51 protein-coding genes and 2 tRNA genes (1 of these 53 running past the window's edge) are annotated in these 57,671 nt (G+C 47.6%); 27 read left to right on the top strand and 26 right to left on the bottom strand.

Features of this window, described 5'->3' with window-relative positions:
• From rlmE to msrA, 16 genes are all read left to right on the top strand, one after another.
• On the top strand, window positions 1-25 hold the 3' end of the coding sequence (gene rlmE / locus GY843_RS14860) for a 23S rRNA (uridine(2552)-2'-O)-methyltransferase RlmE (protein ID WP_297310721.1). The gene continues 596 nt to the left of window position 1, outside the view; 25 of the gene's 621 nt are visible here — the last part of the coding sequence; its start codon lies off the left edge, out of view; it ends in the stop codon at window positions 23-25.
• A 108-nt stretch (window positions 26-133) separates the two neighbouring features.
• The gene (gene ftsH, locus GY843_RS14855) at window positions 134-2,122 is read left to right on the top strand and encodes an ATP-dependent zinc metalloprotease FtsH (RefSeq protein WP_297310720.1); all 1,989 of its coding nucleotides are present in this window, start codon (window positions 134-136) and stop codon (window positions 2,120-2,122) included.
• A gap of 73 nt (window positions 2,123-2,195) precedes the next feature.
• Window positions 2,196-3,053 carry a dihydropteroate synthase gene (folP, locus tag GY843_RS14850; RefSeq protein ID WP_297310719.1) on the top strand — a complete coding sequence of 286 codons (858 nt, stop codon included), beginning with the start codon at window positions 2,196-2,198 and terminating at the stop codon, window positions 3,051-3,053.
• A gap of 12 nt (window positions 3,054-3,065) precedes the next feature.
• The gene (gene glmM / locus GY843_RS14845) at window positions 3,066-4,418 is read left to right on the top strand and encodes a phosphoglucosamine mutase (protein ID WP_297310718.1); all 1,353 of its coding nucleotides are present in this window, start codon (window positions 3,066-3,068) and stop codon (window positions 4,416-4,418) included.
• Between the two features lie 40 nt (window positions 4,419-4,458).
• A complete protein-coding gene (gene tpiA, locus GY843_RS14840; RefSeq protein WP_297310717.1) occupies window positions 4,459-5,211 on the top strand; it encodes a triose-phosphate isomerase in 753 nt (250 codons plus the stop codon).
• Window positions 5,212-5,226: 15 nt separating this feature from the next.
• On the top strand, window positions 5,227-5,622 hold the full coding sequence (secG, locus tag GY843_RS14835; protein WP_297310716.1) for a preprotein translocase subunit SecG: 396 nt from the start codon (window positions 5,227-5,229) through the stop codon (window positions 5,620-5,622).
• A 19-nt stretch (window positions 5,623-5,641) separates the two neighbouring features.
• Window positions 5,642-5,728 (top strand) — tRNA-Leu (locus GY843_RS14830).
• Window positions 5,729-5,977: 249 nt separating this feature from the next.
• Window positions 5,978-6,054 (top strand) — tRNA-Met (locus GY843_RS14825).
• Window positions 6,055-6,245: 191 nt separating this feature from the next.
• Window positions 6,246-6,701 (top strand): ribosome maturation factor RimP, encoded by a 456-nt coding sequence (gene rimP / locus GY843_RS14820; RefSeq protein ID WP_297310715.1) that lies wholly within the window; start codon window positions 6,246-6,248, stop codon window positions 6,699-6,701.
• Window positions 6,702-6,734: 33 nt separating this feature from the next.
• The gene (nusA, locus tag GY843_RS14815; RefSeq protein WP_297310714.1) at window positions 6,735-8,222 is read left to right on the top strand and encodes a transcription termination factor NusA; all 1,488 of its coding nucleotides are present in this window, start codon (window positions 6,735-6,737) and stop codon (window positions 8,220-8,222) included.
• Between the two features lie 26 nt (window positions 8,223-8,248).
• Window positions 8,249-10,783, top strand: coding sequence for a translation initiation factor IF-2 (gene infB, locus GY843_RS14810; RefSeq protein WP_297310713.1), 2,535 nt, complete (start codon window positions 8,249-8,251; stop codon window positions 10,781-10,783).
• Window positions 10,784-10,800: 17 nt separating this feature from the next.
• A complete protein-coding gene (rbfA, locus tag GY843_RS14805) occupies window positions 10,801-11,211 on the top strand; it encodes a 30S ribosome-binding factor RbfA (protein WP_297310712.1) in 411 nt (136 codons plus the stop codon).
• Between the two features lie 2 nt (window positions 11,212-11,213).
• The gene (gene truB / locus GY843_RS14800; protein WP_297310711.1) at window positions 11,214-12,179 is read left to right on the top strand and encodes a tRNA pseudouridine(55) synthase TruB; all 966 of its coding nucleotides are present in this window, start codon (window positions 11,214-11,216) and stop codon (window positions 12,177-12,179) included.
• A gap of 127 nt (window positions 12,180-12,306) precedes the next feature.
• Window positions 12,307-12,576: a 30S ribosomal protein S15 gene (rpsO, locus tag GY843_RS14795; protein WP_297310710.1), complete on the top strand. Its 270-nt coding sequence runs from the start codon at window positions 12,307-12,309 to the stop codon at window positions 12,574-12,576.
• Between the two features lie 210 nt (window positions 12,577-12,786).
• Complete coding sequence (pnp, locus tag GY843_RS14790; RefSeq protein ID WP_297310709.1) at window positions 12,787-14,892, top strand: polyribonucleotide nucleotidyltransferase; 2,106 nt, start codon at window positions 12,787-12,789, stop codon at window positions 14,890-14,892.
• Window positions 14,893-15,134: 242 nt separating this feature from the next.
• Window positions 15,135-15,632, top strand: a complete 498-nt coding sequence (msrA, locus tag GY843_RS14785) for a peptide-methionine (S)-S-oxide reductase MsrA (RefSeq protein WP_297310708.1) — start codon at window positions 15,135-15,137, stop codon at window positions 15,630-15,632.
• 100 nt (window positions 15,633-15,732) lie between these two features.
• On the opposite strand, the gene GY843_RS14780 is transcribed toward msrA, so the two are convergent.
• Window positions 15,733-16,140, bottom strand: a complete 408-nt coding sequence (locus tag GY843_RS14780; RefSeq protein WP_297310707.1) for a DUF5615 family PIN-like protein — start codon at window positions 16,138-16,140, stop codon at window positions 15,733-15,735.
• Window positions 16,124-16,807 (bottom strand): DUF433 domain-containing protein, encoded by a 684-nt coding sequence (locus GY843_RS14775; RefSeq protein WP_297310706.1) that lies wholly within the window; start codon window positions 16,805-16,807, stop codon window positions 16,124-16,126. The genes GY843_RS14780 and GY843_RS14775 overlap by 17 nt, the downstream gene beginning before the upstream one ends.
• A gap of 564 nt (window positions 16,808-17,371) precedes the next feature.
• On the opposite strand from GY843_RS14775, the gene GY843_RS14770 reads away from it, so the two are divergent.
• Window positions 17,372-18,787, top strand: coding sequence for a nitrogen regulation protein NR(II) (locus tag GY843_RS14770; RefSeq protein WP_297310705.1), 1,416 nt, complete (start codon window positions 17,372-17,374; stop codon window positions 18,785-18,787).
• Window positions 18,788-19,004: 217 nt separating this feature from the next.
• Here the strand turns inward: GY843_RS14770 and GY843_RS14765 are convergent, their stop codons facing one another.
• Both GY843_RS14765 and GY843_RS14760 read right to left on the bottom strand, forming a co-directional pair.
• A complete protein-coding gene (locus tag GY843_RS14765) occupies window positions 19,005-19,799 on the bottom strand; it encodes an SDR family NAD(P)-dependent oxidoreductase (RefSeq protein ID WP_297310704.1) in 795 nt (264 codons plus the stop codon).
• A 143-nt stretch (window positions 19,800-19,942) separates the two neighbouring features.
• Entirely contained in the window at window positions 19,943-21,625 is a 1,683-nt protein-coding gene (locus GY843_RS14760) for a DUF342 domain-containing protein (RefSeq protein WP_297310703.1), read from the bottom strand.
• Window positions 21,626-21,870: 245 nt separating this feature from the next.
• On the opposite strand from GY843_RS14760, the gene GY843_RS14755 reads away from it, so the two are divergent.
• Window positions 21,871-22,752: a DMT family transporter gene (locus GY843_RS14755; protein ID WP_297310702.1), complete on the top strand. Its 882-nt coding sequence runs from the start codon at window positions 21,871-21,873 to the stop codon at window positions 22,750-22,752.
• A 255-nt stretch (window positions 22,753-23,007) separates the two neighbouring features.
• Here GY843_RS14755 and GY843_RS14750 read toward each other — a convergent pair whose 3' ends face one another.
• A complete protein-coding gene (locus GY843_RS14750; protein WP_297310701.1) occupies window positions 23,008-24,060 on the bottom strand; it encodes a methyltransferase in 1,053 nt (350 codons plus the stop codon).
• Complete coding sequence (gene rsuA / locus GY843_RS14745) at window positions 24,057-24,749, bottom strand: 16S rRNA pseudouridine(516) synthase RsuA (protein ID WP_297310700.1); 693 nt, start codon at window positions 24,747-24,749, stop codon at window positions 24,057-24,059. The genes GY843_RS14750 and rsuA overlap by 4 nt, the downstream gene beginning before the upstream one ends.
• Before the next feature lie 157 nt (window positions 24,750-24,906).
• On the opposite strand from rsuA, the gene GY843_RS14740 reads away from it, so the two are divergent.
• Complete coding sequence (locus GY843_RS14740; protein ID WP_297310699.1) at window positions 24,907-25,743, top strand: 6-carboxytetrahydropterin synthase; 837 nt, start codon at window positions 24,907-24,909, stop codon at window positions 25,741-25,743.
• Here the strand turns inward: GY843_RS14740 and GY843_RS14735 are convergent.
• The 11 genes from GY843_RS14735 to dksA all read right to left on the bottom strand — a co-directional run bounded on the left by GY843_RS14735 (window position 25,740) and on the right by dksA (window position 38,992).
• Entirely contained in the window at window positions 25,740-27,095 is a 1,356-nt protein-coding gene (locus tag GY843_RS14735; RefSeq protein WP_297310698.1) for a DASS family sodium-coupled anion symporter, read from the bottom strand. The genes GY843_RS14740 and GY843_RS14735 overlap by 4 nt on opposite strands.
• A 156-nt stretch (window positions 27,096-27,251) precedes the next feature.
• On the bottom strand, window positions 27,252-28,433 hold the full coding sequence (locus GY843_RS14730; RefSeq protein WP_297310697.1) for an acetyl-CoA C-acetyltransferase: 1,182 nt from the start codon (window positions 28,431-28,433) through the stop codon (window positions 27,252-27,254).
• 432 nt (window positions 28,434-28,865) lie between these two features.
• Window positions 28,866-29,714, bottom strand: coding sequence for a pantoate--beta-alanine ligase (panC, locus tag GY843_RS14725; protein WP_297310696.1), 849 nt, complete (start codon window positions 29,712-29,714; stop codon window positions 28,866-28,868).
• A gap of 2 nt (window positions 29,715-29,716) precedes the next feature.
• Entirely contained in the window at window positions 29,717-30,511 is a 795-nt protein-coding gene (gene panB, locus GY843_RS14720) for a 3-methyl-2-oxobutanoate hydroxymethyltransferase (protein ID WP_297310695.1), read from the bottom strand.
• A gap of 41 nt (window positions 30,512-30,552) precedes the next feature.
• Complete coding sequence (gene folK, locus GY843_RS14715) at window positions 30,553-31,053, bottom strand: 2-amino-4-hydroxy-6-hydroxymethyldihydropteridine diphosphokinase (protein ID WP_297310694.1); 501 nt, start codon at window positions 31,051-31,053, stop codon at window positions 30,553-30,555.
• Window positions 31,043-32,473: a polynucleotide adenylyltransferase PcnB gene (gene pcnB / locus GY843_RS14710; protein WP_297310693.1), complete on the bottom strand. Its 1,431-nt coding sequence runs from the start codon at window positions 32,471-32,473 to the stop codon at window positions 31,043-31,045. The genes folK and pcnB overlap by 11 nt, the downstream gene beginning before the upstream one ends.
• A gap of 605 nt (window positions 32,474-33,078) precedes the next feature.
• On the bottom strand, window positions 33,079-34,476 hold the full coding sequence (locus GY843_RS14705; protein ID WP_297310692.1) for a sigma-54 dependent transcriptional regulator: 1,398 nt from the start codon (window positions 34,474-34,476) through the stop codon (window positions 33,079-33,081).
• A 41-nt stretch (window positions 34,477-34,517) separates the two neighbouring features.
• Window positions 34,518-37,433: a sensor histidine kinase gene (locus tag GY843_RS14700; protein WP_297310691.1), complete on the bottom strand. Its 2,916-nt coding sequence runs from the start codon at window positions 37,431-37,433 to the stop codon at window positions 34,518-34,520.
• Complete coding sequence (locus GY843_RS14695) at window positions 37,426-37,596, bottom strand: hypothetical protein (RefSeq protein ID WP_297310690.1); 171 nt, start codon at window positions 37,594-37,596, stop codon at window positions 37,426-37,428. Before GY843_RS14695 ends, GY843_RS14700 begins: the two co-directional genes overlap by 8 nt.
• Complete coding sequence (gene gluQRS, locus GY843_RS14690; RefSeq protein WP_297310689.1) at window positions 37,596-38,486, bottom strand: tRNA glutamyl-Q(34) synthetase GluQRS; 891 nt, start codon at window positions 38,484-38,486, stop codon at window positions 37,596-37,598. The genes GY843_RS14695 and gluQRS overlap by 1 nt, the downstream gene beginning before the upstream one ends.
• Window positions 38,487-38,563: 77 nt before the next feature.
• The gene (gene dksA, locus GY843_RS14685) at window positions 38,564-38,992 is read right to left on the bottom strand and encodes an RNA polymerase-binding protein DksA (RefSeq protein WP_297310688.1); all 429 of its coding nucleotides are present in this window, start codon (window positions 38,990-38,992) and stop codon (window positions 38,564-38,566) included.
• Window positions 38,993-39,323: 331 nt separating this feature from the next.
• Here dksA and GY843_RS14680 point away from each other — a divergent pair, with 331 nt between their 5' ends.
• Both GY843_RS14680 and sfsA read left to right on the top strand, forming a co-directional pair.
• A complete protein-coding gene (locus GY843_RS14680; RefSeq protein ID WP_297310687.1) occupies window positions 39,324-40,487 on the top strand; it encodes a pyridoxal phosphate-dependent aminotransferase in 1,164 nt (387 codons plus the stop codon).
• Window positions 40,487-41,188 (top strand): DNA/RNA nuclease SfsA, encoded by a 702-nt coding sequence (sfsA, locus tag GY843_RS14675; RefSeq protein ID WP_297310686.1) that lies wholly within the window; start codon window positions 40,487-40,489, stop codon window positions 41,186-41,188. Before GY843_RS14680 ends, sfsA begins: the two co-directional genes overlap by 1 nt.
• 31 nt (window positions 41,189-41,219) lie before the next feature.
• On the opposite strand, the gene GY843_RS14670 is transcribed toward sfsA, so the two are convergent.
• Window positions 41,220-41,537: a Rieske (2Fe-2S) protein gene (locus GY843_RS14670; RefSeq protein WP_297310685.1), complete on the bottom strand. Its 318-nt coding sequence runs from the start codon at window positions 41,535-41,537 to the stop codon at window positions 41,220-41,222.
• Window positions 41,537-43,060 (bottom strand): AAA family ATPase, encoded by a 1,524-nt coding sequence (locus tag GY843_RS14665; RefSeq protein WP_297310684.1) that lies wholly within the window; start codon window positions 43,058-43,060, stop codon window positions 41,537-41,539. The genes GY843_RS14670 and GY843_RS14665 overlap by 1 nt, the downstream gene beginning before the upstream one ends.
• Window positions 43,061-43,105: 45 nt before the next feature.
• Here GY843_RS14665 and mrcB point away from each other — a divergent pair, with 45 nt between their 5' ends.
• Both mrcB and GY843_RS14655 read left to right on the top strand, forming a co-directional pair.
• Entirely contained in the window at window positions 43,106-45,436 is a 2,331-nt protein-coding gene (gene mrcB / locus GY843_RS14660) for a penicillin-binding protein 1B (protein ID WP_297310683.1), read from the top strand.
• Window positions 45,424-46,014 carry a tetratricopeptide repeat protein gene (locus GY843_RS14655; RefSeq protein ID WP_297310682.1) on the top strand — a complete coding sequence of 197 codons (591 nt, stop codon included), beginning with the start codon at window positions 45,424-45,426 and terminating at the stop codon, window positions 46,012-46,014. Before mrcB ends, GY843_RS14655 begins: the two co-directional genes overlap by 13 nt.
• Window positions 46,015-46,024: 10 nt before the next feature.
• Here the strand turns inward: GY843_RS14655 and GY843_RS14650 are convergent, their stop codons facing one another.
• From GY843_RS14650 to GY843_RS14630, 5 genes are all read right to left on the bottom strand, one after another.
• Window positions 46,025-46,507 (bottom strand): CBS domain-containing protein, encoded by a 483-nt coding sequence (locus tag GY843_RS14650; protein ID WP_297310681.1) that lies wholly within the window; start codon window positions 46,505-46,507, stop codon window positions 46,025-46,027.
• 81 nt (window positions 46,508-46,588) lie between these two features.
• Complete coding sequence (locus tag GY843_RS14645) at window positions 46,589-47,200, bottom strand: hypothetical protein (protein WP_297310680.1); 612 nt, start codon at window positions 47,198-47,200, stop codon at window positions 46,589-46,591.
• Between the two features lie 18 nt (window positions 47,201-47,218).
• A complete protein-coding gene (gene hemL / locus GY843_RS14640) occupies window positions 47,219-48,502 on the bottom strand; it encodes a glutamate-1-semialdehyde 2,1-aminomutase (protein ID WP_297310679.1) in 1,284 nt (427 codons plus the stop codon).
• 16 nt (window positions 48,503-48,518) lie between these two features.
• Window positions 48,519-49,148, bottom strand: a complete 630-nt coding sequence (thiE, locus tag GY843_RS14635) for a thiamine phosphate synthase (protein ID WP_297310678.1) — start codon at window positions 49,146-49,148, stop codon at window positions 48,519-48,521.
• A gap of 18 nt (window positions 49,149-49,166) precedes the next feature.
• Entirely contained in the window at window positions 49,167-50,867 is a 1,701-nt protein-coding gene (locus GY843_RS14630) for a chloride channel protein (protein ID WP_297310677.1), read from the bottom strand.
• A gap of 232 nt (window positions 50,868-51,099) precedes the next feature.
• On the opposite strand from GY843_RS14630, the gene argC reads away from it, so the two are divergent.
• The 3 genes from argC (at window position 51,100) to GY843_RS14615 (ending at window position 53,098) form a co-directional block, all read left to right on the top strand.
• Window positions 51,100-52,134, top strand: coding sequence for an N-acetyl-gamma-glutamyl-phosphate reductase (argC, locus tag GY843_RS14625; RefSeq protein WP_297310676.1), 1,035 nt, complete (start codon window positions 51,100-51,102; stop codon window positions 52,132-52,134).
• Window positions 52,135-52,196: 62 nt separating this feature from the next.
• Window positions 52,197-52,553, top strand: a complete 357-nt coding sequence (gene erpA, locus GY843_RS14620) for an iron-sulfur cluster insertion protein ErpA (RefSeq protein ID WP_297310675.1) — start codon at window positions 52,197-52,199, stop codon at window positions 52,551-52,553.
• Window positions 52,554-52,645: 92 nt separating this feature from the next.
• A complete protein-coding gene (locus tag GY843_RS14615; protein ID WP_297310674.1) occupies window positions 52,646-53,098 on the top strand; it encodes a DsrE family protein in 453 nt (150 codons plus the stop codon).
• On the opposite strand, the gene GY843_RS14610 is transcribed toward GY843_RS14615, so the two are convergent.
• Together GY843_RS14610 and GY843_RS14605 are read right to left on the bottom strand one after the other, a co-directional pair.
• Window positions 53,095-54,207: an anhydro-N-acetylmuramic acid kinase gene (locus GY843_RS14610; RefSeq protein WP_297310673.1), complete on the bottom strand. Its 1,113-nt coding sequence runs from the start codon at window positions 54,205-54,207 to the stop codon at window positions 53,095-53,097. The two genes, GY843_RS14615 and GY843_RS14610, sit on opposite strands and share 4 nt — an antisense overlap.
• Window positions 54,207-55,586, bottom strand: coding sequence for a peptidoglycan DD-metalloendopeptidase family protein (locus tag GY843_RS14605; RefSeq protein ID WP_297310672.1), 1,380 nt, complete (start codon window positions 55,584-55,586; stop codon window positions 54,207-54,209). The genes GY843_RS14610 and GY843_RS14605 overlap by 1 nt, the downstream gene beginning before the upstream one ends.
• Before the next feature lie 221 nt (window positions 55,587-55,807).
• Here GY843_RS14605 and tyrS point away from each other — a divergent pair, with 221 nt between their 5' ends.
• Complete coding sequence (gene tyrS / locus GY843_RS14600; RefSeq protein ID WP_297310671.1) at window positions 55,808-57,106, top strand: tyrosine--tRNA ligase; 1,299 nt, start codon at window positions 55,808-55,810, stop codon at window positions 57,104-57,106.
• Window positions 57,107-57,671 lie beyond the last annotated feature (565 nt).

Here is a 57,671-nt window from a genome sequence, read left to right as displayed (position 1 = left end):
GCTCGGTAAAGGTTTTAAGGGCTAGGTTCTACCTGTTATTAGTGGTCAATAGGGGCCGCATAGTATAGTGTTTAGCGTCTGATAATTCAGAGCTGAGCAAAATCAGCAAATTGAGGGTATTCCATTGAATGATATGGCGAAAAATCTAGTTCTTTGGCTAGTGATCGCAGCGGTATTGCTGACAGTATTTAACAATTTTAATGAAACTACAGAATCACGACGTCTGAGCTACTCCGACTTTGTGGCTGAGGTTCAGGCTGATCGAGTTAGTAAAGTAGTTATCGATGGATACACTATTCAGGGTCAGCGTAGTAATGGCGAGATGTTTGAGACGATTCGCCCTGCGCTTCAGGATCCTAAGCTGGTTGATGATCTGATCAGCCATGATGTGATTATTGAAGGTAAGCAGCCTGAACAGCAGAGCATCTGGACTCAGCTGTTAGTTGCTTCCTTCCCGATTCTGGTCATTATCGCTGTGTTTATGTTCTTCATGCGCCAGATGCAGGGCGGCGGTGGAAAAGGCGGCCCTATGTCCTTTGGTAAATCCAAAGCACGTATGATGAGCGAAGATCAGATCAAAACTACTTTTGATGATGTTGCCGGTGTTGAAGAGGCGAAGGAAGATGTTCGTGAATTGGTAGATTTTCTACGTGATCCGGGTAAATTCCAGCGTCTGGGTGGACATATCCCGCGTGGTGTTTTGATGGCGGGTAGCCCGGGTACGGGTAAAACTCTGTTAGCAAAAGCGATTGCAGGCGAAGCTAAGGTTCCTTTCTTTAGTATTTCTGGTTCTGACTTTGTAGAGATGTTTGTGGGTGTGGGTGCCTCCCGTGTCCGTGATATGTTTGATCAGGCTAAGAAAAATGCTCCTTGTATCATCTTTATCGATGAGATTGATGCGGTAGGTCGTCACCGTGGTGTTGGTATGGGCGGCGGTAACGATGAGCGTGAGCAAACATTGAACCAGCTGCTGGTTGAGATGGATGGTTTTGAAGGTAACGAAGGCATTATCGTTATCGCTGCAACTAACCGTCCTGATGTTCTTGATCCTGCGCTACTACGTCCAGGTCGTTTTGATCGTCAGGTTCATGTTGGTCTACCGGATATTCTAGGCCGTGAAAAAATTCTTAAAGTTCACATGCGTAAAGTGCCGTTAGGTGAAGATGTGAAGCCTGACCTGATTGCACGTGGTACACCGGGATTCTCTGGTGCGGACCTGGCAAACCTGGTTAATGAGGCGGCCCTGTTTGCGGCTCGAGCTAACAAGCGCACAGTGGGTATGGTTCAGTTCGAACAAGCGAAAGACAAAATCATGATGGGTGCTGAGCGTAAGTCCATGGTGATGTCTGAGAAAGAGCGTCTGAATACTGCATACCATGAAGCGGGACACGCTATTGTGGGCCGTCTGATGCCTGAACATGACCCTGTTTATAAAGTTTCCATTATTCCTCGTGGTAGAGCTCTGGGTGTGACCATGTTCCTGCCTGAGGAAGATCGTTACAGCCATAGCCGTCAGTCAATTCTGTCTAATATCTGTTCCCTGTACGGTGGTCGTATTGCGGAAGAGATGACATTGGGTAAAGAAGGTGTAACGACGGGAGCATCGAACGATATTCAGCGAGCAACTTCCTTTGCCCGAAATATGGTGGCGAAGTGGGGTTTAACCGATGAGCTTGGTCCGTTGCTGTACGATGAAGAGGAGTCTGATCCATTTAACCGTGGTTACGGTCAGGGTGCTAAACCTCTGGCGGAAGAGACTCAGCGTCGTATAGACAGTGAAACTCGCCGAATCATCGATGAGTGCTATAAGAAAGCAGAGCAGATTCTGGTGGATAACCGCGATATTTTGGAAACCATGTGTCAGGCGCTGATGAAGTATGAAACCATTGACAGCAAGCAGATTGATCAGTTGATGAACCGTGAGGCGGTGTCGGCTCCTGACGGCTGGGTGGAAGATGATGACAAAGGTGATGATCAGGGAACTGCTACTCAGGAAGCTGATACCCAAACTACAGCTGAAGAGCAGGATGATCAAACTACACTAGATACCGGTTCTGATGAGCAGGGGGATAAGGGTGTAGATCCTGATGTACCTCATTCTCCAGATAACAATGTTCACTGATTGTTAGCTGATTCTAAAAAGGCTGGCTCGAAAGAAGCCGGCCTTTTTTAATGCAAATAGAAAAGTAAGAACTATGCGTATTTTGAACTGTGGGCAGTATCAACTGGACCTTTCGAAAACTCATGTGATGGGCATCCTGAATGTTACGCCTGACTCGTTTTCCGATGGTGGAAACTTGTATTCAGGGGAAGGGCTTCTGTTAGATAAAGTTCTCCATCGAGCAGAAAAAATGCTGGCTGATGGCGCAACTATTCTAGATATCGGAGGAGAATCAACCCGCCCAGGTGCTGTGGCAGTGAGTCTTCAGGAAGAGATGGATCGGGTGTTGCCTGTGGTTGAGCGGATCGCAGCAGAGCTTGAAGTGGTTATCTCTGTTGATACCAGTAGTCCAGAAGTGATGACTCAATCAGCTGCTTTAGGGGCAGGGTTGATCAATGATGTTCGTGCTTTAGGGCGTGAAGGGGCTTTAAAAGCAGCTGCCGCAACTCAATTACCAGTTTGTCTGATGCATATGCAGGGTAGCCCGGCTACGATGCAGGATCGACCGGTATATGAGGATGTTCTGGATGATGTTGAGGATTTTCTTCTGCAGCGGATAAGTGACTGCGAGAAAGCGGGTATCACAAAAGAACGTCTGATTTTGGACCCGGGGTTTGGGTTTGGCAAAACGGTTGAGCACAATCTGCGTTTGCTGAACAATCTACAGCGTCTGAAAAAGCAGGGGTTACCGCTTCTAATCGGTACATCAAGAAAATCTATGATTGGTGCAGTATTAGGACGTGAGGTAGATCAACGTTTGCCCGGTAGTCTGGCGACAGTAGCTGTTGCGGTAATGCAAGGGGCTGAGATAATACGGGTTCATGATGTGGCTGAAACGGTGGATGTGGTTAAAATGACCCGTGCGGTCATGGCTGAGTCACAAGAGGTTTAGGTAATAATAGTTATGGCGAAAAGATATTTTGGAACTGATGGTATCCGTGGTCGTGTTGGTCAGTTTCCGATAACACCGGATTTTGTGCTTAAACTGGGTTGGGCTGCGGGTAAGGTATTCGCCCGTGAAGGTCATAGTAAGATTCTTATCGGTAAAGATACTCGTATATCTGGTTATATGTTTGAGTCAGCACTGGAAGCAGGTTTGTCTGCTGCCGGTGTTGATGTGCTGCTAACAGGTCCAATGCCTACGCCGGCAATTGCTTATTTAGCGCGTACTTTCAGAGCCGATGCCGGAATTGTAATCAGTGCATCGCATAATCCATTTTTTGATAATGGTATTAAGTTTTTCTCATCTCAGGGGACCAAATTGCCGGATGAGATTGAACAGGCGATAGAAGCGCAGATGGATATCGCTATGACAACGGTTGACTCTGCTGAGCTGGGTAAGGCGAAACGTATTGATGATGCTGCAGGCCGTTATATTGAATTCTGTAAAGCAACTGCGGGTGGTATCAGTCTTAAGGGACTTAAGATCGTTCTGGATTGTGCCAACGGTGCTACCTACCATGTGGCCCCGGCGGTATTCTCTGAATTGGGTGCTACTGTCGTGGAGATTGCATCGTCTCCTGATGGTCTGAATATCAATGAAGAGTGTGGAGCGACTGCAACGCAGCGACTGCAAAAGGTAGTAACAGCGGAAGCTGCTGATTTGGGGATAGCTCTTGATGGTGATGGTGACCGAGTCATTATGGTTGATCATCTGGGTGAACAGGTTGATGGTGATGAGCTGTTGTATATCATTGCCGCCCAGATGCGCCGTGAAGATAGCTTCAAAGGTGGAGTAGTTGGTACTTTGATGTCTAACTTTGGGCTTGAGCAAGCGTTTGTGCGTGAGGGTATTCCTTTTACGCGGGCGAATGTTGGCGATCGTTATGTGATGGAGCGGCTGTACAAGCATGATTGGTTGCTGGGTGGAGAGAGCTCAGGTCATATAGTCTGCCGTCATCTGACGACAACAGGCGATGGAACGGTCGCGGCACTACAAGTCCTGAAAGCGATTATAGAAACAGGAAACACATTGAGCGAATTGCGTCATGGTATGACAAAAATGCCGCAGACGATGATCAATGTGCGTATGGAAAATAAGGTCAGCATTGATGGAGTAGAGGCTATCGAGCAGGCCGTGGCAGCAACTGAAGCAACACTGGGTGATCGAGGTCGTGTTCTGCTTCGTCCGTCAGGTACAGAACCTGTTGTACGAGTTATGATCGAAGGTGAGGATGCTGCTGAAGTGGATAAGCTATGCCAGCAGTTAGCGGGGGATGTTGAAAAAGCCCTGCTCGCGCTTGAAACTTCAGTATAAGCCAGTTAATATTTGCGCCTCTTGAAATGGGGGTATCCTAATGCGCACAGCTTTAGTAGCCGGTAACTGGAAGATGAATGGGGACTCAGGTTTCATCAGTGAACTGATGACCGGTCTTAAAACAGATGTTCCTGCTTCTGGTGTTGAGGTTCTTGTTTGTCCGCCGTCGGTATACCTTTCCCAGGTTAAAGTGCAGACTGAAGGTTCTGTTATTGCACTAGGTGCACAGAATGTCAGCGAACAGAAAAACGGCGCTTTTACCGGTGAAATTTCTCTGTCGATGCTGCAGGACCTTGGATGTGAATATGTCATTCTAGGTCATTCTGAGCGTCGTAGTATTTATGCTGAAACAGATGAACTGGTTGCGCAGAAGTTTATTGCAACAGTTGAAACAGGCTTGAAGCCTATTCTCTGTGTAGGTGAAACGCTCGCAGAGCGTGAGGCAGATCAGACACTTGAAGTTGTGGGTCGTCAGATCCGTGCAGTAGTTGAAGCGGCAGGCATTGAGGCGTTTGCTGATGCAGTTATTGCGTACGAGCCGGTTTGGGCTATTGGTACTGGTAAAACAGCTACACCGGAGCAGGCTCAGGAAGTTCATGCAGCAATCCGTGAGATGATTGCGCAGAGTGATGCAGGTACGGCTGCTAAGATCCGTATTCTGTATGGCGGCAGTGTTAATGCTGGTAATGCGGCTGAGCTGTTCGCAAACGAAGATGTAGACGGTGGCCTTGTTGGTGGCGCCTCACTTAAAGCTAATGATTTTGTTGCTATCTGCCAAGCGGCAGGTGCATAAACTGACGGTTCTGAGATGGAAACAGTAATTCTTATTGTACACGTGTTGCTAGCAGTGGCTGTAATTGCACTGATTCTACTGCAACAGGGTAAAGGTGCAGAGGCCGGTGCTTCTTTCGGCGCTGGTGCTTCACAAACCGTATTTGGTAGTACGGGTAGCGGCAACTTTCTGTCCCGTATGACAGCGGTTGTAGCTGCAGGCATCTTTGCAACCAGCTTTGTTTTGGCTGTATACGCTAAAAATAAAGCTGAATCTATCGGTGATGCAGGCATCCCTTCTGCTGAGGTTATTGAAAGCAAGGCTGCTGCAGATGCAGCTGCGGCTCAGGAACCACAGTTGCCAGCATTGGAAGGGTCTAAGCCAGCAGGTGCAGAAGCTCCAGCTGAGTCGGATATTCCTCAAGCTAACTGATAGTTCGTAAAAGTTTGTTGCCCAAGTGGTGGAATTGGTAGACACGCTATCTTGAGGGGGTAGTGGCCGTCAGGCCGTGCCGGTTCAAGTCCGGCCTTGGGCACCATTAATCTTGAAAAAAAACAGCGGTGCATATACAATACGCACCAGTTTTTTAGCGGGTTGAAAGTTTATATGTATCTTGAGCTTTTAATCGGCGGATTGGTCCAGATTTAAGATTTCTGGGCAGAGAAAAAGTTTGATGCGGGTGGGCAGCTTGGTGGTTATCGGGCTCCCAAAGCCGCAAGAGCCGAAGGGAGTCTCGACCTTCGGTGTTTGAGCCCAGTGATTGTTATTGGGAACAGAGACTCTTTGGTGCGGGGTGGAGCAGCTTGGTAGCTCGTCGGGCTCATAACCCGAAGGTCGTTGGTTCAAATCCAGCCCCCGCTACCAACCTTATTTATACGTAAGGCCCCTATTAAGGGGCTTTTTCGTAGGTGAAATGTAGTGTTGCTCAATCGAGTGTGCTACGTATCGGGAATGGGTCATAGGACCCATTTTTTGTCTTTGAAATTTGTGGTGCAAGATTTAACTTATTGTTTAATAAGGGTTTTGTGTCATGTGTTATTGCAGGTGAGATATTCGTGTCAGCGAAAATGAAACTTTTACAAGAGTTGATAGAGCCAGCAGTTACTGCACTGGGGGTTGAACTCTGGGGTATTGAGTTTCTCTCACAGGGAAAACACAGCACCCTTCGGGTGTATATCGACTCTGAGAATGGTATTAGCGTAGATGATTGCGCAAAGGTCAGTCATCAGGTCAGCGGTATTATGGATGTAGAAGATCCAATTGCAGGTAACTACACCCTGGAGGTGTCCTCACCGGGTATGGATCGTCCGCTTTTCACGTTGGAGCAGTTTGCGGCTTATGCAGGCTCTCAAATTCAGGTTCGCCTACGTGTGGCTTTTGAAGGCCGCCGTAAGTTCAAAGGTGTTCTGAATGGTGTTGAAGGTGACGACGTACTTGTTGTGGTCGATAACGAAGAATATATGTTGCCGATCGAGTATATCGATCGTGCAAATATCATCCCACAGTTCTAAACGTGGATTAGAGGTCTTGGGCGAGGCAGAAGAATGAATAAAGAGATTCTGTTGGTAGCGGAAGCCGTTTCTAACGAGAAAGATGTTCCGAAAGAAGTTATTTTCGAAGCGATTGAGGTTGCGCTGGCTACGGCAACTAAGAAACGTTACGACGAAGAAGCGGATATCCGTGTAGATATCGACCGCACAAGCGGTGACTACGAAACATTCCGTCGCTGGTTGGTAGTGAGCAACGAGGAAGTGCCAGCACTGGGTACTGAGCTGACTATGGAAGAGGCGGAAGAGATTGATAAAGCGCTGCAGCCTGGTGATATCCACGAAGAGCAGGTTGAGTCAGTTAAGTTCGGTCGTATTGCAGCGCAGACTGCAAAACAGGTAATCGTACAGAAAGTACGTGAAGCTGAGCGCGCTAAAGTCGTTGAACAGTATCGCGATCGTCAGGGTGAATTGATCTCTGGCAGTGTGAAGAAAGTTACACGCGATAACATTATTGTAGATCTGGGTAACAATGCTGAAGCATTGCTACCACGTGATCAGTTGATCCAGCGTGAAGCGTTCCGCATGGGTGATCGCGTACGTGCGATCCTGCTGGAAGTTCGCTCCGAAGGCCGTGGCCCTCAGTTGGTAATGAGCCGTACTTGTAACGAGATGCTGATCGAACTGTTCCGTATCGAAGTACCAGAAATTTCGGAAGAAGTTATTGAGATCCGTGCTGCATCTCGTGATTGCGGTTCTCGTGCGAAAATTGCGGTTAAGACTAACGACGGTCGTATCGATCCTGTTGGTGCATGTGTTGGTATGCGTGGTTCTCGTGTACAGGCAGTATCCAATGAACTGGGCGGCGAGCGTGTTGATATCGTACTCTGGGACGACAACCCTGCGCAGCTGGTGATCAATGCGATGGCTCCGGCGGAAGTGGCTTCTATCGTACTGGATGAAGAAACTCACTCCATGGATGTGGCTGTAGCAGAAGACAACCTGGCGATGGCGATTGGCCGTAGCGGTCAGAACGTTCGTTTGGCATCTGAGCTGACTGGCTGGGAACTAAACGTAATGACAGAAGAAGATGCTCAGGAGAAACATCAGTCTGAGGTTGGCTCTGTTATTGATAACTTCATCAACCACCTGGATGTGGATGAAGACGTAGCTGAAGTGCTGGTTGAAGAAGGCTTCACAACGCTGGAAGAAGTTGCCTACGTACCTGTAGACGAGATGTTGGAAATTGACGGTTTCGATGAAGATATCGTTGAAGAACTACGTAAGCGTGCGAAAGATGCATTGCTGAACCTGGCAATTGCTAGCGAAGAAAAACTGGATAAAGCAGAACCGGCAGATGACCTGTTGGAGATGGATGGTATGGATAAACATCTTGCCTTCCTGATGGCTGCTCAGGGCATCATTACCATGGAAGATCTGGCAGAACAGTCTGTTGATGATCTACTGGATATTGAAGGCCTGGATGAAGAAAAAGCGGCGGCATTGATCATGACTGCTCGTGCACCATGGTTTGCTGAAGAGTAAAGGTTAACGGAAGAGGAGTCTCCCTAATGGCAGAAGTAACAGTTAAGCAACTTGCCGAAATGGTTGGTGTTTCCGTTGAGCGTTTGCTTGAGCAGATGCAGGAAGCCGGTATTTCAGGTAAGAATGAAACCGCAGAGGTTTCGGAAACAGAACGTCAGACACTGCTGAATCACCTTAAGCGTAGCCACGGTGAAGACACAGAAGATGGCGAACCAAAAAAGATTACCCTGAAGCGTAAAACTACGTCCACTCTAAAAGTGGCGGGTGCTTCAGGTAAGAAAAAGACAGTTAACGTTGAAGTACGTAAGAAACGTACTTATGTGAAACGTTCTGAGATGGATGATGGCGAGCAGGCTGAAGCAGCTGCGCTGGAAGCTCAAAAGGCTGAAGAAGCACGCCTAGAAGAAGAGCGTCAGAAGCAGGCTGAAGAGCAGGCAGCTAAAGAAGCAGAAGAAGCGAAGGCAAAAGAAGCTCAAGAAGCTGAAGCGAAAGCCAAAGAAGCGGAAGAAGCTGCGAACCGCGAGAAAGAAGCGGAAGAAGCTGCGCGGATTAAGCGCGAAGAGGAAGAAGAAGCTCGTCGTCAGAAGAAAGAAAAAGAGGCGGAAGCTCGTTTCCAGGCTCAGGAGCAGGCTAAGAAGAAAGAGCCGGCTGGTCGTACAGATAACAATCGACGTGGCGGAAAAGGCAAGAAAGGCGGAAATCAGGACCGTCGTGGCGGCAAAATCAGCCGTAACCGTGGTAAGAACGGTAAGCCGATCTCCAACAAGCCAAATGAGCATGGCTTTAAAGAGCCAACAACTCAGCAGGTATTGGAAGTTAACATCCCTGAGAGTATCACCGTAGCTGATCTGGCGAAGAAGATGAACGTCAAAGCTGCTGAAGTGATCAAGGTTATGTTTGGTATGGGCGCTATGGCAACTATTAACCAGGTAATCGATCAGGATACAGCAACACTGGTTGTTGAAGAGATGGGCCACACGCCGAAGCCGATGCAGGAAAATGCAGTCGAAGAAGCGTTGATGGAAAGCATCCAGTCTCAGCAGGGTGAAAAAGAAGGTCGTGCCCCAGTTGTTACTGTAATGGGTCATGTAGACCACGGTAAAACATCCCTGTTGGATTACATTCGTTCCTCACGTGTTGCTTCCGGTGAGTCTGGTGGTATTACCCAGCACATCGGTGCATACCACGTTGATACGGATAACGGCATGGTTACCTTCCTGGATACTCCGGGCCACGCAGCGTTCACCGCAATGCGTGCACGTGGTGCATCCGTAACCGATATCGTAATTCTGGTAGTTGCAGCAGACGATGGCGTAATGCCTCAGACTGAAGAAGCGGTTCAGCACGCAAAAGCGGCGGGCGTTCCTCTGGTTGTTGCAGTTAACAAAATTGATAAAGAACAAGCTGATCCTGATCGTGTTAAGAACGAACTGGCTGCGTTGGAAGTTATCCCGGAAGAGTGGGGTGGTGAGAACCAGTTTGTAAACGTTTCTGCGAAAACTGGTCAAGGCATCGATGAGCTTCTGGATGCGGTACTACTGCAAGCAGAAGTACTTGAGCTGGAAGCGGTACCAAATGCGCCAGGTCAGGGTGTTGTAGTTGAATCCCGTCTGGATAAAGGTCGTGGTCCGGTTGCAACGGTACTGGTACAGAATGGTACTCTGCGTAAAGGTGATATCGTACTTGCTGGTCTGCACTACGGTCGTGTGCGTGCCATGCTGGATGAAAACGGTAAGCCAATTGAAGCTGCTGGTCCTGCGATCCCTGTAGAGATTCAGGGTCTGGACGGTACACCGAATGCCGGTGATGAGTTCACCATGGTATCCAACGAGAAGAAGGCACGTGAAGTTGCGTTGTTCCGTCAGGGTAAATACCGTGATGTGAAACTGGCTCGTCAGCAGAAATCCAAACTGGAAAATCTGTTTGCCAACATGCAGGCGGGTGACGTTAAGCAGTTCAACATCGTACTGAAAACAGACGTACGTGGTTCCTTGGAAGCACTGACTCACGCACTGGAAGATCTGTCTACCGACGAAGTAAAAGTGAACATCGTATCTGGCGGTGTAGGTGGTATCGCTGAGACTGATGCTAACCTGGCGGTAACAGCTTCTGCTCTGATGGTTGGTTTTAACGTTCGTGCAGACGCTCAGGCGCGTCAGGTTCTGGAACGTGAAGGTATCGAACTGCGTTACTACAGCGTTATCTACGACATCATCGATGATGTTAAACAGGCGATGGGCGGTCTGCTATCTCCTGAATACCGTGAAGAGATCGTGGGTATTGCTGAAGTACGTGATGTCTTTAAAGCGCCTAAGATCGGTGCTGTTGCGGGCTGTATGGTTACAGAAGGTACTGTATTCCGTAACAAGCGTATTCGTGTACTGCGTGAAAACGTTGTTATCTATGAAGGTGAGCTGGAATCCCTGCGTCGCTTCAAGGATAACGTGAACGAAGTTCGTCAGGGCATGGAGTGTGGTATCGGCGTTAAGAACTACAACGATGTTAAAGTCGGAGACCAGATTGAGGTTTACGACACTGTTGAAATTCAGCGTACTCTTTAAGGCGATAGAACACCTATATGGCACGCGATTATAGTCGTACACAACGGATCGCTGACCAGCTCCAGAGAGAGTTGGCTCAGCTGATCCAGTTTGAAGTTAAAGATCCTCGCCTTGGCATGGTTACAGTTAGCCATGTCAAAGTGAGTAAAGATCTTGGCGTTGCTGATGTCTACATCACTGTATTGCCGTTGAATGGCAAAGATGAAGCCGAAGCAATTGTTGATTCACTAAAAGTGCTGAACAGCGCGGCGGGTTTCCTGCGCGGTGAGTTGGCGCGTAATGTTAAGTTGCGAGTGATGCCGCAGCTGCGTTTCCACTTCGACGAAACCATAGAACGTGGACGTCATCTACATCATCTGATTGAGGCGACTATTCGCCAGGAAAATCAGAAGTCTACTGATAGCAACGACGAATCTGAAGAGAAGTAACTGTGGGACGTCGTAGAAAATCCCGAGGCCGGGCGGTCGACGGTGTATTCTTGTTGAATAAACCGACCGGCATCTCCTCCAATTCTGCTCTGCAGCAAGTTCGTCGTATCTACGGTGCCGCAAAAGGTGGTCATACAGGCGCCTTGGATCCACTGGCAACAGGTATGCTTCCGGTTTGCCTTGGAGAAGCGACTAAGTTTTCCCAGCACTTGCTGGATTCCGATAAACGCTATATCACGACTGCAAAACTGGGTATCCGTACTGATTCAAGTGATGCGGATGGTGAAGTCGTTGAGGAAAAACCGGTTCCAGAAGGTCTGGCTACAAAGCAGATCGAAGCGCTACTAGTTGAGCATTTTACCGGTGAGATTGAACAGGTTCCCTCAATGTTCTCCGCCTTGAAACATCAGGGGCAGCCGCTGTACAAATTGGCGCGCAAGGGAATTCAGGTTGAGGTTAAGCCTCGTAAAGTCACGATCCATGAGATCAAACTGACCGATCTGCGTGAGGGTGAAATCGATCTGGAAGTATTCTGTTCCAAAGGTACTTACATCCGTTCGATTGTTGAAGATTTAGGTCACTTACTAGGCTGTGGTGCGCATGTGAAAATGCTCCACCGACTTGATGTTGGTGCATTTAAAGCTGATCAGATGATGACGCTTGATGAGCTAAGGCAAAAAATGCCGGAAAATGCCTCGGAAGAGGAGCAAAAAAGCATACAAACTGAGCTGGATAAGCTATTATTGCCGGCCTGGGCCGCTGTGGCAGATATGCCTGCAGTTACGCTCGATCAGAAGCAGAGTGATCTGATTCTACATGGTCAGTCAGTTGAACAGGCTGAATATGTTGAAGGCGATATGGTTCGGTTGTTTGCAGCAGGGGAAATAGAACGTTTCTTGGGTGTTGCAGAGGTGGTAGATAACCGCTTTAAACCGAAACGTCTGATCTGCACTGAAGCTGATCAATAAAGAATTTTTTGGATCTCAACAGAGGTTCAATAATGTGGCGTTGTACTGAAAACATGCTCGGTACATCGTTTCTTTCTAAATCCGGCAACTCATAGAGTTGTGTGCATGTTTTCTAGGAGATATGAAAATGGCATTAACTGCTGAGAAAAAAGCGGCAATCGTTGCAGATTTCGCACGTGCTGAAGGCGATACTGGTTCCCCAGAAGTTCAGGTAGCTCTGCTGTCTGCTAACATCGAAGGTCTGCAGTCTCACTTTAAAGCAAACAAGCACGACCACCACTCTCGTCGTGGTCTGATCCGCATGGTAAACCAGCGTCGTAAGCTGCTGGACTACCTGAAAGGTAAAGATGCTGATCGTTACCTTGACCTGATCAAGCGTCTGGGTCTGCGTCGCTAATAGTTAGTGTAAGTTTTCTGGGGCCATACAATGTATGGCCCCGGTTTTATCTGGGGTAGAAAAACGTTAACGCTTTCATCCCGCCTGTACTCCAATGTGTTTTAGCCTGAATAAAAAAGGCGTTACTGAGAATCCATTGGAGTACTGGCAAGACTTTAGGTTTGAACCGTTAACAAGCACTGCCCTACCAAACAAATAAAGGAAATTATTGTGTTCCAAATAGCTACTAAAACATTTCAGTTTGGTGGTCAGGAAGTAACAATCGAAACTGGCCGCGTTGCGCGTCAGGCGACTGGTGCTGTTCTGGTTAAAATGGGTGGCAACGAAGTACTGTGTACGGTTGTTGGCGCTAAAGAAGCAAAAGAAGGACAGGGCTTCTTCCCACTGTCCGTTCACTACCAGGAAAAATACTATGCAGTAGGCCGTATCCCTGGTGGTTTCTTCAAACGTGAAGCGCGTCCTTCTGAAAAAGAAACGCTGACTTCCCGTCTGATCGACCGTCCAATTCGTCCACTGTTCCCGAAAGGTTACATGAACGAAGTACAGGTTGTTTGTACTGTAGTTTCTGCTGATAAGAAAAATGATCCAGATATCGCTGCAATGATCGGTACTTCTGCAGCACTGGCTATCTCTGGTATCCCATTCCAGGGTCCAATCGGTGCAGCACGTGTTGGCTTCACTGAAGAAGCGGGCTACCTGCTGAACCCATCTTTTGAACAGCTGCAGACTTCTGAGCTGGACATGGTGGTAGCGGGTACTTCTGAAGCGGTTCTGATGGTTGAGTCTGAAGCTCAGGAACTGTCTGAAGATGAAATGCTGGGTGCGGTTCTTTTCGCACACCAGGAGATGCAGACTGTAATCAATGCTGTTAATGAACTGGCTGCAGAAGCTGGTAAAGAAGCATGGGTTTGGGAAGCGCCAGCGAAAGATGAAGATCTGATCGCGAAAGTACGCGCTGAAGTAGGCGAAGGCATCACTGCTGCTTACCAGGTTGCTGACAAAATGCAGCGTCAGAATGCGCTGGCTGAACTGCGTACTAAAGCAGTTGAAGCACTGGCGGGCGACGAAGAAGGTCAGCCTTCTGCAGGTGATGTGTCCGGTATCGTTAGCTCTCTGGAAAAAGAGATTGTTCGTGGCCGTATCGTAAACGGTGAACCACGTATCGACGGTCGTGATACTAAGACTGTTCGTGGTATCGACGTACAGATCGACGTACTACAGGGCACTCACGGTTCTGCTTTGTTCACACGTGGTGAAACACAGGCTATCGCAACTTGTACGCTGGGTACTGCACGTGATCAGCAGATCATCGATGCAATCGAAGGCGAGCGTAAAGATCCATTTATGCTGCACTACAACTTCCCTCCATACTCTGTAGGTGAATGTGGTCGTATGATGGGTGCTGGTCGTCGTGAGATCGGTCACGGTCGTCTGGCTCGTCGTGGTGTTGCAGCAGTTCTGCCAACACAGGAAGAGTTCCCATACACAATCCGTATCGTATCTGAGATCACTGAATCTAACGGTTCCAGCTCCATGGCTTCTGTATGTGGTGCGTCTCTGTCCATGATGGACGCAGGAGTACCTCTGAAAGCACCAGTTGCGGGTATCGCAATGGGTCTGGTTAAAGAAGGCGACAAGTTCGCTGTCCTGACTGACATCCTGGGTGACGAAGATCACCTGGGCGACATGGACTTTAAAGTAGCGGGTACTGAGCGTGGTGTAACTGCTCTGCAGATGGATATCAAAATTACTGGTATCACTGAAGAGATCATGGACATCGCTCTGGAGCAGGCATACGAAGCACGTGTACACATCCTTAAAGAGATGGCACAGGTTATCGGTTATGCTCGTCCAGAACTGCCAGACAACGCTCCTGCTCTGACTCAGCTGAAGATCAACCCTGAGAAGATCCGTGACGTTATCGGTAAAGGTGGTGCAACTATCCGTGCACTGACTGAAGAAACTGGCGCGTCTATCGATATCGAAGACGACGGTACAGTTCGCGTATATGCTGAAGACAAAGCAGCAGCTAAAGCAGCTACTGACAAGATCATCGAGATCACTGCAGAAGCAGAAATCGGCCAGATCTACGAAGGTAAGGTTGTTCGTATCGAAGACTTCGGTGCATTCGTAAACATCCTGCCAGGTAAAGATGGTCTGGTTCACATCTCTCAAATCGACAACAAGCGTGTTGAGAAAGTAACTGACTACATCCAGATGGATCAGATGGTTAAGGTTAAAGTTCTGGACGTAGACCAGCGCGGCCGTATCAAACTGTCTATGAAAGATCTGGAAGCGGATGACGCGGTTAGCTAAGCCAGAGCTTCGCTCTGCGGCGAGTGGCGAGAACGCCTCCGGCTGCGAGTAGCTAGGAAAAACGAAAACCGTCGATTTTATCGGCGGTTTTTTTATGCATGATATAAATCTTAAATTGTATAACCGCCGTACTAGTTATCAGTTCTGAGTTGATGAAGGCTCAATGTCTATGGGAACTTTCTTAGTAATTGAGTAACAAATATTTACCGTACAAATTTTTTATAAAGGTGGAGGGTATCTGAATGTCCGAAGAAAGAGCTGTACTTGCTGGTGGATGCTTCTGGGGTATGCAAGATCTGATTCGGAAACTGCCGGGCGTACTTGCAACACGTGTGGGTTATACCGGGGGCTACGTTCAGAATGCTACTTACCGGAATCATGGTACTCATGCTGAGGGTATCGAAATCCTGTTTGATCCAAGCCAGATATCGTACCGAACCTTATTAGAGTTTTTCTTCCAGATACATGATCCCACCACGCCCAACAGGCAGGGCAATGATCTGGGTACGGCCTATCGCTCAGCGATCTACTTTGTTGATGAAACTCAGAAACAAACCGCACTCGATACGATTGCGGATGTTGATGCCAGTGGCTTGTGGCCGGGTAAGGTGGTTACTGAGGTTGAAGCTGCTGGGGAGTTTTGGGTGGCAGAGGCAGAACATCAGGATTATCTTGAACATTTTCCTGGTGGGTATACATGTCATTTTCCACGGCCTAACTGGGTTTTGCCGAAACGCTAAGTCGATGGCTTAGCTCAATGGCGAGGACGACTACGCCTACTAGAACGCCTTCGGCTGCTAGGGGCTAGGAAAAAAGAAACCGCTGATTCATTGGCGATTTTTATAACTTCCGAGTTTTAAAGCGTGCTTTATGAGTGGCTGGTTTACAAGGAATTTCAAACGCAGCCCCTGCTTCTACCATTTCAGACTGTTCAATAATCTTCGGCCACCAATGAACTAACTTCTGAGCCTTTTCCCATGACTTAATTTGCGTCCATTGTTTTGCAAGTATGAAAACAGTTAAGCCGCTGCGGCGTATAGCTTCTTTTTCCATATCTCCCTTGCTTAATCTATCTTGGGTCACTATTACCCAATTTCCTTCCTTAGCTAGTGTATTAATCCAAGTAACGTCATCTGTGGAATGATCGAACTTTTCTCTAAGGTGGGTCACGCTATGCTGCCCTGCGCATAGCTCATTAAGGGCGCGGGCAAGATGGGGAGAGAGGTTGTTATCAATGAAGAACTTCATTAGAAGCAATCCGTTGCTCAAAACCAATAGCTGCTTTTACTTGATCTAAGGGGATCTCATAAGTATCAGCAACAATGCGATAGTTTTTATCTTCTGCTTTCCATGCAGCGAATAAAGTTTCGGTAGTAATACCAAAATCAGTGAGAATCGGTTTCCCGAAAGACCTAGTAGGGTCTAAGACGATTTTTCGAGATCTAGTAGGGTACCAACGAGAAGCTAGATTATTGTCGTTGTATTCTATGCCTGCATAGAGCGAATCAGATATAACTTGCTTAAATACATACTGTTTTTTTACCAAATCCATCAGGCATTCATCGCCGGTTTCCTCAAGAGTTTGAGCAAAAATGGACTGGCCATCAGTAAGAAATTTTTTACAGGTGAAGGGATACTTTGAACCAATAAGCTCTTGGGCATGCAGTGCTGCTACTCTAATAGCTTGAAAGCTCACACCATGATTTCTAAAAGCGTTTACAAATCTTAGTTCTAAGAGGTCATGAAAACTTAAGTTATCAGACATATCTAAGCCTGATAGTTCTGTTTTCCACAGACCATTGAACTCATTGTTTCTATATTGGAATAACCACCTACGAATCTTCCTTGCTTCGATTCCGGTGATGGCAGCGGCTTCCTGCACGCTATAAATTCCAACGCCTAATAAGCTATTCATTTAACAATCTCAAATACTTGAACCTACAGATGAATTCTATACTAATTAACTCGTTAACAAGGTTAATCTATTTCATGTTGGTTGTAATTGTGTGAAAAATATTAATTTAACTAACTGCTAAGCAGATCTAGGGGGGGATAGGCACGGATTTAATTCCCCTTCTGTGCAGCGGAGCATTGGAAGGTTTAATCGAAAAAGGGCGAAGCCTGTTTGAGGTCATGTAGTGACCGAGTTCTGGAGCCCCGACTAAACCTGAAACGCGCAGGGGAGTTGGCGGAGCCAACCAAACAGTAGGGGTGCTTCCTTTGAGGTAGAGAGTGGATTGTTAAGGCCTTTGCCACCAAAGGCCTTAACTCGCCATAAGGCGAAAAAGAAAAAGGATAGATCCCAATCCTCACTGAAATGAATCCCTCAACGGTATCTGACAACTATCAATTTAATAGCAGTGAAGTAAGCGTTCAGCTAAATTCACCTATTCTCTCCGTAAAAACATTATACTTCAGGTGCCTGTTTGATAAGGTCAACAGTGCCCACCACAATTACCAGCTTGAAAGTAAATTTTAAATGAGAAAACTGCTATCCCTTTTTACTCCTGCACTTATTACATGGTATTGCCTTGCCTACAGCCAATGGGCCAATGCCGGTCTACGTGAATATTTTAAAGAAGATGATGGCAGTACTAATTGGCAGTACGTTGCCAACTGGTCCAGCGGCATTCTCATTATTCTCTTATCAACCACCGCCATTTTCCTCTTTGTTAGCCGACGTGCATTGAACCGCAGCAACCGTGCCTTAACAGTAATGAATGACGAACTGGAACTACGAGTTCAGGAGCGTACGGCTACGCTCGATGAATCCAACCAGAAACTGCAAGAGAGCAACCAGAGACTGCATAGCTCTGAGGCTTATATTAAGAGTATCCTGAAATCCATGCCTGTAATGTTGGCTGGTCTTGATCAGAATGGCGTGGTTACGCACTGGAACAATGCGGCTGAACGTATAACCGGGTTGAAAGCAGAAGATGCACTAGATCAAGCGTTGTGGAAAGTCTATCCAATGATACCGGTTTCCAAGGAGCAGGTTGAAAAGGCAGTGAGCGAGCAAGAGGTACTGCATTTGAGACGTACTTATCGTGGTCAGCTGCATTTCGAAATTACGGTGTATCCTTTGGGGGATCAGGTAAATGGTGGTGTGGTTATTCTAATTGACGATGTGACTCAGCAAGTGCAGTCTGAAAATCAACTCATCGAAAAAGATAAGCTATCTGCCATGGGTGAGTTGTCGTCGGTTATGGCTCATGATCTGAGCGCTCCACTGCATGTGATTAATGAAGAAATCTTTCAGGCGATGCAATTGCTGCAGGTCGAAAGCAAAAGCGATGATCAATTGACATCGTTATTAACCGAAGTAGGGGATCAAAGTCGCCGGGCTTTGGCTATTACCAAAAACCTGATGGAGTTTTCTGCCAGTAGTCAGGATGACCTTACGCCACATTTAATCCCCGAAATTATGGATCACACGCTGGAGCTGGCTGAAGAGATTTACTCATTTACTGATGGCTTAAAACTTAGCGATGTAGAAGTGGAGCGCAAGTATGAAGCGGATCTGCCTTTAATTCCATGTTTGGCTTCTGAATTACAGCAGGTGTTTTTAAGCTTAATCCGTCACAGTCTCTATGCGTTAAGCAATGTGGAAAGGCCTGAACACCAAGCTAAAATCACTATCCAAGTATTAACTTGTTACGATTCCTTGTGGGTGAAGATTCAACATAACGGTGTTGGTATCGATCTCGACGAACAGCAAATTATCTTTGAACCGTATTTTAGTCACGATTCTCTGAGTAGTAGTGACTTTGATGCGAGTAAACGTTTGTCTTTCCCCTACTTTATTATTACCGAACATCATCAGGGGCATATGGCTGTAACATCGGATGTGAACGTAGGCACGACCTTCCATATCGAATTGCAGTTAAAGCCTTAATTTATCGATAATAACAGGGGTAGAGAGGGGCGTTTTACCACCAAAGCTCTTTACTCGCAGAGGCGAAAATAATAGATTCCGACCTTCGCTGGAATGACGAGTGTTGAGAGTATTAGAGCTGCGGATAGCTTTTCCTGGCTACTCGCAGCTTAAATTATCTGGTAGGAGCCTTTGTTCTGGTTCACTTCTAAAAGAAGTGAAGACTAGACTCTTTTGCTCAGGGGCAGGTATACCCGCCATCGATCACCAGATCGGTTCCCGTCATAAACGAGGATTCGTCTGAAGCTAAAAACAAGGTTCCGTATGCAATCTCTTCAGGTTTACCAAAGCGTTTCATCGGTACCATTTCGATTAGTGGCTCCCAAGCTTCTTTCGGTACAGAGCTTTCAAACAAATTAGTATCAAACATACCCGGGCAGATGGAGTTTATGCGGATATTATCTGCAACAAACTCGAGTGCAGCTGAACGCGTCATCAAACGTACAGCCCCTTTAGTGCTCTGATAAGCGGTAGATGTTCCTGCACCAGAAATCCCGTAGATAGAGGCAAAATTGATAATAGAGCCCCCGCCATTATTTCGCATGGAGGGCACAACTGCTTTCATACCGAGTAAACAACCGAGCTGATTGACTCCCACAATCTGTTGGAATTTATCAATAGTATGGTCAAGCAAGCCGGCGTGATAATAGATACCTGCGTTATTCACAAGTACATCTAACTTACCAAAAGTTTGCTCGGTGTGTTTTACCGCCTGAATCCACTGCTCTTCCTGGGTGACGTCTAAAGCGCAAAGTTCGGCTTGGCCGCCTTCAGAACGAATTGACTCGACAGTTTGCTTGGCATTATCCCACAGCCCGGTCGCTGGTTGGCTCTGAGCAATAATTGGGTCCTCGGGTAAATTTGTGAGCATGACTGAGGCGCCTTCTTTCGCCATTAATTTAGCCTGGGCACTCCCCAAGCCACCGCCTGCACCCGTGATCAAAACTACTTTGCCTTGTAATCGTTTGCTCATTATTGAACCTTTTTGTTTTTAATACAGATAAATCCAGTATTGAAAAAACAGGGAAGGGGAACGAGGTGAATAAGTACGTTTTGGTGATCAAAATCGAGCAATGTAAAAACGTTGGTAACTAAGAAGGGCTTTGGGGTTTGTTACTAAAAAGAGCGAAGTTCAGGCTCATACATAGCCTCCCCATCCCTAAATGCTATCCCGCCTCCTGCGCACTCTTTAGTAAACTTATAAGGGAGGTCCGCAATATACACCTTCACATTGGGGTAGATATAACCCCGGGCAATCATCTGTGCTGAATGTAGTTGGTTTTCCCTATAGGCGCGGAGTTTTCTAATCTGGTGCTTCAGTGCAGAAACCAGTTTTGCGGTGTGTTTTATCGCACTGACCAGACGTTTAGTTTTCTCCAGGGTATCCATGGTTTTGGGTAGGGTTTTGAATTCAGGTAGTAGAAGCCTGAGTTCATTCAGAAGTTTCTGATTACTGTTGAGCTTTTCACTCAACTGCTGTTCATGGGTCTTGCTCTCTTCATAGTGACAGCAAAGACGTATCTCGGTTGGGATAAAGGCCTCCGTACCGTAGTTGGCACAGGAGACACCTTTACAGGCATGAGTAAGACCGCCGATTAGCTTGCTATTACGGTCTCGGGGGGCGCGCCCGATCTCCAGTAGCCCGCGGGTTTGGCTTAGGCAGTGTAGTAGTTGTTTATCAACAATAATCCCTTTTTCCGCATCCAGTTTAGCGTATTGAGCAAAACCGATCTGGACATGTCCTTCTGCTTGTAAGTGGCAGTTCAGTTCCTCGGGGTTGAAGTGCTGAGAGCTATCCTGTTGCTGACGACCGATAACTCCTTTGCGTACGATGATATCGCCGCCGGCTTCAATATGGGCGTAGTAGACAGATCCACCTATAGTGATATCTCCGGTGGCTGAGATCTTCATACCATCCTCTACGTCGCCCTGAATAATAACGCTGCCATCAAAGCTGATATGTCCGGTGCCTATATCTACTTTTGCAGCGGTATAGATCTGGTCAACACGCATACCGCGAGGTTGTTCGACGGGCAATCCCTGCCGCGCTGCAAGGATCTGATCTTTTGACTCACTGAGTATAACCCCTTCGGATGGAGTAAATGGCACCTCTTTACCCGGTTTGGGGGGGATTACTTCGCCAGTAACAGTAAAACCCATTTTCCCGGGGGTAGGTGGTTCAAGGTGCATCAGTAACTCACCCTCTTTTACGGTCATGATCTCGCCGAAATCGAGTAAGTCTACCGTGCCATCGCCACGCTCTTTCGGTTGATTCAGTTGTTGTCTCAGAGTTTTAACGTCGGAGATCCATTCCCCGTCTTTGCCATGTTCGGCGTTACGCCCACAGGCGATCTCTTTTTCGATTGTGCTGCCCGGCTTGGCTTGATGCGCTTCCTTGAGCAGAGCGCTTAGTTCTTTGTTTCTTAGGCCTTTGCGGATATTGGCTGCGGCCAGTGCTTGTTTTAGTTGTTTCGGGCCTATCGGCTTGCCGCCGTATGCGGCTCGTATGGTTGCTGTGGCTGTCAGTTTGTCGGCGCTAAGCTGTAACGATAGTTGGGCATCAATTCGTTTGGCGATAATGAAGGAAATAGGGAAACGGGTTTGCTCATTATCAGGCTCTTCCGCTGCAGAGATGATCTGATTGATGGCAGCATCTTCCCATTTAAGAGAAGTAAGATCTGCCTCTTCCAGCAGATGTTGGATGGTTTCGAAATCAACTGTTTCACCTTCGTCTGGATGTTCTAACACCGCTTCAACCGACAGGTGATCTTCTGCTTCACGTAAGCTTAAGCAGGCCATAGGCAATCGTTCTCGTGTTAATTACCTGTTTAGTATTGTTCAGATTTTTAAAAAGTCTAATAAATCAGGTGATTAGCTTGTATATTCAAACAAACTTGTATGCTTTTCATGATTTATTATTGTTTCAGTAGTTAAATTCAAAGTGGAAAGCCAATCTGTACTGCTGTGACTAGTTAGAATTTGTCCCTGTTTAATTACGACTAGTGCCGTTAAAGTGACCCTCTTCAACCTTAGAGTTATTCGCTATGTTAAGTAAGCAGCAGCGCCTGGCGCTTGTTCCCTGGGCCTTTGTAGGTATATGGAGCACCGGTTTTATCGGGGCTAAATATGCTGTGCCTTATATGGAACCATTTAGCGTATTACTGCTGCGAACCGTTTTAACACTGCTGGTATTTGCAGGATTATTGTTATGGCGTAAGCCCCAGTGGTGCTCGCTGCCGCAGGCTGGGCATCAAATGGTTGTAGGTTTTCTGGTTCACGCTTGTTATCTGGGTGGTGTTTTTGCCGCAATCGATTGGGCGCTTCCTGCAGGAATCACCTCATTGGTGATGGGAGTACAACCTCTTCTAACAGCGTTAATCGGTTGGTTGTGGCTAAGTGAGCGCTTACTTAAAAGGCAATGGATAGGTTTGTTGCTGGGCTTTGTCGGTGTGTTGCTGGTGGTTAGTCAGAATGGGCAGGGTAATTCTGACATCGCAGGTTGGGATGCCTGGAGTGCTGCAATAATTGCTTTGCTGGCAATCTCTATAGGTACGCTTTACCAGAAGCGTTTTGGCTCCGGTGTAGATCTGATGGTAGGGGCTTTTTACCAATATCTGGCCACTGCCTTTGTGATGGCTGCGTTGGCATTTCTGTTTGATTCTGGGCAGGTGGATTGGAGCTGGCCTCTGCTGGGCGCATTAGCCTGGATGGTGTTGGCTCTGTCAGTAACCGCTATTTTATTGCTGCTGGTGATGATCCGTGAAGGTGAGGCGAGCAAAGTGGCGAGTTATTTCTATCTGGTACCACCACTGACCGCGTTAGAAGCCTGGCTCCTGTTTGATGAAACTTTGAATGCGGTCGCTTTGGTAGGCATTGTCGTAGCTGTTGCGGGTGTTTATCTGGCAGTGAAGCGTAAAGAGGCTTAACCCGGATATTTTATGTAGGGATCGGAATTTTTGGGAAATATGGCTAAGCAATTGTTTTTATCTTGTGCAGGGCCTTGGTGGTTCCAAGGTTCAAGGAAGATGAGAACAAGTGTAACGTCAGATTTTTCAGAAAACTGATCAGTGATAGGTTGGTTACATAGTGTAACTTTCTAATATATGCAGGAAACCCAGGTAGCATAAGGCTTACAGTATGATTTTTAGCGCCTTCATGAAAAATTCGGGTTAATCAGTCGATCACATCTTATGAGTTAAACGCACCAGCTTAAAGTTACCATTGGACATAATGCATTCTGCTTGATGGAAGTATTGATGGGCTTTACGTTCAATCGGAATATGGATGTTTGTTACAAAGCAGGCAACACCTCGGCTGTGTAAACGATCGTGAGCGGCCTTAAGGAAACGGTCGGTCAGATCTCCATCTACTGAGAAGCCTGCATGGAAGGGAGGGTTACAGACGATCAGATCGAACTTCTCGGTGATCCCTTCTGCGCAACTGGCAGCAATTACTTTGCCATTGATTGGATAGCGGTCGAAGTTACGCTCACAGGCTTTTATTGCCGCTGCATTATTGTCGGTAGCTACTACCGGTATATCCAGATAGCTCAGATTGAGCGAAAGGTAGCCGTATCCGCACCCAAGATCCAGAGCGTTTTTGGGTGGTTCTATCAGGGTCATTAGGAAGCTATCCAGATTTTCAATCAGATAGGCGCTGCCCTTATCTATTTTATCCCAGCCGAACACCCCTGGCTTACTGTAGTATTCAAAAGATGACTCATGCTGGGTATCTGAGCAGGTCACACGTAGCTCATGGTAGTTTTTGTCATCAAGCTGTTTGTTGCTGACTTCGTTATGTTTGCTTAAGATCGCCAGCCAAGTGTCTTTATCCGCCTTACTGCTTTCTCCCTCTCCAAACAGCTTCTTTGCTTTGCTGAAGTAGGTTTTGATCCCTTCGCCTTTGTCGCCTGCCAGAATCAGTTGGCCATCTTCTTTGAGGCAGCGGAACGCTTCATTGATGATGTGGTGAACGACCAGTTTCTCTTTGGATATGCGGTAGATCACCTGATCAAGGGAGTTGTCTTCAATAATGCTGAAATCGTAGTCTGAGAAGAGAACCTTCCAATCCTGCTTTTGCAGCTGTTGTTCCAGATCTATACGGTTGGCGATTACGGTAACAGCATCGTTGGGCCTTAAGTTGGCGCTGAGAAGGTTCTCATCGGCCAGCCATAAGCTGCGTATATTCGTATCCTTCAGGTAAGGGATAAGCTGGTTAAAAGCGGAATCACTCATTTGATGCTGTTGATCTCTTCATCTGTCAGGAAACGGAATTCACCTGGTTCCAGATCTTCATCCAATTCAATATCGCCGATGCGTTGCCGGTGAAGCTCCGTAACCTTGTTGCCAATGGCAGCGAACATACGCTTCACCTGATGGTAACGGCCTTCGGTCAGAATCACTTCGGCTTCATTCTCGGCTGTGATGGTTAACTGTGCCGGTTTTGTGCGCTGCTTATCATTGATAAGCATCAGGCCGTTCTCGAATTTTTCTACGGCATCCTCTGGAATTGGATCAGCAGTAGTGACTTGGTAAAGCTTGCCTGTCTTATGTTTAGGTGAAGTGATTCTATGCGCCCATTTGCCATCACTGGTAATCAGAACAAGCCCGGTCGTATCTACATCAAGGCGGCCGCAGATTGTCAGTTCTTCTGCGCGAGGCAGGTCGATAAGGCTGAGTACTGTAGGGTGAGTACCATCATCATTGGAGCAAACGCAGCCCAAAGGTTTATGCAACATCAGGTATTTATCGCCGGGTGCGTCAACCGGATAACCACTGAGATATACCTCATCCTCTTCACCTATGTGCTGGGATGGGTCGGATACCTCGATATCGTTCACCACAACTTCACCTGCTTTCATAAAACGGCGGACCTCTTTGCGGGAGAATCCTGTGGATTGGGCGAGATATTTGTCTAAGCGCATAGTGATGTGATAACTGGAGCCGTCGGAAAAGCGGCTATTATATCTGAACTATTACCATGAATGCTGTAACGTTTTTTGTGATCAGTTTTTAGGCTAATATACGCGCCTTGATTTTGAGGCAGTAATTATAGATGTCTGCCTCGCAACGGAGCTAAAAGTGAAACTGTTTGTAGATAACCTGACCAATGTCGATTTTTCATACCTGCACCCACATCGTGGTTTGATGGGGGAGTCCTGGCTGGTGCAGCTGGAGCTGGATGGAAGCCTGAATGAGCAAGGTATGATCTGTGATTTTGGCATTGTGAAAAAAGAGGTTAAGCGCTGGTTTGATCGTTGGGTTGATCATGCGCTGGTGGTCCCAACGGGAATGCCCCGTTTAAGCCACGCTACTAATGATGGTTACACTGAGGTGGAGTGGCTCTACCCCGATGGTGAAAGCTTCTACTGCCGTTCCCCTGAATCTGCGATCTGCCTGGTAGGTATGCCGGATATTACAGAGCATACGTTGGCTGATTGGTGTCGTGATAAACTGTTGGAGCTTTTCCCGGAAGAGGTAAAAGGGCTGAAAATCTCCTTTGTGCCTGAGCGCATTGATGGCGCTTTCTATCACTACAGTCACGGTCTGCAGAAGCATGATGGTAACTGCCAGCGCATTGCCCATGGTCACCGCTCGAAGATAGAGATCTATATTAATGATCAGCGTGACTCAGAACTTGAAGCTGAGTGGGCTGAATCTTTTAAGGATATCTACATCGGCTCAGAGTCGCATTTGGTTGAGCGCTGCGAGTCCCGTCACCACTACGCTTACACAGCACCCCAGGGTGATTTTGCTATCAGCTTGCCAGCGTCTGTGTGCTATCTGATAGATACTGATAGCACCGTTGAGCTTATTGCTGACCATCTGGCGCATCAGATAAAGAAAGATCACCCGAATGAGCGTGTTCTGGTACGCGCCTTTGAAGGTGTGGGTAAAGGTGCGATTGTTGAGCTTTAACCCAATAGCAGGTGCATGCTCACACTGATTAGTACAATGCAGAGCAGGTTAAGGAAAAAGCCGGTTCGCATCATACTTTTTTGAGGAATGTAACCGGTGCCAAATACAATGGCATTTGGGGGTGTCGCCACAGGTAGCATAAAGGCGCAGGATGCGCTGACTGCAATCGCAATTGCCAGAGTATCGCCGGGGAAACCCAGTTCAGCGGCTATTGAAATGAAGATAGGTACCATTAGGGCTGTACTGGCGGTGTTACTGGCCATCTCTGTAAGGAAGACGACAAAGGTACAGATCAGAGCGAGAAAGAGGAAAAAAGGCGTATCGCTCAATAATAAACTGATCTGTTCAGCAAGGAATGAACTTGCGCCTGTGCTTTTCAGAATTGCGCTGAGTGTTATCCCGCCACCAAATAACAGCAGTACACCCCAATCGGTAGTTTTCTCAATATCTTTCCAGCCAACAAGTTTAAGTATACCCAACAGGAAGATAGCAAGAATTGCGACCATGCTATCAAAGCCTTTTTCTATGCTAAGAGCAGAGGAAAGAGGTTTGCTGAACAGCCATAGGACTATAGTCAATAGAAATACCGCCAGTACTGCGTTGCGTTCAAGGGTTAGGGTGAAATTCTGCTCTTCCTGCTCAAAGTGTTGATCTATTTTGGGAGCTAGCAATACAAAGAGTAAGGCGATCATGCAAGGTAATAGAATGATCACTATTGGCATGCCTATTTTCATCCAGTCGGCAAAGCCAAGCCCAATCTCCGCTGCTGCAATCGCATTGGGTGGGCTACCCACCAGTGTTCCAATACCGCCGATGTTGGCTGAATAAGCGATCCCCAGAAGAATGAACAGATAAAGCCCAGGGTTATCTTTAATCTCAAAGCGGGAGAGCATGCCTAGTGCTAAAGGCAGCATCATCGCAGTGGTAGCCGTGTTTGATATCCACATGGAGATAAAGGCAGTTAAGAGAAACAGGATCATACTGGCATAGAGAAGCCGCCCATTTGCCAGTCGTAGTACATGGTTAGCAAGCGCGCGATCAATTCCGTGTTTATGCAGGGCGGCTGCCAGCGCAAATCCACCAAGAAACAGAAAGATAATGGGGTGCGCAAAATTAGTCAGGGCCTGCTGAATATTGAATATACCCAGTAAGGTGGCGGCAAGAGGTACGAGTAGAGCAGTAACCGTGATGGGTAAGGTTTCGCTGATCCATAATGCACCGATGAAGAATAGCATTGCCAAACCTTTGGCGGTTTCCTGGTCTGAAATGGAAAGGGCAGGCAGGGTGAAAAGCAACAGTGCTGACAGGATTAGAATTGAAATAAAACGGATCAAGCTGCTGGTATTAACCATCAATGTTATTCCACGGCAGGGCTTAATAAATTCTATTCAGCATAGTGTGATTAGTATGCAAGGTATAGGTTTGAAGCGGCCTTATTTTGGACAGAAAAAAACCGCTGCGAGCAGCGGTTTAAAGTGTAGGACGGTCTCAATAGACTTTAGTCTAGATCAGTCTCGTTCGATTGCAAGTGCAGTACCCATACCACCACCGATACACAGTGTAGCCAGGCCTTTCTTCGCATCACGCTTGTTCATTTCGTGGATCAGGCTAACGAATACGCGGCAGCCGGAAGCACCGATTGGGTGACCCAGAGCGATAGCACCGCCGTTAACGTTAACGATATCTGTGTTCCAGCCCAGATCTTTGTTTACAGACATTGCCTGAGCAGCGAAAGCTTCGTTTGCTTCAACCAGTTCCAGGTCATCAACAGTCCAGCCTGCTTTTTCCAGTGCTTTCTGAGTTGCGCAGATTGGACCTGTACCCATGATTGCTGGATCAAGGCCTGCATTACCGTAAGCCTTAATGCGTGCCAGTACTGGCAGACCCAGTTCTTCAGCTTTCTCTGCAGAACAAACGATTACTGCAGCAGCGCCATCGTTGATAGTAGAAGAGTTACCTGCAGTTACAGAACCGTCTTTTTTGAATGCTGGACGCAGTTTGCCCAGAGCTTCAGCGGTACAACCGAAACGTGGCTGTTCGTCAGTATCAAATACGATTGGGTCGCCTTTGCGCTGAGGAATCGTTACCGGGATGATCTCGTCTTTAAAGCGACCAGAAGTTACCGCAGCTTCAGCTTTATTCTGAGATGCAGCAGCGAATGCATCCTGCTCTTCACGTGTGAAGCCGTATTTTTCTACGATGTTCTCTGTAGTGATACCCATGTGGTAGTCGTTGAACGCATCCCACAGGCCATCTTTGATCATGGTATCAACCATTTTCCAATCACCCATACGTGCACCGTTACGGGAGTTTGGAAGTACGTGAGCAGATGCGCTCATGTTTTCCTGACCGCCTGCGATGATGATGTCTGCATCGCCACAACGGATCGCTTGAGTCGCCATCTGTACTGCTTTAAGACCAGAACCACATACTTTGTTGATTGTGATAGCTGGAACTTCAATTGGCAGGCCGCCGTTCAGCGTAGCCTGGCGAGCTGGGTTCTGGCCGCAACCTGCAGTCAGTACCTGGCCCATAATTACTTCGTCAACTTTGGATGGATCAAGGTCGATTTTCTCGATCAGACCTTTGATAACAGTCGCGCCCAGATCAGAAGCTGGGATTTTAGACAGAGAACCACCGAAAGTACCTACTGCGGTACGACCGGCAGCAACAATAACAACGTCACGCATTAGAAATGCCTCTTAGCTTAGCTATGTACAATGTTCACTCTACGACGATGATAGGTCATCGAGATGACCTGGGTATTGCAAGCGAAAAGCCGGGTGGGGTAATGGGTTACCCTCTTAAAATCCGTTTTTCGAACCGCGTTGCCTCAACATTTTGGTTTTTATTGCAGCGCAGGAATTCATCGTTTCTGCAGTCTGCTCGACAGGGCGGTCCTTTGTCAACCCACGTAATTACTGGGTTTTTTTCTGCTTGTACTGGAAATACAATGTTTTGCAGTGCCGAAAAGCGTCGTAATTAGATTGTGAATGAACAGCTTAACAAGCTTGCAGGGAGCTATAAACGGCACTTGTGTAGCGAGTAGGCGGGTAAAAAGTCAGGGATTGTATGTACTTCCGGATAACCTCTCAGTGACTTGTTATCCGGAAGCGGGGTGTTTACAGGTCAATCTGAATGTTATCGATCAGGCGAGCTGGGCCAAGACGGGCTGCAGCCAGTATTACCAGCTCTTTATCGTCTTCGCTGGCAGGTTGCAGGTCCGCACGGCGGCAGATTGCGTAGTAATCGCGCTCAAAGCCTGCTTGTTCAAGCTCATTCTGTGCTTGTTCTGCAATTGCGGCAAAGTCTTTCTGACCATTGCTGATTTGCTCGGAAGCGTTGCGCAGAGTTGCATTCAGAACCGTAGCAGTCTCCAGTTCTTCTGCACTCAGATAACCGTTACGAGAGCTGAGTGCTAGGCCTTTTTCATTACGGGCAATTGGCGAGCCTTGAATCTCTACAGGCAGACTGAGATCTTCAGTCATGCGGCGGATAACCATCAACTGCTGGAAATCCTTCTCACCAAAAATGGCTACATCCGGCTGTACCATGCCGAATAGCTTGGCAACTACGGTTGCTACGCCGCGGAAATGTCCCGGGCGACTGGCACCACAGTACAGATCAGAGATAACTGGTACTTCCACCTGAGTCTGAGCTTCACGGCCGTGTGGGTAAACCTCTTCGTCAGTAGGTGCGAACAGGAAATCACAACCGCGAGATTCCAATTTCTCCTGGTCCTGCTGCAATGTGCGTGGGTAATTGCCCAGATCTTCGCCAGCGCCAAACTGAAGTGGGTTAACAAAGATTGAGGAAACGACTACATCGCTGCTGGCCTTGGCCTGATCAATCAGCTGCAGGTGCCCTTCGTGCAGGTTGCCCATGGTTGGCACAAAGCCAATACGTTTACCGTTACGGCGCTCTGCGTTCAGGACTGAGCGCAGTTCAGCAATAGTGTGTACTGTGATCATGATTATTCGAAACCGTGTTCTTCTGCAGGGAAGCTACCGTCTTTAACGGCTTTGGCGTAGTTAGCGACAGCTTCTTCGATAGTGTCTGCATCAGCCATGAAGTTTTTCACAAACTTAGGGCTGCGGCCTGGTGTAACACCAAGCATATCGTGCATGACTAGAACCTGGGCGTCAGTACCGGCACCAGCACCAATGCCGATAACAGGCACATCAACAGCCATTGTGATCTCTTTTGCCAGAATGCTTGGTACGCATTCAAGCAGGATAACGCTGGCTCCAGCATCCTGAAGTATTACCGCATCATTGATCATCTGCTGCGCTGAAGCTTTGTCACGGCCTTGAACTCGATAACCACCAAGTTTGTTGACTGTCTGAGGAGTCAGACCAAGATGTGCACACACCGGGATACCGCGTTCAGCTAACAAATTAATAGTTTCTGCCAGCCATGCGCCGCCTTCCAGTTTCACCATGTTAGCGCCAGCCTGCATCAGTGCAGCTGAGCTGTCCATCGCTTGTTCAGGAGTGGCATAGCTCATAAATGGCAGGTCACTCATGATCAGACTGCCTTGATTGCCACGTGCGACAGCTTGCGTGTGGTAAGCCATCTCTTCTACAGTCACCGGAAGGGTGCTGTCATTGCCCTGAAGTACCATGCCCAATGAGTCACCAACCAGTATCACTTCCACGCCAGCAGAGCTGACCAGATGTGAGAAACAGGCATCGTAAGCGGTCAGTACCGCAAACTTTTCGCCGTTCTTTTTCATTGATGACAACGTGTGCAGAGTAATATTGCTCATGGAAATAGCTTCCTGTGATTACGCGTTGGTGGCGATTATACCTATATCTTTGCCAGAGTTCCCATAGGGCATGCAACTAATAGCTGAGACAAACTGCCTATGTTGGGGATTTCTGTATCCGCTGCAATTTCAGCTAGCGGATAGAGAACAAAGCTGCGCTCTTGCATAAATGCGTGGGGCACGGTTAGACGCTCGCTGTTGATCTGCTCTGTACCATATAAAAGCAGGTCCAGATCTAAAGTGCGTGGTCCCCAGTGACGTTCACGTACCCGTTGATGCTTCTGTTCCAGACTTTGCAACTGATCCAGAAGTGCATGAGCTTCAAGCGTGGTTTCCATTTCAGCCACAGCATTAACAAAGTCGGACTGATCCTGAGGACCAACCGGTGCAGAGCTGTACAGCGAGGATGCTTTTATAAAGCGGGAGTCAGGTAGTTCAGCTAGTTCTTGCAGAGCCTGTTTAACTTGGGAAACCGGATCTTCAAGATTGCTGCCAAGTCCTATGAAACACCTAACCTTCAAGCTTGGGGTATTAGCCGTCATGATTAACTTGTTCGTTGTTCTTCTTGCTTGGCTTTCTGCGTCGTGAACGACGGGGTTTACTACTTTTGCCGTTGTTCTGGTTGCGAGACATCTTCTCGCGAGCGTTCTCATCCGCATTCTGAAAATCGGTCCACCACTGGCTCAGGCCGCCCAGGTCTTCACCGCTCTGCTCACGTAGAAGCAGTAGATCGTAAGCAGCACGGAAGCGTGGTTGCTCCATCAAGCGGGCTGCTTTATTGCCATGGCGTCGCGGCAGGCGTAGTTGCATCTCCCAGATCTCGCGGATCGGGGTGGAGAAACGACGAGGAATTGCAGTGGAGCGTACCTGTTCAGCAATGACTTGATTAGCTGCTTCGTGCAGGGCAGGCAGCGGTGGCATCTTGTTGTCGCGTATCAGTTTCTGCATTAGCTGCTGAGTTGGATACCAGAGGATCGCTGCAAACAGAAACGCAGGGGTGACGCTTTTACGTTGTGCCAGGCGTCTATCAGTGTTTTTCAATGCATTTTCGATCAGCTTCTCTATTGGCATATCAAGCTGATCTGACTGCAGCAAGCGTTGTACCTGCGGAAATAGTGGCTCAAACAGATCAAGGCGCTGTAGTTGCTGATAGGACTGAATGGCATGGCCTGACTGGAACAGTTTCAGAGCTTCATCAAACAGACGAGCAGGTGCAATGCGCTTTAACATTGGAGCCAATTCACTAATCGGCTCTTCGGATGCGCTATCGATGCTGAAGTTCAGTTTGGCCGCAAAGCGTGCAGCACGAAGCATACGAACCGGGTCTTCCTTATAACGTGCCTCAGGATTACCGATCATACGCAGAACACCTTTTTTCAGGTCTTCGTAGCCGTTGGCAAAGTCATATACACAATGATCTTTAGGGCAGTAATAGAGGGCGTTGACGGTAAAGTCACGGCGTAGAGCATCATCTTCGATAGTGCCATAGACGTTGTCGCGTAGGATCATGCCGCTATCGCATTGTTTACCTTGTTCGCCAGAACTCTCTTCCGATTGGCTGTCGTGGCTGGCGCGGAAAGTTGCAACTTCAATAAGATCGCGACCAAAACGTACATGGACCAGTTTGAAGCGTCGACCAATCAGACGGCCGCGGCGAAATAATTCTGCAGCTTCCTCAGGATGGGCGTCTGTGGCAACGTCGAAATCTTTGGGTCTTTTATTGAGTAAAAGATCGCGGATACAGCCGCCAACCAGATAACCCTCAAATCCCGCATCCTGAAGGCGGTAGGCAACTTTCAGAGCATTATCATCCAGATGACGGCGTGGGATTTGATGCTCATCTTCAGTGATCAGGCGCTTGTTCACAGAGGTTATGATTTCACTGTCCTCGATAGCGTCTTGATGATCTTGTTTGTTGCCGCCAAACACTTTGCTTAGCGCGTTGCTAATGGATTTAAGCAAGGTTATGCCTACTCAACTATGGTAGCCGGTGGTGACCGGAATACTAACGGATAGCTTTGGTTCAGCAGTTGATACATGCGTTCAATGCTAGATCACTATCCCTGACTAAATTTGGGGCGCAATGATACCACTGTTAGAGGCAACAGGGGGAGTTTTTAGTACAGGAATTAAACAGAGGGGAGGATGGGGAGCTGATCGCATCTCAGACAACAACGCTAGTTCTCAGCTTGTTGTTTTTGTTCTAAGAGCAAATTTCGGGACCGTCGGTGCTTCGTTACGATCAGCTATTCTAAGCCTCATTATTATTTTTATTCGAGGCGGGTGCTTTTCTACTTCGTACCAGTTTTTATTTTTATTGGCGGACTTAGTGTCTAAGCATGCTTCTTTTTGTTTTCGCGTATATATAGAGCACGGTGTGTGCCAGTTTTTAAAAATCCTTTAAAAACAAGTGGATATATTTTTAGGGTCTTTGGGTTACCTACTTTGGTGCTGGTTTTGTTACCTGTTGTTACACTTAGGGGCGTACTTGTGGGTAGTAAGGTAACAACTGATTTGTTACCTCTGTGTTACGTTTGTTACCCGTGAAGGGGGTAACAGTTACAGGTCTATTTGTTTTTACTTTTTCTCGGGATGCCCAGCTTCTGTCTGCGCTCCCATAAGCATTTACGGCTTACACCGAGTTTTTTCGCCAGCTCTGTTTCACTGAGTTGATCCTGATTTTCCAGTACAAAACGTTGGAAATAATCATCCAGGGATAGGTTAGCCTGTTCCTCTTTAGAGAGCTGATTACTATCTAATACTGAAGTATTATGCTCGGCAAATTGGGTTTCCAGTTCTTTTAGACTGGTAGTAGGTAGGTCTAGCCCAAGCAGGTCGGTTGTTATTTGGTTGCCTTCCACCAGAATGACGGCGCGCTCAATTGCATTCTCCAGTTCTCGCACGTTGCCGGGCCAATGGTAGTTACTCATTGAGTGGATGGTTTCCGGAGCAAAGCTAAGATTGCCTGCCTGCATACGTTGGCAGACATTAAGCAACATTTTATTGGCTATCTCGATAATGTCATTGCCACGCTCACGCAGAGGTGGAATGCGCAGTTCCATTACGTACAAACGATAGTAAAGGTCTTCACGGAACTCGCTTTTCTTCGCCAGTTCTTTCAGGTTTCGATGGGTTGCAGCAATCAGGCGTACGTTAACCTTTTTTGATTGTACTGAACCTACGCGACGGATCTCGCCTTCCTGTAGGAAGCGAAGCAGACGAGCCTGCGCTTCTAGTGGCAGTTCCCCTATCTCATCAAGAAACAGAGTGCCGCCATCGGCTGCTTCTAGTAGACCGCTTCGCCCGCTGGTGGCTCCTGTGAAAGCGCCTTTTTCGTGGCCGAACAGCTCTGACTCGATCAGGCTTTCTGGAATGGCTGCACAGTTCACAGAGATCATTGGAATATGGCTGCGGTTGCTCTGTTCATGAATAGCTCGTGCTGCCAGTTCTTTACCTGTGCCCGATTCACCTTGAATCAAGACAGTGGCTTCGGTGCGGGCAACTTTGCGAATCCGGTTCTGTAGTTCCTGCATCGGTGCACAGGAACCAAACATCTGAGTACTTTGGGGTTCCGAATCTTCAGAAACTTCTTCGCTGATTACGGGATTGCTTTCTGTTTGGTTAGACAGAATATGCTGTACAGAGCTGATCATCTCGTCATGATCAAATGGCTTGGCAATGTAATCCACCGCACCCAACTTCATGGCATCTACTGCTGAACGCAGGCTCGCATAGCTTGTCATGATTAACACAGGAACTGATTTTGCCAGAGCGATCAGATCTGTCCCGGGTGCACCTGGCAAACGCAGATCACTGATAATCAGGTTAAATTCTTTGAGGTTAAATCGGCTGGTTGCCTCATCCACGGAGGCTGCGTCATCTACACGGAAATTGTTTTTTTCTAACAGTCTGCGCAATGCAGACCGGATGATAGTTTCATCTTCGACAATCAGAATACGGCTCATCAGGCTCTACCTAGGCTTTACCTTTACATCCCATCCCGCGTTCAGGATTCTATTGATCCTTTTAAACGTGGGAGTGTTATTGCCACTTGAGTGCCTTTCTTCTGTTTGTTGTTGGCAGGGCTAATTACTTCAATACTACCATAATGTTCTTCGATAATGTTATACACCAAAGATAGCCCCAAGCCAGTTCCCTGACCCGGATCTTTTGTGGTAAAGAACGGCTCAAATAAGCGTTCTTGAGAGTCTTCTGAGATGCCGCTGCCTTCGTCAGTTACCCGCAGAGTGATGGTTTCAGTATTTTCGTCAGCTTCTAGCCAGATGGAGTCGCCATCTTCTGATGCATCACTGGCGTTCTGCAGCAGGTTTACAAAAACCTGTTGGATCTGTTGTGGATCACCGTTGATACGTAGAGCGTCAGGAATGTTATTAACATAATTCTGTTGCTTTCCATGGCTATCCAAAGAAAGCAGATGGATTGCTTCCGCAGCGCACTGTGCCAATGATACCGGCAGCTGTTCACGGTCAGCATCAGGTCGGCCTGCATGAGCAAAGCGAACCAGGGACTGTACTATACGGCTGATACGTTTGGTTTGGTCAACGATATGATCACCGGTTTCGAGAATATAATCATTATCCGTTTCCAGCTTAAGGTTTTGGGCCAGACAGGCGATGCCGGTGACCGGGTTGCCTATCTCGTGAGCAACGCCGGCGGCAAAACGGCCGATTGAGGCTAAGCGTTCATTGTGCGCTAGTTTGTCCTGCATGGTCTTGGTTTCGCTTTCATCCTCAAGCAGGATAACCATGCCGATATCCCGGCGCTCTTTCAGAATAGACTTGTGCAGGCTAAACCAGTGAGTATGTTCATCAATAATCAGTTTCTGACCCAATTGGTGATCCAGGGTTGAGCGTGAAAATTGATCTATAATTTCGCTCCATTGATTCTGTTGAGGGCCAAGGCGTGAACCGATGATATCGGTTGCTGTAATACCGGTTAGGCGTTCCATTTCTGAATTCCAGAATATGACCTGTCCCTCGGTATCTAGTGTGCAAACCCCCGTTGGTAGTTTCTGAAGGGTAAGGCGGTGGTAACGCCGCATCTCGTCCAGTTCAGCAGCCAGGCCAGTTAGCTGTTCCTGATAGTTTTCCAGTTGGTTTTCCATCATGTGAACATTACTGGCTTTGAAATCCATCGGGTCAGATGGACGGTCCAGGGGTTCCAATAAGGTAGCAGCTTCAATAGGTCCAAGTAGACCGGATAAATTGTGTTCCAGTAGTGTTCGTAAGCGTAACAGGTCAACGGGGCGTATATTTTCTGCCTGCAGATTCATCTCTTCGAGAGCTTTATTTACTTCTCGCTCGGCAGCTTTTTTGCCCAAGCGAAAACTGAGTAGATCATTGAAGTCACTGACCCTGGAGACCCGTAGGTGGCTGGTGCTGGGTTTTTGCAGGGCATTCATCAAGCAGGCTTGTGCTGCCTGTGATTCATCCGAACTTTGTGTTGAAAGTAGTGATACTACGGTCAGAACTGCTGAATTGAGTAGAACGGAAAGTACCGCGATCTGGTCCCAGTTATCGCTATCTAGATTAAATTGTACCAGGCCAAGTGTTTCCGCTGAGAGTGTAGGAATCAGCATGCCAAACAGCCAGATACCCATGCCGGTTAAAAGACCGAGAATCAGCCCCCAACGAGTTGCTCTCTGCCAGAATAAAGTTACAAGAAGGCCTGGTAGGAACTGCAGGAAGGCAACAATTGCAATGATACCCATCTGGTGCAGGTCATAACCCCCGCCGACCTGACGGTAGAACAGGTAACTGGCCAGTAACATCGCCATAATTAGGACCCGTCGCAACCAGAGTAACCAGGAATAGAAACGACGAGTTTTTGGTTTAGGTACTAATGGCAGAATAACGTGGTTCTGCAGCATTGAAGCCATCGATACAGTTGCCACGATCATGATACCGCTCGCAGCAGACAAACCACCGATAAAGGCAACTACGGTGAGCCAGCTTGAATCCAGTATCAGCCCCAAATTGAGAACGAGAAACTGAGGGTCGCCACCTACGTTGAGTGCTTCGCCCGCCCACATGATTGGAGGGACAGCTGCGGCAAGGAGGAATAGAAACAGGGGCATCATCCAGGTAGCTTTGTACAGCGTCTCATCAGATGAGTTTTCTGTAAAAAGCATATGGAACATATGTGGCATAACAATGGCACCGGTAAAAAATGCCAGAATCAGGGTGCGCCAGGCTTCGCTATCTATAGGTGTTTGTAATTGTTTAACTGACTCCGGGTTGCTAATCAGAAATGCTTCAACCCCGCTAGGACCGCCGAGGATGGCAAAAATGGCGACGCCAGCAATGATTAGAAGCGCGGCCAATTTGATCAGTGACTCAACCGCCATCGCCACCATCAGTCCTCGGTGGCTGGTACGAAGGGTTGGGTGGCGCGCACCAAACAGAATCGAGAACAGTGCGATTACGAAACAGAAGCCTAAGCCAATTTGATCCGCACTGAATTGGTCGTTAAGCAGATACAGCGCATCAGTTACAGCTTGTATCTGGATCGATAACATTGGCAGTGTCGCTAGTACTGAGAGAATGGCAGTAAATGTACCGACTCCACCGCTGCGGAAGCGGAAGGCAAATAGATCTGCTAGGGAACTGAGCTGGTAAGTACGGGTGATCCTTAAAATTGGGATTAGGATTGCGGGGCCCAAAATAAAGGTAATAGCGGCACCGAAATAAGAACCTAGAAAGCTATATCCTGACTCCTGTGCCAAACCAAATGCGCCGTAGAAGGTCCATACACTGGCATACACCCCGATCGATAACACATGGGTTATCGGATGGTGCACCAGCTTTTTCGGCAAAAGGTTACGTTCGGTCAGGTAGGCTGCGCCAAACAGGAACAGCAGGTAAGCGATACCGATCAGTATAAGCGAGGGTAAACTAAACATCTCTGCGTCCTCGCTCAACCAGAAACGCGAGTATGATCACAATAAGCCAGACAATGTAAGTCAAATACCAAGGGCCCTGAATTGCCTGCCAGCTATCGATGAGTAGAGGGACAACCATATAGAGGGCAGGGATGAGCAGGAGCAGAAGGCGGTGGAAATACATTAGATATTTCCTGTCTGTAGAATTTTACCTTTAACAGCAGAAATTTTACGTATGTCCCAGTTTTGAATCGCCCATTCGAGAACTTCATCTCGGTAGCCCTGCTGCAATTCTGCAGGTGGTTCCTGATCGAGGAACTGCAGTGCTTTATACAGTACTGGGGCCGGGTGGCTACAGTCTAACGCTTCAGCGTAAGTCTGCTTGCTGAGTTTCTGACCTTCGCTGTTATTGGCAACTGGAATGTGGGCATAAGCCGGTGAAGGATATCCTAGTAGCTGCTGTAGATGGATCTGTCTTGGTGTTTCATCAAGTAGATCTGAGCCGCGTACCACATGAGTGATGCCTTGCAGGTAATCATCTACTATAACCGCCAACTGATATGCGAATAGTCCATCACGGCGGTAGACAACAAAATCACCACTACTGGTTTTCAGATTGTAGGCGTGGGGTCCCTGAATAATATCCCGAAAGCTGATTAGGCTGTCTTTGCAACACACTCTGATGGCGCAATTAGCTCCCTCTTCGGGAGGATGTAGCAGGCAGTGTTGGTCGTAAAGCAGATTACCGCTACGTTGCTGAATCTCTTTACGAGAACAGCTACAGCGATAAGCATCACCACTGTCCAGCAGTTGTTGCAGTACATCTCGATAATACTCAAGGCGTTCACTCTGCAAGCTGAGTTCATCATCCCAGTACAAACCAAATGCTTCCAGGACTTCCGGGAATTTTTCTTTTAATCCTTCCTGCTCACGAGGAGGATCAAGGTCTTCGATACGAAGCAGCCACTGACCGTTATTGGAACGGGCATCGAGAAAACTAGCGAGTGCAGCGAGGAGTGAACCAAAATGTAATGGTCCGGTTGGGGATGGAGCAAAGCGACCGATATAGGACACTATAAGAAGCTCAAAAGAAAACTACAGGTGGGTCCGTTAAAGCCAGCCTCAGGGTATAGGGGCTGGCTTAAGCCGGATTAGCCGCCAAGCTGTTTTTCTTTTATCTCAGCCAGCGTTTTGCAGTCGATGCAAAGTGACGCTGTTGGACGAGCTTCCAAACGGCGGATGCCGATCTCGATACCGCAGGCATCGCAATAGCCGTATTCGTCTTCTTCGATGAGCTCCATAGCTTCATTGATCTTCTTGATCAATTTACGCTCACGGTCGCGGGTACGCAGTTCAAGGCTGAATTCCTCTTCCTGGCTGGCGCGATCAGTTGGATCTGCAAAGTTTGAAGGTTCTTCACGTAGGTGGTGAATAGTGCTGTCCACCTCTTCCATCAGCTCCTGTTTCCAAGCTTCCAGAATTTTCTTGAAGTGTTCCTTCTGTTTCTCATTCATGTACTCCTCACCTTCAACAATCGGGTAAGGATCAATGTGTGTGAAAGATTCGCTCTTGTTTGGCATAAGCGCTGCCTCACTCTCTTTCTTTCGTAAGCTATCTTTGGATAGCTTCACTTGCCTGTGTTAGGGAACCTGTAGTTGTTTTTAGCAACATACTGTGAGATTTACATCTCAGATTCCGTGGTAATGCAGAAACTGCATTTAGCATGAAAGGCAGGGAAATTACCAGATGATCTGATGTTTCGCTAGCCCTAAATTCATCTAACCGGCTTAAAAGGACATCCTATTAGGTCTAGTCCAGGTTAGAGTGCTTGTAAATAGGCGATCTGAACGCTCTATTCACAATAGGTCTGAGTTATACTGCGGTTTTGGTTTTTAGAACGGGATGTAGGTAATGGGATTTGAGCCTTCGCAAAGGGTGGCAGAGATCGAATCATTTAAAGTGATGGATCTGCTGAAACGAGCAAAACAGCTGGATGCAGAGGGATTTGATGTTGTACACATGGAAGCTGGCGAACCTGATTTTGCTACGGCTCCTCCTATTGCTGAAGCAGCCAAAGCGGCGATCGACACAGGTTTAACTCAATACACCCCAGCGGCAGGTATTCCGGAGCTGCGCCAAGCGATCAGTGATTGGTATCAGCAGCGTTATAATCTGGACATATCCCCTGAACGCATCATTGTCACAACCGGTGCATCCAGTGCGTTGCTGATGATCTTTGCGTTGCTCACTGATGGCGGGCAGTCCTTTATGATGGCGGATCCGGGTTACCCTTGTAACCGCCAATTTCTGAGGTTTTTGGAAGCCAAAACACAATTGGTTTCAGTGGATGCAGAACAGAATTTTCAGCTAACTTCTGAACTTGTTAAGCAGAACTGGCAGACAAATACAGCCGGGGTTTTGTTGGCATCACCTGCTAATCCAACGGGTGCCGTTGTCCATCGTGATGAGCTGGCTGAAATTGCTATGCAGGTTAAGAACTGCGGCGGTTCGCTGGTAGTGGATGAGCTCTACCATGGCTTGACCTACGAGCAGGATACGCCTTCGGTTCTGGAACTGGATCAGAACGCTTTTGTTATTAACAGCTTTTCCAAATACTTCGGTATGACGGGCTGGCGTTTAGGTTGGCTGGTGGCACCAATGGATGCCGCTCCAGAGCTGGAAAAACTGGCGCAGAACCTGATGATCTCTCCGCATACTGTATCCCAATATGCTGCGTTGGCTGCGTTTAAACCGGAAACCATCCAGATACTGGAACAGCGCAAAGAAGAGTTTAGAAAACGTCGCGACCTGCTGGTATCAGGCCTGCGCGAACTTAATTTTGATTTGCCGATAACCCCTGAGGGTGCTTTCTACGTTTATGCCGGGGCTCAGCATCTGACTGATAATACCTTTGACTATTGCTGGTCGTTGCTAGAAGAGGATCATATTGCTACTACGCCGGGCCGTGATTTTGGTCAGCACCGCTGTGATCAGTTTATCCGCTTTTCCTATACCACTGGTTTGGATCGAATTGAGCTGGCTTTAGAGCGTCTGCAGAAGAGGATTCGTGGCTGATGCAACTGGATAATCTGCTCAAAGGTAAACTGGTTAAACGCTATAAGCGATTCCTAGCTGACGTGATTCTGGATGATGGAAGCGAAGTGACTGCTCACTGTCCTAATACAGGCTCTATGAAAAACTGTGCTGAGCCTGGGAGTCGGGTTTGGCTGCAGGATAGCGGAAATCCTAAACGCAAATACCCATTGGGTTGGGAATTGGTGGAAGTTGAAGGTCGGTATCTGGCCTGCATCAATACCGGTCTTGCTAACAAACTAATGCGCGAAGCGATTGAGCAGGATGTAATCACGCAGTTACAAGGTTATGAGTCTATTCGTCAGGAGGTGAAATATGGTGAAAACAGCCGTATTGATCTGTTGCTGGAAGATGCTGAAAAGGGCCGGGTTTGGGTTGAGATTAAAAATGTTACCCTGTTGGAAGAAAATAACTGGGGTAGTTTTCCGGATGCTGTTACCACTCGAGGCGCTAAACACCTTAAGGAGTTGATGCTCATGGTAGAGCAGGGTGATCGAGCGGTGATGCTGTTTTGTGTTCCGCATACGGGTATTCAGAAGGTGCGGCCTGCTGATCATATCGACCCTGAATATGGTCGGTTACTACGACAAGCAAAAGAAGCGGGTGTTGAGGTTATAGCTTATGCAGCCCGGATTGATGAGCAACAAGTGACTATCGAGAGGGAGTTACCGGTAGAGCTGTAGGAGGTGTGTACCCACACCGAAAATGCTAAGGCTACAGTTCTACCAGAATATCCTCGCCCTCGCGGGTGAAAGTGACACTGTTTAGACGGTCTTCAACGCAAGGCCCAGAAATGCATTCCCCGGAATCTATTTTGAACAAGGCTCCGTGAGTTGCACACTGGATGAAGGTTTTGTCGTAATCAAGGAACTGATCTGGCTGCCACTCCAGAGGGATGCTGCGGTGGGGGCAGCTATTTTCATAAACATACAGCTCACCCCTATATTTTACTGCCAGTAATCGAGTACCCTCGATTTCGAATCCTTTGGCGCAGCCTTCTTCGATATCGCTGAACTTACATAGAAACTGCATTAGAAAATGACTTCCTGAATCCGTAACTGCTCAAGCAAACGTTGGATCGCCTCGTCATCATCAGTGTTAACGCTAATGGTAATCTTTTTCTCTTCCTCAGTTAGTTTCTGCTGGTGTTTAAACTGGTCCTGCATCACAGTGATATCTGCATCAGAGATATCATTACCTTCACTGGTGCGGCGTTTAAGGCGGGCTTCAATCAGCTTCATTTCACACTCACATGAGATGATGCGCATCGGTACGCCAAGTTTTTCTGCGAGATCCATATAGCTTTGTCGTGTGCGCTGACGGATCGCTGTGGCATCAACCACAACGGAATAGCCGTTACGCAACAGTTCTGCACTGGTATCCAGCAGGTGATTAAAAGTGAGAGCGTTCATCTGTGGGCCGTAAAGATCTCCCAGCTTTTCACCTTTCAGGCTTAGTTCTCGATAGAGGCGCTTACGCTCAACATCGGAACGGACACGGATAGTATCGGTCTGATCAACTAGTTGTTGGCTTAGATGGCTCTTGCCACTACCGGAAATACCGTTCATCAGGAACAGTGCCGGCTTGTGGTCCCGCGCATAATAATCGGTCAGACGAAGATAGCGGCGAAGCGTTGGGATGTCATGCATGTCACCCAGTACTGACACTTTAGCGCGTACCATAGAGCGGTATGCTTTGTAGAAATTCAGCAGCGGTAGCGCCTGATAATTACCGCTGATTTCCAGGTAGCGGTTGAGGCAGCGGTTGGCCCAGCGGAACTCACCATTGGCCTCAAGATCCATCAGCAGAAAAGCTATGTCGCTGATGGTGTCGATCCAGCGGAACTGGAGATTGAATTCGATGCAGTCAAATAGACGCAGTTCATCGTGATAGAGGGTGATATTGGCGAGGTGAAGGTCGCCATGGCACTCACGCACGTGGCCTTCCGCTTTACGCTGTTCTATCAAGGGTGTGAGTTTACGGAACTGCTGGGCGGTGTATTGCGATAACTGCTGCACCTTACTCCAGTCATCCAGATCTGAGATGGAATCGGTAATATGCAGAAAATTATCGGATACCACCTGCCAGATAGTATCGGGTTCGCCCCATGGACTGTCTTTAGCAACAATGGGAATCCGGCCATGAAAATCAGCGATTTGTTCAGCTAGTGTGTCGATCCAGCTAGGTTCGAAACGATGGTTTTGCAGTAACAGATCCAGGCGTTGTTCCGGGTTGAACTGTTGCATCTGCACAGCGTATTCAATGATATCTTCTTCGGCGCCGAAAACTGGCTCCTCAGGAGTGCCACCGATGGCGATCACCTGTTGATAAATATCGGGAGCTAAACGCTGATTCAGGCGTAATTCTTCATCACAGAAGTGCTGACGTTTAGCGAGCGTGGTAAAATCCAGGAAACCAAAATCCACCGGCTTCTTAATCTTATAGGCATATTCGCCGGTTAAGATCAGCCAGGATATATGGGTTTCTATCACTTCGATCTGTTCGACCGGATGGGGATAGAAATCTGCATTTTTCAGTGAATCAATGAGCGTCATACACGTTCTATATGGCCTGCTAAGGAAGGGCATTATACTTAGCCAATGACAAAAAAGAGAGCATCAAAATCATCTAGTCGTGGTCCTAAGGCAAAAAAACCACGCAGCTTTCTGAAAAAACTACTGTTTCTTTTTTTTAAGCTTTCCCTGTTAGGTCTGGTACTCGGTGGTATCGGCCTGATCTATCTTGATATCCAGATTAAAAATAAATTTGAGGGTAAGCGCTGGGCGTTGCCAGCAAAAGTTTATGCTCGCCCTTTGGAGCTCTATCCCGGCCAGGTACTAAGTAAAACAGCCCTAAAGCAGGAGCTGCAGGGTTTGGGCTATCGTTTTGTTAACCAGGCGAGTCAGCCTGGGATGGTGGAATGGGCCGCCAATAGAGCACGAATTTATACGCGGGGATTCTCATTCCCGGATTCAGAAGAGGCGGCTAAAAAACTGCTGTTGAGTTTCCGTGGCGATCAATTGGTTTCTATCAATGATAGCCGGGGTCAACAGGTTTCACTCAGCCGTCTAGAGCCTATTCTGATTGGCGGTATCTATCCGCGTGATAATGAAGATCGTGATCTGATACGTCTTGATCAGGCTCCAGAGTACCTGAAAGAAGCGCTTATCCAGATTGAAGACCGGGATTATTACCAGCATTTCGGTATCTCTCTGCGCGGTATTGCTCGTGCTATGTGGGTTAATATCCAAGCGCGCCGTTTTGTGCAGGGGGGCAGTACCCTGACTCAGCAGTTGATCAAAAACTTTTATCTCACATCGGATCGGACTCTGGCGCGGAAACTGATGGAGATCCCAATGGCTGTGCTGCTGGATCTGCATTATGACAAGGATGAGATTCTGGAAGCCTATCTGAATGAAGTTTATCTGGGGCAATCCGGTTCACGCGCGGTGCATGGATTTGGCTTGGCAAGTCAGTACTACTTCGCCCAGCCAATCAATGAGCTAAAACTGCATCAGGTTGCGCTGTTGGCGGGTATGGTAAAAGGCCCTTCCTACTATGATCCAAGACGTCATCCGAAGCGGGCAAAACAGCGCCGTGATCTAGTGTTGAAAGTTTTGCAGGAACAAGGCGTTATCTCCATGAAGCAGCGTTTGGATGCCGAGAAGCGTTCTCTGGGAGTTGTGAAACAACGCAGCCTGCATAAGGGGGCTTACCCGGCTTATCTGGATCTTGTGAAACGCCAACTACGCGAAGAATACCCCGAAGAAGTTTTAAGCTCTGAAGGGCTGAAAGTTTTTACCAGCCTTGATCCTATGGTGCAGGCTAACAGTGCGGCAGCACTGGCGAATACCATTGATTCTCTGCAAAAGCGCTATGGTAAACCTGTTAAAGCGTTACAGGGCGGTATCGTTGTTACCGATCCACAAACCGGTGAGGTGCTGGCGCTGGTGGGCGGTAAAAATGCCCGCTATCAGGGCTTTAACCGCGCTCTGGATGCGCGTAGACCCATCGGTTCTCTGGTTAAGCCGGCAGTATTTCTTGCCGGTTTGGAGAATGGTTATACATTGGCATCGTTGTTAGATGATCAGCCAATCAGTGTACCTCTGCCTAATGGCAGTAGCTGGATTCCTCAGAACTTTGATCGTACTAGTCATGGCAAAGTACCGCTGTTCCGCTCACTGGCAAAATCATATAACCAGAGTACCGCACAGTTGGGTATGGATATTGGTCTTGATAACGTAGTGGATATGTTGGAGCGGCTGGGTATCGAGCGGGAGCCGAAGCCTTATCCATCCCTGCTGCTGGGCGCTGAATCAATGAGCCCATTTGAGATTGCGCAGGTTTATCAGACTATTGCGGCGAATGGTTTCAGAACACCGATGCGTGCTATTCGATTGGTGACTGATGCTGAGGGGCAAGAGTTATCCCGTTATCCGTTTGAAGTGAAGCAGGTGGTGTCCGCAGAAAATATGCACCTGATTCAGTATGCTTTGCAGGCAGTGACCCGTGAAGGTACTGCCCGTTCAATCTACAACCGTTTACCTGCAGCAATGAACGTGGCTGGTAAAACGGGTACCAGTAATGGTCAGCGCGATAGTTGGTTTGCAGGCTTTGCTGGTGATCGTATGGCGGTGGTTTGGTTGGGGCTGGATGAGAATGGCAAGTTACCATTTACAGGTTCTGGTGGTGCGCTTAGAGTCTGGACTGATCTGATGGTGAAAGAGAAACCTCACTCATTTATGGCGGTCCAACCTGAAGGAATTGAGTATCATTGGGTGGAAGAACAAACAGGGCTGTTAGCAGCAGAACACTGTGAGGGTGTTCGCCAGCTTCCGTTCATAAAAGGTACAGCTCCAAAGCAATATGCTGAATGTGCTGCAAAACAGCAAGATGAGTCTTTAGATTGGTTTAAACGATGGTTCAGGTAGTTAATAAGTTAGTAAAGAAGCTAGCAAAGCAATATAAGAACACCCTTGTAGGTATCGCTGTACTGACGCTAGCGGGCTGTGTAAGTGGAACAGGAGGTTACCGTCCACCGGTCGAGGATAGAACCGGTAGCGGTGAAGTTGTGCAGTCTGTTGAGCCAGCGTCTACGGGTGTTGTCGTTAAGCCAACTATCATCCGGGAATCGCGCACTGAGCAACCAGTCGCGGTTCCCGTTCCTACCGCAGCAACATCTCGTGCACAGAACCCAGCTGTAATCGCTTTGCTTGATACGGCTAATAAGCAGAAAGTTAGTGGCTCTATGAATGCTGCGCAGAGTAGTCTCGAAAGAGCACAACGTATCGCCCCGCGGGATCCAGAGATTTATTTCCAACTTGCTGATATTCAGCGTTTGGAAGGTCGTTGGAACCAAGCAGAGCAGTTGGCACTTAAAGGCACCAATATGGCGATAGGCGATGCCATCATGCTACGTCGCCTATGGCTATTAATCGCTGATATTCGCGAATCCTACGGTAATTACAGTTCTGCCACAAAAGCTCGCCAGCAGGCAATGCAGTACTAATACGACAGCGTTAATTGTCTGCAACTAGCTTAAGAATATCTAATGTAGATATTACTCCGCAGATCTCCCCCTTATGACTGACAAAAACGCGGTGGATGCCGCGTTCGTGCATTAATCCCGCGATCTGAGGGATGGAGCTGGAAAGCTCTGTTGTAATCACCTCTCGAGTCATAATTTCACCGACCAGATGGTTCTGATGTTGATTACCTTCGGATAGCCCCAGCTCGTCCGGGCTGATCCCTTCCAATGAATTAAGATAGTACTGTGTCATTGGGTTTTCAGTCAGCGAATGTTTTGGATTAACGTCAAAATTTATGATATCGCTTAGGCTAACTACCCCGATGATCGACCCCTCTTTAGATAGGACAGGCGCTCCGGAAACACCGTTCTTGTTGAAGAAGTCGATTAGAGACTGGATCGACATGGTTTCGCAAACGGTGAGAAGTTTGTACGACATAATCTGTTCGGCTGTGATTTCAGATAACGCAGACATGGTAATACCTCTGTTTAAATAAAGGAGGTTTTAGGAACGGTTTCGAACGTCGTGACTTTAAAGATAGCTTAATCTGTCGAACTAAGCTGAAGTTGTGTTTTCTTTAGGGGCCAGGTGTGTAGAGCACAAGGCAAGGGTAAGCAGTGCTCCAGAAAAAGTCAGCGCATAGGCTAGTGTGTTGCTATAAGCAGGTAGAAGGCTATGTTTGCCAAACAGAAGCAGACTCAGAGCGAGAAGGGCGGTGGATAGTAGGGTGATGAGACGAGCTGGGCCGATCAGTTTAACGGCGCTGTACGCCATTACTGCAACGCAGGTGATAGCCATAAATTGGCTATATTCATTGCCGTAACTCATTCGGCGGCATAACTCGAACAGAGCAAAAAGCGCAAGTAACCAGCGCCCCCAGGCCGCTTTACTCCATTCAAATCTATGTGCGGTATCCAATAGAGCGCTGGCGATAAAAGGAATGGCAGCGTAATAGGCAAGGTTATCCAGTATGCGAATCAGAGTTTCAGAATCTTGATCTGCTCCGGTGAACAAAAGGTTCGCTGCTGCAGAGGAGGCTATAAATGCTGCAGAAAGACTGATGACCATAGTAGCGGTATGCTGGGTTTTCTCAGCTACACGATAGCTACGCCCTGCCAGTAGCAGGGCGCAGATCAGGATAATGCCTGTAGTTAATATGGTCATCATAATTAAGCAGAAGCAGGTCTATTTCAGAGAAGCGAAGACCTTATCAGCCGCAGCCAGTGTTGCCTCTATATCTTCTTGAGTATGAGAAGCGGATACAAACCCTGCTTCAAATGCAGAAGGGGCCAGATATACGCCTTGCTCCAGCATGCCGTGGAAGAATTTAGAGAAACGGTCTGAATCGCAGGCCATAGTTTCGGAGAAGCTGGTTACCTGCTCCTGATCTGTAAAGAACAGACCGAACATGCCGCCAACACGGCTAGTTGTGAAAGGAATGCCATTGGCCAATGCTACAGCTTCCAAACCTTCGGTCAGGAACTCCACTTTAGCGCCCAGTTGTTCGTAGAAATCAGGTTTAGATACTTCATTCAACATAGTAAGACCGGCAGCCATCGCTAGAGGGTTACCGGAAAGAGTACCTGCCTGGTAAACAGCGCCTAGTGGAGCGATATGTTCCATAATTTCACGCTTGCCGCCGAATGCACCTACAGGCAGGCCACCACCAATGACTTTGCCCAGTGTGGTCAGGTCGGGTTGAACATTGTAAACCGCCTGCGCGCCGCCCAGAGCAACACGGAAGCCTGTCATTACTTCGTCAAAGATCAGAACAGTGCCGTACTCATCACATACTTCACGCAGACCTTCAAGGAAGCCTGGAACCGGAGGGATGCAGTTCATGTTGCCTGCCACCGGTTCAACGATAATGCAGGCGATCTGATCACCTACTTCAGCAAATGCTTTACGCACGCTGTCGATATCGTTGTGAGTCAGGGTGATCGTGTGTTCTGCTAGTGATGCCGGCACGCCCGGAGAGCTTGGCTCACCCAGTGTCAGCATGCCTGAGCCTGCTTTTACCAATAGAGAGTCTGAGTGACCGTGGTAGCAGCCTTCAAATTTTACAATCTTGTCACGTTTGGTATAACCGCGTGCCAGACGAATTGCGCTCATGGTTGCTTCAGTGCCGGAGCTAACCATACGGACCAATTCCATGGACGGCATGATTTCGCAAACTTTGTCAGCCATCTCAATTTCGATTGCAGTTGGTGCACCAAAGCCCAGACCGTTATCAAGAGATTCACGTACCGCATTGATAACCGCTTCGTTACGATGCCCTAGAATCATTGGCCCCCATGAGCCTACATAATCGATGTATTTCTGATCATCTTCATCAAACAGATAAGCGCCTTCGCCGCGTTTGAAGAAGATTGGCGTTCCGCCAACACCCTTGAATGCACGTACCGGCGAGTTTACGCCACCTGGAATATGGGCCTGGGCTGCCTGGAAAAGTTCTTCGGAACGGGACATTTTCTATCTCTCTGAATCAATTTTTAAAAAGCTGGTGGAACTGCTTTGCTGTGGCTGTAATGTTGCCCTGAGCATATAGAGCATGGATGACAGCCACCATGTCAGCACCAGCTGAAATAATCTGGTCTGCATTATCCACGCTAATGCCCCCAATCGCCACTATTGGTAACTCAACTTTTTGTTTTGCTTCCTGCAGTAAGTCCATGGGAGCGGGTTTTGCATCAGGTTTTGTCTTGGAAGGGAAGAAAGCGCCAAATGCCACGTAATCAGCCCCTTCAGTTGCTGCTTTTTCTGCCAGTTGAATCGAATCGTGGCAGGTGACCCCGATAATGGCATCAGGCCCGAGCATTTCTCTGGCTTCAGTAACAGCTCCATCACTCTGGCCCAGATGAACCCCCGCTGCCCCGATGCCCGCTGCAAGCCCCGCGTCATCATTGATTAGCAGGATAGCTTTGTGTTGTTTGCATAGGGTGTTGAGAGCAGAGGCCTGCTCCACTCGTTTTTTAAGGTCCGAGGATTTATCTCGGTATTGGATGATCTTTGCCCCGCCTTTTAGGCTTTTTTCAACCTGTTTCAGCATACTGGTCAGATCAGGCATCAGTTGCTGATCAGTAATGCCGTATAGGCCCGAGAGTCTGTTTTGCATAAGTAAGGTCTGTTTAAACTAATTCTGACGGTAGTGTTGTTCTATCTGATTACGAGTTAGAAGGCCGCAGATATTCTGGTTGGAATCCAAGACGCAAAGGGCTTCAACGCTATTTTCGCTCATTTTATCCAGCGCTTCCTGCAGTGTGGCTTTTTCATCGATATCTGCAGTATCAAGGCGAAGGGCAGGCATGGTGAGCAGATCTATATCATCATGGGGCGCCAACTGGCGAGTCATGGTGTGCAGATCGCCGGGTGAGAGTAACGAGTATTTATTCTCTGAATCAATTACAACCCAGGATGGGTCGTTTTCCAGAGCACTGAGTGCGCCCTGACAGGAAATAACCGAATCTGCTTTTACGAAATTAGTGCTCATCAGACTACCAACAGCGGAACGGTTTAGTACCTGATTCAGCGGTTGATAGCGGTAGTCCATCCCCTGTATCTGCATACTGGCAACAAAGATTGATGGCATTTTGAATACGTAACGGGCAATCAAATTGGAGATCACTATGGAGATCATCGCAGGGAAGATGATATTTGGGTTACCGGTTAGCTCCAGGATGGCAACTAAAGCTGCCATAGGCGCGTTAGCTACGGCACCCATCATGCTGCCCATGCCTAGCATGGCGTAAAAACCAGCGTGGGCTACTTCTTGATCTACAACGTCTGCACCTAACGCGCCTAAAATCCCACCGGCTATAGCGCCAATAAAAAAAGTTGGGCCGATCAATCCAGCGGGTAAGCCTAGGCCTAATACTATGGGCGTTAAAAGGCATTTGGCCAGGAGAATACCCGCTAGAACAGCCAGAGTAAGCTCGCCCTGAAGGACTGAACTGATAGTGTCATAGCCGATGCCCATGACTTGAGGGTAGAAAACTGCGCAACCGCCGGTTAATACTCCAGCTAGAATCAATTTGGACTTATAAGTTAGTACTGAATGCTGAGACCATTTTAGAGTTTTGGTCATAATGTAGATGAATGCCACCGCGAGCAGGCCGATCATTCCGCCTAGGAATATCACATAAGGGACTTCCTGCAGTGATTGAATATTCATTGCTGGCACAGTGAGCACCAGATCCCGGCCAAACATAAATTGCACAACTAAAGCGCCCGTGGCAGCAGCTACCATAACAGGCATAAACCCTATAACGGTGTACTCTAGAAGAACCACCTCCATTGCAAACACTACTCCCGCTAGTGGAGTGTTAAATGTTGCAGCAATGCCGGCGGCACAGCCGCAGCCGGCCAGAATTCGTAAGGTGTTATTAGGTAGCTTCAGGCGTTGACCTAATTGGCTTCCGCAAGCAGCTCCTAAGTGAATGGCTGGACCTTCTTTACCACAGGAGTGACCAAACAGGAGGGCAATACAGGCAGCGAAGAACTGCACGATTGCATTTTTAAGAGGTAGGTTGCTCTGGTGGTAAGCCATTCGCTCCAGAAGATGAATCACGCCAACTTTTCTTCCGAGAGGCGTAACGCGGGAGAGGACCGCAATCAGTAAAAGGCTACCGATGATAGGAAGGCAAAAACGCAGCCAAGTAGGAAGGGACTCAAAATCATCATTTATCCCGCTTGGTAGAAACTGTTCTAATGGCATTTCCAGCAGCAAACGGAACGTGCCGAGCACAACTCCACAGATGATTCCGCAGATTATTCCAAGCACCACCATCTGCGGTAGGGCTTCGGTATGGGCCAGCCGGTGGCGGAAGTGTTGCATTGAAAAAGCGTATCTGAGCATATTTATTAATGGTCATTAAAGCTGCTGCTTTGTATTATATGCGGTCTGCGTAGTCAGAATAGTGCATCCTCGACTCAGTTTAGCTCTTTTTACTGCTGAATTTATACAAATGAATCAACAGGTTGGAAAGAGATAGTCGGGCGTTGTCGCCATTACACAGTAATCTTGTTTTATACGTTACCAGTTTTTCATCCCTTTGAGAGGTCCTTTCGTGATTAAGGTAGGTATTGTAGGTGGTACCGGTTATACCGGCGTAGAGCTGCTTCGTTTGTTGGCAAATCATCCTAATGCAACGGTAGAGGTGATTACTTCCCGTTCTGAGGAAGGTGTCAGTGTGGCTGATATGTATCCAAACCTGCGAGGCCATCACGACCTTAAATTCACAGTACCTGATGTGGAAACTTTGAGTGGCTGTGATGTTGTTTTCTTCGCAACTCCACACGGCGTTGCTATGAATATGGCTGCAGAGCTGGTGGCTAAAGGCGTTAAGGTTATCGATCTGGGTGCAGATTTCCGTATTAAAGATCTGGAGTTGTGGTCCAAGTGGTACGGTATGGAGCATACCCAGCCGGAGATGGCTGAGCTGGCGGTATATGGTTTGCCAGAGGTAAATCGTGAGCAGATAAAAGATGCTCAGCTGATTGCTTGCCCTGGTTGCTACCCAACAGCTACACAGTTGGCTTTTCTGCCACTGATTGAAAACAAGTTGATTGATCATCGTCGCCTGATTGCAGACTGTAAGTCAGGCGTGAGCGGTGCTGGACGTGGTGCAAAAGTTGGAATGCTGCTTTGTGAAGCCAGTGAAAGCATGATGGCTTACGGCGTACCTGGACATCGTCACCTGCCAGAAATTAAGCAGGGTTTGTCTGCCGCGGCTGAGCGCCCGGTTCATCTGACCTTTGTTCCTCATCTGACGCCGATGATCCGTGGTATCCACTCCACTTGTTATGGTGTGCTGAAAGATCCAGTTGATCATGATCTGCAGACTCTGTTTGAAGAGCGCTATGCGAACGAGCCGTTTGTAGATGTGATGCCCGCAGGTTCACACCCTCAGACTCGAAGTGTTAAAGGTGCGAACCAATGTCGTATCAGTGTGCACCGTCCGCAGAATGAAGACACCGTAGTGGTGCTTTCTGTTATCGACAATTTGGTTAAAGGAGCTGCCGGTCAGGCGATCCAGAACATGAATATCATGTTCGGTCTGGATGAGAGTGCAGGGCTGAATATCGTAGGGTTGATGCCATAATACTTGACTGAAATGCTAGGTTAAGGTGATAATTGCGCCAATCTTTATGAGTAGAAGTTCCTATGATTGAAACAGTAGATCCAAATGCAGAGTCAGCTATGGCCTTTACGGCCGCAGCTGCCGCAAAAGTTAAGTCGTTGATCGACGAGGAAGAAAACGACAATCTGAAACTACGTGTGTTTATTACAGGTGGTGGTTGTGCAGGTTTTTCCTATGGCTTCACATTTGATGAGTCATCCGCTGATGATGATACTGTTGTCGAGCGTGATGGCGTTACTATGGTTGTTGACCCGATGAGCTTCCAGTACCTTGCTGGTGCTGAGGTGGATTTCAAAGAGGGTTTGCAAGGCAGTCAATTTGTTATTAACAATCCGAATGCAACGACAACCTGCGGTTGTGGTTCCTCATTCTCTATCTAATATACCCTCCTAACAGGTTATGGCTTGCAAGTTCATAACCTGTTCAGATACCTTCTGTTAAATATCTAATATTTCTATTACAGGAGAGAATTATGTCCAGACTGTTGGTGAGTGTGTTTCTGGTGTTGTTCTCTTTTGCTATTGCCGCAGAACCGTTGCAGTCCCCTGCGGAGCCTGATCTGGCAAACTCACGTTATCTGGCATTGATAAAGAATAACAGTGCATCTGAAGTTGAGATGTTGTTTGAGCGTGCGAGTTTATTGGCGGATAGTGTTAATGACTTGAGTTCTTATGAGCCTATCGTTTTTGTTCTTCATGGTGAGGAAGCGCATGCATTCCGTAGCCATAATATGGAGCGTTACAAAAGCCTATTAGAATTAGCGGAGCGTTTGGAGCAGAGAAATATCATTGATATTAGGGTGTGTGAAACTTGGATGCGGATCAATGGTGTTGATCGTTCTGAGCTGCCAGTTTTTGTTGATACAGTGCCTCTAGGGCCTTCAGAAGAGCTAAGGTTACGCAATCAGGGTTATCTGTATTTCTAGGCTTGGTAAATAGCCCCGAGAATTCTTTCTCCGCTGGCGCCGGTAGCGTCACTGATATTACCTGTTTTCCCCTCAAGGCAGCGCATCGCCAGCCAGGCAAATGCGGCTGCTTCCATCCAATCTGCTGCAATTCCGGCTATATCTGAGTTTGCGATATCCGCCGTTGGCAGGGCTGATCTGAGCTGTTGTAGCAAAAACTGATTGTGACTACCGCCGCCACATACTAATAATTCGAAATCGGAGTATGGAGTGAAGCGCTTAATGCAGTCGGCAATGGTGTATGCGGTTAAGGCGGCAAGGGTTGCTTGAATATCTTCCGGATGAATATCACTGAAATTGTGCAGCTTCTGTTTTAACCAGTTTAGGTTAAATTGCTCGCGCCCTGTGCTTTTTGGTGGTGCTTCCTGAAAATAATCCAGCTCTAGAAGAGAAAAGAGCAGATCATTATTGATCTTGCCTGATGCTGCCCAAGCTCCGTCTTTGTCATAACCAAGCTGGCGTTGATCGTTGATCCAGGCATCCATAAGGATATTGCCGGGACCTGTATCAAAGCCGGATATTGGTTTTTCCGGGTTCGAAGGTAGGTATGTGATATTCGCCATACCACCAATATTAAGCAGAACCCTGTCTTTTGCTGAGTTATGCAGCATCGCATGGTGAAATGCTGGAACTAGCGGGGCGCCTTGTCCGCCTGCAGCCATGTCTCTGCGTCTGAAATCGGTAATGGTGGTAATGCCTGTTTGCTCTGCAATGATATTGGCATCACCAATCTGCAGTGTAAAGCCTAACTCAGGACGATGGCGGACTGTTTGTCCGTGGCTGCCTACAGCCTTGATCTTGCTTCTATTAAGATTATTGCTATTGATTAGCTGGTTCGTTGCCTTGGCGAAAAGTTGGCCGAGCTGGATATCAATCTCGCCCATGCGGTCGATTTCATTATCGCCGGGTAGCATCAGTCTCGTGATACTTTGTTTTAACTGATCTGGAATAGCTTCAGTATGGGTGGCAATAAGTGTGAATTTAGGTTCAAAGCTAACCGCAACGGCATCTACACTGTCCAAGCTGGTGCCGGACATGAGACCAACATAAACAGTAGCTTGGTTATCCATTACTTATTGTTCAGAGCCAGTGTAGTGTTAGGGGTTGTGGCTTGATATGTTTCAAGTTGTGCCAAAAGCGCGCTTGCTGCAGTTTTAAAAGCGCCTTGTTCGCTCTTCGTTATAGGCGATGCTTGTGGCAATTTGACCGTTAATGGGTTTTTGTGAACACCATTGAGGCGGAACTCATAATGTAGATGAGGGCCGCTAGCTAAACCAGTTTTGCCAACAAAGCCAATAATCTGGCCTTGCTTGACTCGTGTGCCCACGCGTTGACCGCGTTTGAATGCGTTCATGTGCGCATAAAGCGTAGTGATGTTGCTACCGTGTTGCACGATCACTACATTACCGAATCCACCCTTTCTACCTCGGAAAATGATTTTACCGTCACCGGCAGATTTAATTGGCGTGCCTGTGCGAGCAGCATAGTCAACGCCGCGGTGAGCGCGGATCTTATTCAGTACTGGGTGTTTGCGCTTCAGGCTAAAGCGCGAGCTGATGCGTGCAAAATCTACCGGAGAGCGCAGGAAGGCTTTGCGCATACTGTAACCTTCAGGGGTGTAGTAGCTGCTATCGCCATTTGTATCGGTATAACGAAGTGCAGTGAATTTTGTGCCGCGATTGATAAATTGTGCTGCAATGATTGGGCCTTCGCCAATCTTCTCGCCATCTAGGAAGTGCTCTTCGTAAATTAGGTTAAAGCTATCGCCTTTGCGAATATCCAGCACGAAATCCACATCCCAGCCAAAGATGCTCGCCAGCTCCATTATTTTTTTACTGGATAGTCCTGCTTCTTCTCCTGCGAGGAAAAGAGAGTCGGTGATCGTAGCAGATGTATATTGATGTTGGATTTTCGGTTGGCGCTCAATCTGCTGGATATCGAAGCCGTTAAGAGTACGTGTCAGTAGTGTACTCTTCAGATCTGATTGAACATGACGAAGTTTGTTTAACTTGCCATCTTCTATTAGGAAAGAAAGTGTCTGTCCAGGGAACAAGCGGGTAAATGATTTTGAAGCTTTGCTAGCTTGAGAAACATAGTAAACATCGGTAGCCGTTAAACCGGCCTTTTTGAACATGGAGGTCAGGTTATCGCCAGACCCTACCGTATAGTCCGTCCAGTTTTCTTCTGTAGCTGGTGCTTCTTCTGCTGTAACTTCTGCTGAAATGCTTGGGAGATTTGTTGTGTCAGTTTGTGTGTTAGGGGCAATAATAATAGCTTCAACAGCAGTAGACTTTTCAGCCGGGGCGTCGGTTGCAATAACGCGGGTGGCTTCAACTTCCTGAGACGGGAGTAATAACAGGGTCAGGCCAAGAATAAAGACACAAGCGCTGACGGCTACCAGATGAACAGTTGGAAACTGTCCCCGGAAATGATGGAAACGATTTAGCACCCTAATTCCCCTTCGTTTTTATAGCTTTAAATTGGGCTGCTGATAAGTAGTGGCTGCATTATGCCACTCTAATTTATAAAAGTCGGCGAAAAAGTATAAAACTTAAGCTTGGCTTAACGCTGATCAAGAAAATAAAAGGGTATCAGATTTGTTTGCTGGGCTTGCTGCCGCTAAAATAGCGCTCTTTTTTTAACGACATCATCTAAAGGTGATCAAAAGCAATGAGTGAAACACTTTTACAAGACCTGAAAGCGCGCGGACTGGTTGCGCAGATGACCAGCGAAGAAGAACTGGAAAAGCATCTGTCTGATGGAAGTGTGACACTTTATTGTGGCTTTGATCCTACTGCAGATAGCTTGCATATCGGTAGTTTGGTGCCTCTATTGACCCTAAAGCGTTTTCAGCAGTTTGGTCATAAGCCGCTGGCGCTGGTAGGTGGTGCTACAGGCCTAATTGGTGATCCGAGCTTTAAAGCTCAGGAACGTAAGCTGAACGATGACAGCACTGTTGCTGGCTGGGTTGAGAAAATCAAACAGCAGGTTAGTGCATTTATTGATTTCGACTGCGGTAATAACAGTGCAGAAGTAGTTAATAACCTGGATTGGACGCAGAATGTCAATGTTCTGACATTCCTGCGTGATATCGGAAAGCATTTCTCTGTTAACCAGATGATTGCCAAAGAGTCTGTTAAACAACGTATCGATCGTGAAGGTGCGGGTATCTCCTATACCGAATTCACTTACATGATCCTACAGTCATATGACTTCCAGCAGTTGAATGCTTCCCATGGTTGTACTCTTCAGATCGGTGGTTCTGATCAGTGGGGTAATATCACTGGTGGTACAGAGCTGACTCGTCGTATGAATGGTAATCAGGTATTCGGTCTGACGTTGCCTTTGATTACTAAATCAGACGGAACAAAGTTTGGTAAAACAGAGTCGGGTACAATCTGGCTGGATGCCAGCCGCACATCGCCTTACGCGTTCTATCAGTTCTGGTTGCAGACTGCTGATGCAGATGTATACCGCTTCCTTAAATATTTTACTTTCCTATCTGTATCAGAGATCGATCAGATTGAGAAAGAAGACTCTGAACGCCAGGGTCGTCCAGAGGCGCAGCGTATACTGGCTGAAGAAGCTACTCGCCTTATTCATGGCGAAGAGGGTCTTGCTGCTGCGAAGCGCATCACTGAAGCGCTGTTCTCGGGAGATACTTCTGATCTGAGCGAAACTGATTATGCTCAGTTAGCACAAGATGGCCTACCGTCATCAGAGCTCGACCTTGCGGCTGTGGCTGAAAGTCCACTGACAACAATTCTATCTGAAGCAGGTATGGCTCCAGGTGGTAAGCAGGTAAAAGACGCTCTGCAGCGAAATGCTGTTATCGTTAATGGGCAGGCTCATGGTATGGAAGACAACATGAATGCCACGGGTGTGTTTGCGAATGATAAAGCGCTATTCGGAAAGTACTTCCTGGTTAAGCTAGGTAAGAAGAAGCATCACCTGTTCTCATTGGTATAAAATTGCTTCTTCTATATACGTAATTTGAAAAGGCGTCGTTAGACGCCTTTTTTGTGCCTGTTTTATGCATGTTGTTTAAGTTTTGATCGCGCTTGTTTGTTCTTTAGTCACTGACTGTATGGTATTTGGTCAGTTTTGTCTTTTTTTTAATTTTTTTAAGTTTTTTTACAGATAGCGGTTGACCTGATTTTATATGTCTGTAGAATTCGCCGTCCTTGCTTAGGGAGGCCGCAAATTAAGGCGGTTTTGAACGACGCAAGGTGTTGAGTAAGTGGTTGAAAACGTTATGTTTTTAGATTGCTTACGCGGCAGGATTCAAAGTTCCGACGCTGAGTAAATTAATTTACAAAATTGCAAAATAAACGGTTGACTTTGAATGAGCGCAAAGTAGAATATGCGCCTCGCTTGAGACGAACGGCACACGCTGCTGAGAGTCAAAAAGCAACGCTCTTTAACAATTTGATCAGATAATTCGTGTGGGCGCTTGTTGAGAAGAAGCAAAGACTTTTTCTAGACAAGCAACCAAGTGAATTCATTTAAGCGATTTACAAATAGGTTTAACGTT

This window comes from Neptuniibacter sp. (assembly GCF_024231755.1).
Taxonomy (GTDB): Bacteria; Pseudomonadota; Gammaproteobacteria; order Pseudomonadales; family Balneatricaceae; genus Neptuniibacter.
The sequence above is the reverse complement of the archived record's forward strand: the minus strand, read 5'-3'. Positions and strand labels throughout refer to the sequence as shown.

What these genes read in the sequence shown, in the direction of transcription:
- tyrS (WP_297310671.1), top strand. Translation starts at nt 55,808, where the DNA reads ATGAGTGAAACACTTTTACAAGACCTGAAAGCGCGCGGACTGGTTGCG.
- GY843_RS14665 (WP_297310684.1), bottom strand. Translation starts at nt 43,060, where the DNA reads ATGACGCTCATTGATTCACTGAAAAATGCAGATTTCTATCCCCATCCG.
- GY843_RS14630 (WP_297310677.1), bottom strand. Translation starts at nt 50,867, where the DNA reads ATGCAACACTTCCGCCACCGGCTGGCCCATACCGAAGCCCTACCGCAG.
- ftsH (WP_297310720.1), top strand. Translation starts at nt 134, where the DNA reads ATGGCGAAAAATCTAGTTCTTTGGCTAGTGATCGCAGCGGTATTGCTG.
- GY843_RS14700 (WP_297310691.1), bottom strand. Translation starts at nt 37,433, where the DNA reads ATGTTTAGTTTACCCTCGCTTATACTGATCGGTATCGCTTACCTGCTG.
- folP (WP_297310719.1), top strand. Translation starts at nt 2,196, where the DNA reads ATGCGTATTTTGAACTGTGGGCAGTATCAACTGGACCTTTCGAAAACT.
- GY843_RS14755 (WP_297310702.1), top strand. Translation starts at nt 21,871, where the DNA reads ATGTTAAGTAAGCAGCAGCGCCTGGCGCTTGTTCCCTGGGCCTTTGTA.
- msrA (WP_297310708.1), top strand. Translation starts at nt 15,135, where the DNA reads ATGTCCGAAGAAAGAGCTGTACTTGCTGGTGGATGCTTCTGGGGTATG.
- GY843_RS14780 (WP_297310707.1), bottom strand. Translation starts at nt 16,140, where the DNA reads ATGAAGTTCTTCATTGATAACAACCTCTCTCCCCATCTTGCCCGCGCC.
- GY843_RS14705 (WP_297310692.1), bottom strand. Translation starts at nt 34,476, where the DNA reads ATGAGCCGTATTCTGATTGTCGAAGATGAAACTATCATCCGGTCTGCA.
- GY843_RS14645 (WP_297310680.1), bottom strand. Translation starts at nt 47,200, where the DNA reads ATGATGACCATATTAACTACAGGCATTATCCTGATCTGCGCCCTGCTA.
- GY843_RS14655 (WP_297310682.1), top strand. Translation starts at nt 45,424, where the DNA reads ATGGTTCAGGTAGTTAATAAGTTAGTAAAGAAGCTAGCAAAGCAATAT.
- rpsO (WP_297310710.1), top strand. Translation starts at nt 12,307, where the DNA reads ATGGCATTAACTGCTGAGAAAAAAGCGGCAATCGTTGCAGATTTCGCA.
- rsuA (WP_297310700.1), bottom strand. Translation starts at nt 24,749, where the DNA reads ATGCGCTTAGACAAATATCTCGCCCAATCCACAGGATTCTCCCGCAAA.
- erpA (WP_297310675.1), top strand. Translation starts at nt 52,197, where the DNA reads ATGATTGAAACAGTAGATCCAAATGCAGAGTCAGCTATGGCCTTTACG.
- tpiA (WP_297310717.1), top strand. Translation starts at nt 4,459, where the DNA reads ATGCGCACAGCTTTAGTAGCCGGTAACTGGAAGATGAATGGGGACTCA.
- rbfA (WP_297310712.1), top strand. Translation starts at nt 10,801, where the DNA reads ATGGCACGCGATTATAGTCGTACACAACGGATCGCTGACCAGCTCCAG.
- glmM (WP_297310718.1), top strand. Translation starts at nt 3,066, where the DNA reads ATGGCGAAAAGATATTTTGGAACTGATGGTATCCGTGGTCGTGTTGGT.
- sfsA (WP_297310686.1), top strand. Translation starts at nt 40,487, where the DNA reads ATGCAACTGGATAATCTGCTCAAAGGTAAACTGGTTAAACGCTATAAG.
- GY843_RS14650 (WP_297310681.1), bottom strand. Translation starts at nt 46,507, where the DNA reads ATGTCTGCGTTATCTGAAATCACAGCCGAACAGATTATGTCGTACAAA.
- GY843_RS14765 (WP_297310704.1), bottom strand. Translation starts at nt 19,799, where the DNA reads ATGAGCAAACGATTACAAGGCAAAGTAGTTTTGATCACGGGTGCAGGC.
- panC (WP_297310696.1), bottom strand. Translation starts at nt 29,714, where the DNA reads ATGATCACAGTACACACTATTGCTGAACTGCGCTCAGTCCTGAACGCA.
- GY843_RS14610 (WP_297310673.1), bottom strand. Translation starts at nt 54,207, where the DNA reads ATGGATAACCAAGCTACTGTTTATGTTGGTCTCATGTCCGGCACCAGC.
- panB (WP_297310695.1), bottom strand. Translation starts at nt 30,511, where the DNA reads ATGAGCAATATTACTCTGCACACGTTGTCATCAATGAAAAAGAACGGC.
- GY843_RS14760 (WP_297310703.1), bottom strand. Translation starts at nt 21,625, where the DNA reads ATGGCCTGCTTAAGCTTACGTGAAGCAGAAGATCACCTGTCGGTTGAA.
- GY843_RS14775 (WP_297310706.1), bottom strand. Translation starts at nt 16,807, where the DNA reads ATGAATAGCTTATTAGGCGTTGGAATTTATAGCGTGCAGGAAGCCGCT.
- GY843_RS14770 (WP_297310705.1), top strand. Translation starts at nt 17,372, where the DNA reads ATGAGAAAACTGCTATCCCTTTTTACTCCTGCACTTATTACATGGTAT.
- thiE (WP_297310678.1), bottom strand. Translation starts at nt 49,148, where the DNA reads ATGCAAAACAGACTCTCGGGCCTATACGGCATTACTGATCAGCAACTG.
- GY843_RS14735 (WP_297310698.1), bottom strand. Translation starts at nt 27,095, where the DNA reads ATGGTTAATACCAGCAGCTTGATCCGTTTTATTTCAATTCTAATCCTG.
- hemL (WP_297310679.1), bottom strand. Translation starts at nt 48,502, where the DNA reads ATGTCCCGTTCCGAAGAACTTTTCCAGGCAGCCCAGGCCCATATTCCA.
- mrcB (WP_297310683.1), top strand. Translation starts at nt 43,106, where the DNA reads ATGACAAAAAAGAGAGCATCAAAATCATCTAGTCGTGGTCCTAAGGCA.
- folK (WP_297310694.1), bottom strand. Translation starts at nt 31,053, where the DNA reads ATGACGGCTAATACCCCAAGCTTGAAGGTTAGGTGTTTCATAGGACTT.
- GY843_RS14680 (WP_297310687.1), top strand. Translation starts at nt 39,324, where the DNA reads ATGGGATTTGAGCCTTCGCAAAGGGTGGCAGAGATCGAATCATTTAAA.
- GY843_RS14730 (WP_297310697.1), bottom strand. Translation starts at nt 28,433, where the DNA reads ATGCGTGACGTTGTTATTGTTGCTGCCGGTCGTACCGCAGTAGGTACT.
- infB (WP_297310713.1), top strand. Translation starts at nt 8,249, where the DNA reads ATGGCAGAAGTAACAGTTAAGCAACTTGCCGAAATGGTTGGTGTTTCC.
- GY843_RS14750 (WP_297310701.1), bottom strand. Translation starts at nt 24,060, where the DNA reads ATGAGTGATTCCGCTTTTAACCAGCTTATCCCTTACCTGAAGGATACG.
- GY843_RS14695 (WP_297310690.1), bottom strand. Translation starts at nt 37,596, where the DNA reads ATGTATTTCCACCGCCTTCTGCTCCTGCTCATCCCTGCCCTCTATATG.
- secG (WP_297310716.1), top strand. Translation starts at nt 5,227, where the DNA reads ATGGAAACAGTAATTCTTATTGTACACGTGTTGCTAGCAGTGGCTGTA.
- GY843_RS14615 (WP_297310674.1), top strand. Translation starts at nt 52,646, where the DNA reads ATGTCCAGACTGTTGGTGAGTGTGTTTCTGGTGTTGTTCTCTTTTGCT.
- GY843_RS14670 (WP_297310685.1), bottom strand. Translation starts at nt 41,537, where the DNA reads ATGCAGTTTCTATGTAAGTTCAGCGATATCGAAGAAGGCTGCGCCAAA.
- dksA (WP_297310688.1), bottom strand. Translation starts at nt 38,992, where the DNA reads ATGCCAAACAAGAGCGAATCTTTCACACACATTGATCCTTACCCGATT.
- nusA (WP_297310714.1), top strand. Translation starts at nt 6,735, where the DNA reads ATGAATAAAGAGATTCTGTTGGTAGCGGAAGCCGTTTCTAACGAGAAA.